Origin of the sequence: Pontibacter cellulosilyticus (assembly GCF_014306105.1) — a bacterium.
In the GTDB taxonomy this organism is placed as follows: domain Bacteria; phylum Bacteroidota; class Bacteroidia; order Cytophagales; family Hymenobacteraceae; genus Pontibacter; species Pontibacter cellulosilyticus.
On the sequence record NZ_JACRVF010000001.1, the window covers coordinates 1,159,783 to 1,217,453 of the forward strand.

At 44.5% G+C, this 57,671-nt stretch carries 40 protein-coding genes (2 of these 40 only partly in view); 21 read left to right on the top strand and 19 right to left on the bottom strand.

Features of this window, described 5'->3' with window-relative positions:
- The 6 genes from H8S84_RS05080 to H8S84_RS05105 form a co-directional block, all read left to right on the top strand.
- A protein-coding gene (locus H8S84_RS05080) for a KUP/HAK/KT family potassium transporter (protein WP_187066163.1) crosses the window boundary here: on the top strand, positions 1 to 1,162 show its 3' portion. It extends 776 nt beyond the left edge of the window; the window shows 1,162 of its 1,938 coding nt (coding positions 777-1,938); its start codon lies off the left edge, out of view; it ends in the stop codon at positions 1,160 to 1,162.
- 12 nt (positions 1,163 to 1,174) lie between these two features.
- Entirely contained in the window at positions 1,175 to 2,290 is a 1,116-nt protein-coding gene (locus H8S84_RS05085; RefSeq protein ID WP_187066164.1) for a lysylphosphatidylglycerol synthase transmembrane domain-containing protein, read from the top strand.
- Position 2,291: 1 nt separating this feature from the next.
- Positions 2,292 to 4,040 (top strand): amino acid permease, encoded by a 1,749-nt coding sequence (locus H8S84_RS05090; protein WP_187066165.1) that lies wholly within the window; start codon positions 2,292 to 2,294, stop codon positions 4,038 to 4,040.
- 12 nt (positions 4,041 to 4,052) lie between these two features.
- A complete protein-coding gene (locus H8S84_RS05095) occupies positions 4,053 to 4,406 on the top strand; it encodes a hypothetical protein (protein ID WP_187066166.1) in 354 nt (117 codons plus the stop codon).
- A 149-nt stretch (positions 4,407 to 4,555) separates the two neighbouring features.
- Positions 4,556 to 6,043 carry an amino acid permease gene (locus H8S84_RS05100; RefSeq protein WP_187066167.1) on the top strand — a complete coding sequence of 496 codons (1,488 nt, stop codon included), beginning with the start codon at positions 4,556 to 4,558 and terminating at the stop codon, positions 6,041 to 6,043.
- A 46-nt stretch (positions 6,044 to 6,089) separates the two neighbouring features.
- A complete protein-coding gene (locus tag H8S84_RS05105; protein WP_187066168.1) occupies positions 6,090 to 6,584 on the top strand; it encodes a hypothetical protein in 495 nt (164 codons plus the stop codon).
- 298 nt (positions 6,585 to 6,882) lie between these two features.
- Here H8S84_RS05105 and H8S84_RS05110 read toward each other — a convergent pair whose 3' ends face one another.
- Positions 6,883 to 7,851, bottom strand: a complete 969-nt coding sequence (locus H8S84_RS05110) for a bestrophin family protein (RefSeq protein ID WP_230407043.1) — start codon at positions 7,849 to 7,851, stop codon at positions 6,883 to 6,885.
- A 141-nt stretch (positions 7,852 to 7,992) separates the two neighbouring features.
- On the opposite strand from H8S84_RS05110, the gene H8S84_RS05115 reads away from it, so the two are divergent.
- The 5 genes from H8S84_RS05115 to H8S84_RS05135 all read left to right on the top strand — a co-directional run bounded on the left by H8S84_RS05115 (position 7,993) and on the right by H8S84_RS05135 (position 15,449).
- Positions 7,993 to 10,662 carry a cation-translocating P-type ATPase gene (locus H8S84_RS05115; RefSeq protein WP_187066169.1) on the top strand — a complete coding sequence of 890 codons (2,670 nt, stop codon included), beginning with the start codon at positions 7,993 to 7,995 and terminating at the stop codon, positions 10,660 to 10,662.
- Positions 10,663 to 10,701: 39 nt separating this feature from the next.
- The gene (locus tag H8S84_RS05120; RefSeq protein ID WP_187066170.1) at positions 10,702 to 11,205 is read left to right on the top strand and encodes a DUF2721 domain-containing protein; all 504 of its coding nucleotides are present in this window, start codon (positions 10,702 to 10,704) and stop codon (positions 11,203 to 11,205) included.
- 982 nt (positions 11,206 to 12,187) lie between these two features.
- Entirely contained in the window at positions 12,188 to 13,030 is an 843-nt protein-coding gene (locus H8S84_RS05125; protein WP_187066171.1) for a UDP-2,3-diacylglucosamine diphosphatase, read from the top strand.
- Positions 13,027 to 14,013: a glycosyltransferase family protein gene (locus tag H8S84_RS05130; RefSeq protein ID WP_187066172.1), complete on the top strand. Its 987-nt coding sequence runs from the start codon at positions 13,027 to 13,029 to the stop codon at positions 14,011 to 14,013. The genes H8S84_RS05125 and H8S84_RS05130 overlap by 4 nt, the downstream gene beginning before the upstream one ends.
- A 50-nt stretch (positions 14,014 to 14,063) precedes the next feature.
- Positions 14,064 to 15,449 (top strand): GH1 family beta-glucosidase, encoded by a 1,386-nt coding sequence (locus tag H8S84_RS05135; protein WP_187066173.1) that lies wholly within the window; start codon positions 14,064 to 14,066, stop codon positions 15,447 to 15,449.
- A 101-nt stretch (positions 15,450 to 15,550) separates the two neighbouring features.
- On the opposite strand, the gene H8S84_RS05140 is transcribed toward H8S84_RS05135, so the two are convergent.
- The gene (locus H8S84_RS05140; protein WP_230407044.1) at positions 15,551 to 15,856 is read right to left on the bottom strand and encodes an efflux RND transporter permease subunit; all 306 of its coding nucleotides are present in this window, start codon (positions 15,854 to 15,856) and stop codon (positions 15,551 to 15,553) included.
- Between the two features lie 228 nt (positions 15,857 to 16,084).
- Here H8S84_RS05140 and H8S84_RS05145 point away from each other — a divergent pair, with 228 nt between their 5' ends.
- Positions 16,085 to 17,680: a hypothetical protein gene (locus H8S84_RS05145; RefSeq protein WP_187066174.1), complete on the top strand. Its 1,596-nt coding sequence runs from the start codon at positions 16,085 to 16,087 to the stop codon at positions 17,678 to 17,680.
- A 666-nt stretch (positions 17,681 to 18,346) separates the two neighbouring features.
- Here H8S84_RS05145 and H8S84_RS05150 read toward each other — a convergent pair.
- Positions 18,347 to 20,782, bottom strand: a complete 2,436-nt coding sequence (locus H8S84_RS05150; RefSeq protein ID WP_187066175.1) for an outer membrane beta-barrel family protein — start codon at positions 20,780 to 20,782, stop codon at positions 18,347 to 18,349.
- 278 nt (positions 20,783 to 21,060) lie between these two features.
- On the opposite strand from H8S84_RS05150, the gene H8S84_RS05155 reads away from it, so the two are divergent.
- Both H8S84_RS05155 and H8S84_RS05160 read left to right on the top strand, forming a co-directional pair.
- Positions 21,061 to 22,143, top strand: coding sequence for a sensor histidine kinase (locus H8S84_RS05155; RefSeq protein ID WP_187066176.1), 1,083 nt, complete (start codon positions 21,061 to 21,063; stop codon positions 22,141 to 22,143).
- Entirely contained in the window at positions 22,124 to 22,882 is a 759-nt protein-coding gene (locus H8S84_RS05160) for a LytR/AlgR family response regulator transcription factor (protein WP_187066177.1), read from the top strand. The genes H8S84_RS05155 and H8S84_RS05160 overlap by 20 nt, the downstream gene beginning before the upstream one ends.
- A gap of 350 nt (positions 22,883 to 23,232) precedes the next feature.
- Here the strand turns inward: H8S84_RS05160 and H8S84_RS05165 are convergent, their stop codons facing one another.
- The 3 genes from H8S84_RS05165 to H8S84_RS05175 form a co-directional block, all read right to left on the bottom strand.
- Entirely contained in the window at positions 23,233 to 24,711 is a 1,479-nt protein-coding gene (locus tag H8S84_RS05165; RefSeq protein WP_187066178.1) for a M61 family metallopeptidase, read from the bottom strand.
- An 873-nt stretch (positions 24,712 to 25,584) separates the two neighbouring features.
- Positions 25,585 to 26,331: a hypothetical protein gene (locus tag H8S84_RS05170; RefSeq protein ID WP_187066179.1), complete on the bottom strand. Its 747-nt coding sequence runs from the start codon at positions 26,329 to 26,331 to the stop codon at positions 25,585 to 25,587.
- A 195-nt stretch (positions 26,332 to 26,526) separates the two neighbouring features.
- Positions 26,527 to 27,147, bottom strand: coding sequence for an outer membrane beta-barrel protein (locus H8S84_RS05175; protein WP_187066180.1), 621 nt, complete (start codon positions 27,145 to 27,147; stop codon positions 26,527 to 26,529).
- 1,454 nt (positions 27,148 to 28,601) lie between these two features.
- Here H8S84_RS05175 and H8S84_RS05180 point away from each other — a divergent pair.
- The gene (locus tag H8S84_RS05180) at positions 28,602 to 29,555 is read left to right on the top strand and encodes a spore photoproduct lyase family protein (RefSeq protein ID WP_230407045.1); all 954 of its coding nucleotides are present in this window, start codon (positions 28,602 to 28,604) and stop codon (positions 29,553 to 29,555) included.
- Positions 29,556 to 29,762: 207 nt separating this feature from the next.
- On the opposite strand, the gene H8S84_RS05185 is transcribed toward H8S84_RS05180, so the two are convergent.
- From H8S84_RS05185 to H8S84_RS05220, 8 genes are all read right to left on the bottom strand, one after another.
- Complete coding sequence (locus H8S84_RS05185; RefSeq protein WP_222621573.1) at positions 29,763 to 30,323, bottom strand: cupin domain-containing protein; 561 nt, start codon at positions 30,321 to 30,323, stop codon at positions 29,763 to 29,765.
- 408 nt (positions 30,324 to 30,731) lie between these two features.
- Positions 30,732 to 31,112 carry a hypothetical protein gene (locus tag H8S84_RS05190; RefSeq protein WP_187066181.1) on the bottom strand — a complete coding sequence of 127 codons (381 nt, stop codon included), beginning with the start codon at positions 31,110 to 31,112 and terminating at the stop codon, positions 30,732 to 30,734.
- A 141-nt stretch (positions 31,113 to 31,253) separates the two neighbouring features.
- Entirely contained in the window at positions 31,254 to 31,442 is a 189-nt protein-coding gene (locus tag H8S84_RS05195) for a hypothetical protein (protein ID WP_187066182.1), read from the bottom strand.
- A 130-nt stretch (positions 31,443 to 31,572) separates the two neighbouring features.
- Complete coding sequence (locus H8S84_RS05200; protein ID WP_187066183.1) at positions 31,573 to 31,758, bottom strand: response regulator; 186 nt, start codon at positions 31,756 to 31,758, stop codon at positions 31,573 to 31,575.
- A 60-nt stretch (positions 31,759 to 31,818) separates the two neighbouring features.
- The gene (gene yjjX, locus H8S84_RS05205) at positions 31,819 to 32,388 is read right to left on the bottom strand and encodes an inosine/xanthosine triphosphatase (RefSeq protein ID WP_187066184.1); all 570 of its coding nucleotides are present in this window, start codon (positions 32,386 to 32,388) and stop codon (positions 31,819 to 31,821) included.
- 128 nt (positions 32,389 to 32,516) lie between these two features.
- Positions 32,517 to 34,127 carry an amidase gene (locus H8S84_RS05210; RefSeq protein ID WP_187066185.1) on the bottom strand — a complete coding sequence of 537 codons (1,611 nt, stop codon included), beginning with the start codon at positions 34,125 to 34,127 and terminating at the stop codon, positions 32,517 to 32,519.
- Positions 34,128 to 34,509: 382 nt separating this feature from the next.
- Positions 34,510 to 35,253, bottom strand: coding sequence for a LytR/AlgR family response regulator transcription factor (locus H8S84_RS05215; RefSeq protein WP_187066186.1), 744 nt, complete (start codon positions 35,251 to 35,253; stop codon positions 34,510 to 34,512).
- On the bottom strand, positions 35,207 to 36,310 hold the full coding sequence (locus H8S84_RS05220; RefSeq protein WP_187066187.1) for a sensor histidine kinase: 1,104 nt from the start codon (positions 36,308 to 36,310) through the stop codon (positions 35,207 to 35,209). The genes H8S84_RS05215 and H8S84_RS05220 overlap by 47 nt, the downstream gene beginning before the upstream one ends.
- Positions 36,311 to 36,584: 274 nt before the next feature.
- On the opposite strand from H8S84_RS05220, the gene H8S84_RS05225 reads away from it, so the two are divergent.
- Complete coding sequence (locus H8S84_RS05225; RefSeq protein ID WP_187066188.1) at positions 36,585 to 38,057, top strand: MBL fold metallo-hydrolase; 1,473 nt, start codon at positions 36,585 to 36,587, stop codon at positions 38,055 to 38,057.
- A gap of 812 nt (positions 38,058 to 38,869) precedes the next feature.
- On the opposite strand, the gene H8S84_RS05230 is transcribed toward H8S84_RS05225, so the two are convergent.
- From H8S84_RS05230 to H8S84_RS05240, 3 genes are read right to left on the bottom strand one after another with little or no spacing between them, the layout of a single operon-like run.
- Positions 38,870 to 41,998 carry an efflux RND transporter permease subunit gene (locus tag H8S84_RS05230; RefSeq protein ID WP_187066189.1) on the bottom strand — a complete coding sequence of 1,043 codons (3,129 nt, stop codon included), beginning with the start codon at positions 41,996 to 41,998 and terminating at the stop codon, positions 38,870 to 38,872.
- Positions 41,999 to 42,000: 2 nt separating this feature from the next.
- Entirely contained in the window at positions 42,001 to 43,200 is a 1,200-nt protein-coding gene (locus H8S84_RS05235) for an efflux RND transporter periplasmic adaptor subunit (RefSeq protein ID WP_187066190.1), read from the bottom strand.
- 31 nt (positions 43,201 to 43,231) lie between these two features.
- Positions 43,232 to 44,671, bottom strand: a complete 1,440-nt coding sequence (locus H8S84_RS05240) for a TolC family protein (protein WP_222621574.1) — start codon at positions 44,669 to 44,671, stop codon at positions 43,232 to 43,234.
- A 453-nt stretch (positions 44,672 to 45,124) separates the two neighbouring features.
- Here H8S84_RS05240 and H8S84_RS05245 point away from each other — a divergent pair, with 453 nt between their 5' ends.
- The 3 genes from H8S84_RS05245 to H8S84_RS05255 all read left to right on the top strand — a co-directional run bounded on the left by H8S84_RS05245 (position 45,125) and on the right by H8S84_RS05255 (position 51,080).
- On the top strand, positions 45,125 to 46,057 hold the full coding sequence (locus H8S84_RS05245) for a DUF808 domain-containing protein (protein WP_187066191.1): 933 nt from the start codon (positions 45,125 to 45,127) through the stop codon (positions 46,055 to 46,057).
- 470 nt (positions 46,058 to 46,527) lie between these two features.
- Positions 46,528 to 49,650, top strand: a complete 3,123-nt coding sequence (locus tag H8S84_RS05250; RefSeq protein WP_187066192.1) for a SusC/RagA family TonB-linked outer membrane protein — start codon at positions 46,528 to 46,530, stop codon at positions 49,648 to 49,650.
- An 11-nt stretch (positions 49,651 to 49,661) separates the two neighbouring features.
- A complete protein-coding gene (locus tag H8S84_RS05255; RefSeq protein WP_187066193.1) occupies positions 49,662 to 51,080 on the top strand; it encodes a SusD/RagB family nutrient-binding outer membrane lipoprotein in 1,419 nt (472 codons plus the stop codon).
- Positions 51,081 to 51,157: 77 nt separating this feature from the next.
- On the opposite strand, the gene H8S84_RS05260 is transcribed toward H8S84_RS05255, so the two are convergent.
- Complete coding sequence (locus H8S84_RS05260; protein ID WP_187066194.1) at positions 51,158 to 52,447, bottom strand: serine hydrolase; 1,290 nt, start codon at positions 52,445 to 52,447, stop codon at positions 51,158 to 51,160.
- Positions 52,448 to 52,852: 405 nt separating this feature from the next.
- Here H8S84_RS05260 and H8S84_RS05265 point away from each other — a divergent pair, with 405 nt between their 5' ends.
- Positions 52,853 to 54,256: a M14 family zinc carboxypeptidase gene (locus tag H8S84_RS05265; protein WP_187066195.1), complete on the top strand. Its 1,404-nt coding sequence runs from the start codon at positions 52,853 to 52,855 to the stop codon at positions 54,254 to 54,256.
- An 88-nt stretch (positions 54,257 to 54,344) separates the two neighbouring features.
- On the top strand, positions 54,345 to 55,577 hold the full coding sequence (locus H8S84_RS05270; protein ID WP_187066196.1) for a nucleoside recognition domain-containing protein: 1,233 nt from the start codon (positions 54,345 to 54,347) through the stop codon (positions 55,575 to 55,577).
- A gap of 179 nt (positions 55,578 to 55,756) precedes the next feature.
- Here the strand turns inward: H8S84_RS05270 and H8S84_RS05275 are convergent, their stop codons facing one another.
- Positions 55,757 to 57,671, bottom strand: the 3' portion of a protein-coding gene (locus H8S84_RS05275; RefSeq protein WP_187066197.1) for a PAS domain-containing sensor histidine kinase. Its footprint extends 353 nt past the window's final position; only the last 1,915 of its 2,268 coding nucleotides appear in the window; its start codon lies off the right edge, out of view — the gene reads right to left on this strand; it ends in the stop codon at positions 55,757 to 55,759.

Below are 57,671 nucleotides of genomic sequence, written 5' to 3' on the forward strand. Positions count from 1 at the left end.
GGAAGGAAGCCTTTTAACCGAAAATCCTTTTTATGGATTAATGCCAAGTTGGTTCCTGCTTTTTGGTATTACGATAGCAACCATTGCAGCCATCATAGCCAGTCAGGCGCTTGTATCGGGCTCTTTTACCCTTATCAGTGAGGCCATTAGGCTAAACCTGTGGCCTAAGGTAAAACTGGTTTATCCAACTAACCTGAAGGGGCAGCTGTATGTTCCTAGCATCAATTGGCTCCTGTGGCTGGGTTGTGTGGGTGTGGTGCTGTACTTCCGAGAGGCGGAGCACATGGAGGCAGCTTATGGTTTAGCCATTACCATGGCTATGCTTTCCACCACCATCCTAATGTCTTATTACCTCTATACCAAATGTAAGTCGAAGGTACTGGTATCGGTTTTTTTAGCTGTTTACCTGGCAATAGAGCTAGGGTTCTTGGTGGCAAACCTCAGTAAGTTTCCGCACGGAGGCTGGGTATCTGTATTGATTGGAGGATTGTTGCTGGCGGTGATGTACATCTGGATCAATGCTTATAGTATCAAGCGCAGCTTTACAGAATACGTGCGACTGAACAACTATCTGCCTGCCCTTAAAGAGCTTAGCTCAGATGAAACTATACCGAAATACACGACACATCTGGTGTTTATGACGAGCGCTGCCAATCCCAAAGAAATTGAATCAAAGATCATTTACTCTATCTTTCAAAAGCGGCCTAAGCGTGCCGATATCTACTGGTTTATACATGTAGAGACAACGGATCAGCCTTATACTACCGAATACAAGGTGCGTCACATGGCTGAGGATGATGTGATCCGCATCGACTTTAAACTTGGTTTCCGAGTGGAGCAGCGAATTAACCTCTTTTTCCGCACAGTGGTGGAAGAGCTCGTAGAGAACGGCGAAGTGGATATCACCAGCCGCTACCACTCCCTGAGTAAGCAGCACCTGATCGGTGACTTTAGGTTTGTGGTGCTGGAGAAGTTCCTCTCCTACGAAAATGACCTGCCTTTCAGTAAACGACTCATCATGGAGTGGTACTTCAACCTGAAGCAGTTTGCCACTTCCGAAAGCAAATGGTTCGGGCTGGATAGCAGCTCGGTAAAAGTGGAGAAAGTGCCGTTGGTAATTATGCCGGCAAAGTTGCCGCAATTAAAACGTGTAATGGCTTAACGTAAAGGGGAAATGGCTCTGACAAAAGAAAGCCTTCAGGCAAAGTTCTCTACCCGCAAACTCATCCTACCAATGCTGCTGGGTTTGGGTGTTGTCGGATATATGCTGTACCAGAACTACGAACCGGGGCAGGTTCAGACCCTACTCCAGGCTAGTCCTTTCTGGCTGGGTATGGCTTTGCTCGTGCTGCTGGTGCGCGACTATGGCTATGTGCACCGTATTCGCTATGTCACTGAAAAACAGCTGACATTGAAGCAGAGTTTTCAGGTGATTATGTTGTGGGAGTTCGCCTCCTGCGCCCTGCCCTCGGTTGTTGGTGGCACTACCGTTGCAGCGTATATCCTCTTTAAAGAAGGGATAGCACTAGGTAAGTCTATTGCGCAGGTGATGGTAACAGCCATGCTTGATAATTTATACTTTGTGCTGGCCGTGCCACTGGTGCTGCTGTTTGCAAAAGGGCAAATACTACCCGAATTGGAGATGCTGAATGAAACTGTCAGACAGAGTTTAGGCATTGCCTTTGTCATTTCCTACCTGCTGATTGCCCTCTACGCCTTCACTATGTTCTACGCCCTATTCATTAACCCTAAAGCGATAAAGCGTCTTCTAATCAGGCTGGGGCAACTAGGATTGTTTAATCGGTGGAGACAAACTCTTTTCCGTCATGCGAACGAACTCCTGATAGCCTCAGGCCACTTGCGCTCCAAAAGCATGAATTATTGGCTGCATGCCAGCATCTCCACTGCTTTTGTATGGACTGCACGCTATGCCATCATCGGTTGCTTTATAGCGGCTTTTACAGAACTTAGTATAGCAGATCACTTTATCGTATTCGCACGCAACCTGGTGTATAAGATCGTGCTGCTTATATCTATAACGCCGGGCGGCGCAGGTTTTGCGGAGATAGCTTTTCCTGCCTTTTTCGGAGCTTTCCTGGGCAGCTTTACCACTATCATTGTGCTGCTCTACCGCCTGCTGACTTACTACCTTTACTTGATAGCCGGAACTTTGGTTTTCCCCCGTTGGGTTGCCAGGGTGTATACTTCCGAAGCTAACAGTACAACACCTGATATTACCTTAAAATCCAACTCAACACCAAGTATACAAATGGCTGTAGGCCAGCCGTAATATGAGTAACTTCCTCAAGAATCTTACACGCCGCAAAAGTGCCACGGCACTATTGGCAGATTATAAGCAGGATGGCAACATCCATGGCACAGATTTAGTACGCGCCCTGCGCCTGAAGGACCTTGTTTCCTTTGGCATCGCAGCCATCATCGGGGCTGGTATCTTCAGCACCATCGGCAACGCCAGTGCAGCCGGCGGTCCGGGCGTTTCGCTGCTATTCATTTTCACAGCCATTGCCTGTGGTTTCTCCGCCCTTTGCTATGCCCAGTTTGCCTCTACGATACCAGTATCCGGAAGCGCTTATACCTATGCCTATGCCTCCTTTGGTGAGTTGATTGCCTGGATAATCGGATGGGATTTACTAATGGAATATGCCATCGGCAACATAGCCGTGGCTATCTCCTGGTCAGATTATTTTACCGCAGTGATGCAAGGTGTAGGCTTGAGCTTGCCTGAATACCTGACGATGGACTACCTCAGCGCCTCACGTAGCTATCATGCTGCACTGGAACTGCTGGCAAAAGGTCAGGCGTTTTCTACACTGCCAGGCAATATGCAGGAAGGCTACCAGGCATGGCTTAATGCTCCCTCATTAGGCGGTTTTAAGTTAGTTGCTGATTTTCCTGCACTGAGCATCACCGTCCTGATCACTTACTTAGTATACATTGGAATTAAGGAATCGAAGCGCACCGCTAACTTCCTAGTACTACTGAAGCTACTGGTCATCCTGCTGGTCATAACCGTAGGAGCTTTTTATGTAAGCACCGACAATTGGACACCCTTCGCACCAAACGGATTGGCCGGTATTATGAAAGGCGTGTCGGCGGTATTTTTTGCCTATATTGGCTTTGATGCCATCTCTACAACTGCCGAAGAGTGTGAAAATCCGCAGCGCGACCTGCCGCGTGCTATGATCTTTGCCCTCGTCATCTGTACCGTGCTTTATGTGGTACTGGCGCTGGTGCTTACAGGGATGGTGCCTTTTAAAGAACTGGCAGTTGGAGATCCGTTGGCCTATGTATTTTCAAGAGTTAATCTGGATGCTATAGCAGGCATTGTGGCCGTGAGTGCCATTGTGGCGATGGCCAGTGTGCTGCTGGTTTTCCAATACGGTCAGCCACGCATCTGGATGACAATGAGCCGCGATGGACTCTTGCCAAGTGCCTTCTCGCGCATTCATCCAAAGCATAAAACACCATACTTTGCCACCATCGTGACCGGTGTGGTTGTAGCAGTGCCTGCCCTCTTCATGAACCTGACAGAAGTAACGGACCTGACAAGTATCGGAACGCTGTTCGCTTTTGTGCTGGTGTGCGGTGGTATACTCCTGCTGGAAGAAAAACAGAAGGAAGCCACTGCAACACATAAAGGTTTCCGGGTGCCCTACATCAACGGTAAGTATGTATTGCCGGTGTTAATCTTAGTAGCCATAGTGCTGCTGTTCCGCTACAACGCGGCAGAGTTAGCAACATTTTTCAGTATGAGCGGTGGATGGAAAAGCTTTCAGCACAAAATTCCGCTGATCGGCTTCATTGGTGTAAGCATCATGCTTACAGTTTTGACCTATAAAAGAAATCTTTCGCTTATTCCGGTGCTCGGCCTCCTCACTAACCTGTACCTGATGACAGAACTGGGCATTACGAACTGGAGCCGATTTTTAGCCTGGTTGGGGCTGGGATTGGTGATCTATTTTGCCTACGGGTACCGCAACAGTAAACTGCACAACAAACTAGCAGCTTTAGAAGCATAATTCATCTACAACTTGAAAAGTCAGAAGAACATAGAAATCCTTAACATCCTGCTTTTGTGGGTTGGCTTGCTATGTCTATCTGGATACCTGAAGGCGGAGCAGCTACATCAAAATACTGTAAGCTATAAATCAGGCACATCAGCCGAAGAACTTACAACTGAAGAGCAAGCTTTTCCAGTAGCTTTCTCAGAGCCTACTGCACCGCCACGCACTTCAACTCCTCCTGATCCGGTGCTCTCAAGTAGTGGGTATAGGTATTCTCTGCAGTCGCAGCAACCAACGCAACATGAATTAAAAGTTGTCAATGCTGCTACCAGCTTCTCTACCCTCACACAGCAGTTCCGGATACTACCCAACGCTCCTTAGCCATTTCTTTTCGCCTAGCCTGATGATGTGTGTCTCACTGATACACCTTTTCAGGCTCACACCTATTTTCTCGGAACTATGCTAAAGGCTGCTTCAATAGTAGCTGCAGCTATTCCTTATACACTTAACACTCCATAATAAAATTATTAATGGCTAAGAATATCTTTGCGACAAAGTCTGTCGATAAACTCATAAAAGAATCTGAGAGTGGCGAGCACGGCCTGAAGCGCACGCTCACCGCCTCTAATCTGACCATGCTAGGCGTAGGCGCCATCATAGGGGCAGGTATATTTGTGCTCACTGGTACGGCAGCCGCTAACGCTGCAGGACCGGCAATTGTCATCTCTTTTCTAATTGCTGGCTTAGGCTGTCTATTTGCTGGTTTATGCTACGCTGAGTTTGCTTCTATGATTCCGATTGCCGGCAGCGCTTATACCTATGGCTATGCCACTTTAGGAGAGTTCGTTGCTTGGATCATCGGCTGGGACTTAATACTTGAATACCTCTTCGGTGCGGCGACGGTGGCTGTAGGCTGGAGCGGTAATTTTGTGAGCCTACTTAAGTCGCTTGGCATTCACATTCCGACTGCTATAGCATCTGCTCCGCTTGCTTATAATGGCGGATCTTTTGAGCTGACTGGCGCGATTATCAACCTGCCCGCGATTATTCTTATACTTGTCATGACAGCCTTGCTAGTGGTGGGTATACAGGAATCAGCTAAGTTTAACAACATCATAGTGGTGGTAAAAGTAGCTATCGTGCTACTGGTTATCGGCTTTGGCTTTCAGTATGTTAACTCTGCGAATTGGGAGCCTTTTATCCCGGCTAAGGAAATACTGACAGACGGCAGCAGCCGCTATGGCTGGCAAGGTGTGGTGGCTGGTGCCGCCATCGTGTTCTTCTCCTACATAGGGTTTGACGCCGTAAGTACAGCCGCACAGGAAGCCAAAAACCCGCAGCGCGACATGCCAATAGGTATGCTGGCATCATTGGGCGTTTGCACACTTCTCTATGTACTGATGTCGCTGGTGCTTACCGGTATGGTTCCTTTCAAGATGCTGAACGTGCCGGATCCGGTATTGGTAGCGCTACAGGCAGCTGGTCCGGGTCTGAAATGGCTGTACTTCTTTACAGGTGTGGGTGCTGTGGCAGGTCTAGCTTCGGTAGTGTTGGTAATGCTGATGGGCCAGCCGCGTATCTTCTTTGCCATGAGTCGCGATGGTTTGCTACCTGCAATGTTCGGAAAGGTGCACCCTAAATATAATACGCCATACGTCACTACTATTCTCACAGGATTGGTAGCAGCTGTGGTTGCCGGTATTTTCCCAATTGGTTTGCTGGGAGAGTTGGTGAGTATAGGTACATTACTGGCCTTTGTGATTGTCTGTGCCGGCATAATTATTCTACGTCGCACCAATCCTAATATTCACCGCCCATTCAAGACGCCACTTGTGCCGCTTATTCCTATCCTCGGCATCCTCATCTGCGGATACATGATGGTAAATCTGGGATTTGACACTTGGTTACGCCTGATTGTTTGGATGGGAATCGGGGTGGTCATATACTTCCTCTATGGCCGCAGACACAGCAAATTACAGAAGCAAGAAGTAGAGAAGCCTTTAGAGCTGGTTAAGTAGCAGCATACTAGAGGCTTTCGGATAATAATTTACTTAAAACATAAAGATGGACACACAATCAATTGTAATGGCTTTTGGCTCTTTAATGTTAATGGCCGCGATAGCTATATACTTCTGGCAAAAGCAAAGGATTAATCAAAATGAGGCAAAGCTACGGTTTGACAGGCTGGGTGAAGCCAAAGGTTTGACTTTCTCGCAGTACGAGTTCTGGGGTTCAGGATATGCTGTTGGTTTGGATACCTCCAAGCAAGTGCTTTGTTATCTTACTAATATAGCTGATAAAGAGGATTGTACATTGGTTAGTATAGCCGAGGTAGTGAAATGCATAGTGATCAATGATTACAGAGATGTAAACGGTACCAGAGTAATTGATCAAATTAGGCTTGATTTCACTTTTAAAGGCTCACGTGCTCATAAAAGATTGCTGTTCTACGACAGAGAAATCAACCTGAATTTTACAAATGAACTTTTAGTAGCAGAAAAATGGAAAACCGTTATAACCTCTTCTATCAGTTCAAGCAAGTTAGCTGAAATGTGTTGATTGATAAAGCCCGCTGTTGATGACAGCGGGCTTTTACTTTTATCTTTTAGTTCACACATCTAATATTCTCAATTCATGGACACACTATACCTTATAGCTTTCTTGTCATTCCTTACTCTGCTGACATTTGTCTTTAGGTATGTAGACAGTAAAAAGAAATAGCTAAATACTTACTATGAAAAGCTTATTACTTAGGAGCCTGCCAAGAATAACACGTGAATGTGAATACTCTTCTATAAAAAGCATGCATCCAGCTATGTGTCTGGCGCTTGTGTGTCTACTACACTTATTGAATTGATTACATTATATAAAATTTCTCCGGGGCCAATGGCTTTGGTACTTCCGGCTCCTGCAGTACTTGCTTAATATTGATTTCTATAGTCCTGGCAATGGCAGTAACAGAGGTATCAGTTGGCTTGTTCCGGAAAGGGTCCTGCATGTGCTTAGCAGTCTTTTCAATCAGGAAGAAGGTGGAGGCTATCAGCGTTAGCACAGGTATCTCGTAAAGCCCGATGGTTTCTACCAGAGCCAGGGAGAGGATTACCAGGAAAAGATAGATGAAAAAGTGTAGGAAAAGTCCATATGTTACAGGAAACACGGTGTTGTTGATGCGTTCTGCCTTGCCCATTGAATCGCATAAGCGTACCATAGTATTATCAAGCTGCACTTGCTGAAAATCATTCACAGCCTCCTTTTGGTGGAGATCCTTCAGGTCCCGCATATGTAGCATCAATAAAGCATAAGGCTTATTATTCTGCTTCTGAATAAATGTCAAGTCTTGCTCATGCAACAGTTCTTGCTGTTTTTCAGAGATTGGCTCCAGTCCTCTTAGCGACTGACCCAGGCAATAGCACCAGGCAATCTGACGGTGTGCCAATCTTATTATAGTTGAAGATTCCTCAGTACTCCTAAGGCTTTCATCAACAAAGCCCTTAAGTTGAAGTACCAGGGAGCGTGAATCATTAACAATTGCGCCCCACACCTTCCGGGCCTCCCACCAGCGGTCATAGGACTGGTTGAGTTTGAATGCCAACAGCAGCGAGATGGAGATACCTAGTATAGTTGGCAGCTGAAACGGAACCAGCGGTAAGTAATCTGAGAAAAAATACTTCAGCAGATGAAAGGCAACAGAAAACAACAACACCCTAAGCACGTCATTTTTGATCTTTCTAAAGACATAGCGGAAAGGGATTCTCTTTTCTATCAGCATATGGCAAATATCTTCATTCGTGTTACTTTTATTTTTAAGTTGTACTATGTTTTTCATTTACCGGTTTCTCTAGCTTAATAATCAGGGTGTAAAACAATTGCAAGGCGTTCGGTGTAAATCAGAACTGAATTCTATCGTCGAATTAACCGGCTATTTTAATAGAGATCGCAAAGAGATTCTAAAGCAAATAATTCTCAAATGAGCACTTGGCACACAATCCACAAAGAGAATGTATTAAATGAACTGAAAACAACACCAGAAGGTCTTCTGGATGGTGAGGCTGAGGCCAGGTTGAAAGAGCATGGCCCAAACAGGCTGGAGGAAAAGAGACGAAAGAGTCCACTGAAAATGCTGTTGCAGCAGTTCACAGAGACGATGGTAGTCATTCTGATCGTCGCTGCGCTGCTTTCCCTTTTCCTGGGAAAGACCACTGAGGCTGTAGCCATCCTGATCATCGTGCTCCTCTTTGGGTTTTTGGGCTTTATACAGGAGTACCGCGCCGATCGTGCCATGGCTGCGCTCAACCGAATGGTGGTACCCAAAGTGCGGGTTAGGAGAGCGGGCAAGGTAAAGGAAATTGCCGCCACCGAGTTGGTTCCTGGTGATATAGTGGAACTGGAAGCGGGAAATGTCGTTCCCGCTGATCTCCGTGTACTGGACGCTTTCAACCTGAAAATTCAGGAGGCCGCGCTGACCGGTGAATCAGAACCCATCGATAAATCAGATGAACTTATAACAAAGGAAGATGCGCCACTAGGCGACAGAAGGGATATGGCCTATATGGGCACGGTGGTCACTTATGGAAGAGGCGTAGGAATTACAGTTGCCACCGGAATGCGTACCGAACTTGGCAAAATAGCCGACATGATCGGCTCTGTAGAAACAGGTAAAACCCCGCTCCAAGAAAAACTCGATAAGCTCGGTAAAATGCTGGCGTTGTTCGGGGCCGCCGCTGCTGCCTTGATCTTTGCAGTTGGTGTGCTCTCTGGCGAAACGGCGGCAGATATGTTCCTGACAGCTGTAAGTGTGGCAGTGGCTGTTGTTCCGGAAGGTCTGCCTGCTGTTGTGACCATCACGCTGGCACTCGGTAGCCAAAGGATGCTACGGCGAAATGCGCTGATCAGGAAGCTTCCCGCCGTGGAGACGCTTGGCTCTGTTACCATGATATGCTCTGACAAAACAGGTACCCTCACGGAGAACAAGATGACTGTTACAGTGATGGAGCTGCCAGAACAAACTGTAGAAATTCCCCCTGCAGCCAGGTTAGAAACAGATGCTACCACAGCCGGGAACCTGGATTTTGCGCTTGCCATCTCAGTACTTTGCAATGATGCAACACATGAAAGAGGTGTTGACTCTGAGACGGAGCAGGTTATAGGAGACCCTACTGAGACATCCCTTCTCATAGCTGGAGCTAAAAGAGGCATCACCAAAGAGGAGCTGTATGAGGCATTACCTAGGGTAAACGAAGTCCCCTTTGACAGCAACAGGAAAAGGATGTCCACTATACACAAACTAAATGGAGATTTACCCGACTACTTTCATGCGTTTCAGGATGATTCTTTTCTACTTTGTTGCAAAGGTGCACCCGATTCTCTCCTGAGCGTCTCTAATTTTGTGTGGGTCAATGGTGAACAGGTGCCTCTGGATACTGGGTGGAGAGACAAAATACTTGATGCTAATTCAAATCTGGCTAAGAATGGAATGAGGGTGTTAGGGCTGGCCTTCCGCAAGTTGTCTGCACCAGGTAGTGATACTGACGTAGAGCAGGAGCTGGTGTTTGTAGGTCTTGCAGGCATTATAGACCCGCCCAGACAGGAAGTAAAGGTTGCGGTTGAGCAGTGCAGGCTCGCAGGCATCAGACCTGTTATGATAACCGGTGATCATCCCCTCACGGCAGCGGCCATAGGAAGAGAACTTCACTTTTCAGACCAGTCAGAAGCTATTACCGGGGAGAGATTACAAAAGGCAGACGAGCAGGAGTTGGCAGACTTAGCAACAAAAACATCTGTGTACGCCCGTGTATCCCCTGAAGATAAGCTGCGGATAGTAAACGCGCTGCAGCAAAAAGGTGAAGTGGTTGCGATGACCGGCGACGGCGTAAACGATGCCCCTGCTCTGAGAAAAGCAGACATTGGCGTGGCCATGGGAATTACCGGAACCGATGTGGCCAAAGAGGCAGCTGACATGGTACTGCTGGACGATAACTTTGCGACCATTGTCGCTGCCGTGGAGGAAGGAAGGGTAATATTTGATAACCTGCTCCGGTTTATCAAATTCTCCCTCGCGGGTAATTTAGGTAAAGTCATTGTTATGCTGATAGCGCCCCTGTTTGGAATGGTGGTAGCGCTACAGCCCCTGCAGTTACTGTGGCTGAACCTGCTCACAGACGGTTTGCTGGGACTTGGGTTAGGTACAGAGCCCGCCGAGAAAGACACCATGAGCAGACCTCCAAGAAACCCAGCGGAGGGTGCGCTCAGGAAACAGGATTTTCCGCAATTGGCAATAGTCGGAGTTACTATCGCAGCTGTCTCTATTGGCTTGGCGGTATACTATTATAACCCATCGGATCCGGAAGACTTGACCTGGCAGACAATGATCTTTGCCACTATTGGCTTCTCTCAGGTTTTCCAAGCCCTTGCCTTGCGCTCATCAGGCCACTCGGCCTTTGCTATCAGTACAAATCCTTTGATGGCCATAGTAGCCGTGTCTGCCATAGCTTTACAACTCTTAGTTATATACTTACCCGGACTGGAGGGCTTCTTCCGACTAGTGCCCCTATCGGCGGAGGACCTGCTGATCTCCATTGCAGCAGGGTCACTTGTCTTTGTGGTAGTGAAGCTTGAAAAAAGATTTCTTAGTAGATAAATCAATACCAATTGCAATGCTATAAATAACCTGCATACTATGCCTACATTAAGTGATCTCTCAGCCATGATTACCCCTGTTGTATTAATTCTTGCTGCAGGGCAATTAATCTTGACAACGTCCCAGCGGCTTGCCCGGAGTGTAGAGCGAGCCCGTAAATTGTCTGAACAGTTCGAGGAACTGGTTTTAAAGAAAGATCAAAAAGACACGTCTTTAAAAAGGAAATTACTCTACAGGCTCCTGATCAGGGCAACCAACAGGTCCAGAAAACTGCAGCAAGTCATGAGCCTACTTTATATAGCCCTTTCCGTGTTTGTAGCCACTAGCCTGACAATAGGCTTATTAGAAGTATTTGGAGTATTAGTGATTTGGGTACCTGTGGCACTTGGCTTGGGAGGCGCAGGCTTACTTTTCTATGCTACTGTTTTACTGATAGCAGAAACCCGCATTGCGCTGGGTGCTATAGATATTGAGATGAATTATTTGGTGGAGAATTACAGAGAGGAACTACCTGAGCCAGAGCAAAGCGAAGCTAAGGATTAAACACAAAAGATGTTGAGTAAAAAGAACGTCCTAAACTCAACTTTTCCATTATTACCCTGATCTGCACATACCCGACTTTGCCGCAGTTTAGTTCTTAGGTTAATTCAGGAAGAAGACTCCAAGGAAAGTTTACCGCCTCTTGAAATATTAAATTAATATTCAGGATATACAGCTCTACAGAAGGGTTGAGTTAAATCGATTTTCTTATAAGTAAATGAAATGGCATTTAAATGTAAGCTATCGGACTAGTTAATTTATGATCAAAGAAACTATATGTGCACTATGTAATATTGCAGCAACGCTGCAATATCTTGGTGGAACTGGTTCGATCATTCCATCTTTCGGTCTATCACAGTAGAAAACCGCTTCAAAACAAATGGACAGCTTTTTTGTTCGATTTTTTTTACCGCAGGTAGTCCATGCCCTTTCTCATCTTTGACCGTACCCTTAACCGCGCGGGTTTGCGCAAAGGCACTATAGCAGCATAACAAGGCAAGTCCCCAGATTATACTGTACCTACAAATTGTAAAGATTCTCATCCTCATAGTTTTTTGGTTGATTTTGCCACAAAACTATGCTGAAGGGATTACGCGAATATTAATCCTAGACTATGTTTATATTAATCATTTGGGCTTAAACAGCAGTATAAATTCACAAAAACTTCACATGAACAGTATTTCATATAATAACAAAAACATTAATGGTGTCCTCAGTTATCTGTACCGCCAAACTAATCTTAACGAAACCTTAACCACCTCATAACCTGCAGCTAACACTACAGACATAATTAAGTAGCGTAGTTCGGAATAACCTTTAGCCAGGGGAATCAGAACCAATAATCATACAAAAATGAAAAAGGCAAAATCACTTGCAGGCTTTATCACAAGCATGCTACTAGGCATTCTCCTGTACAGGCTGCACTCCTTCTACTCCCCTTTTAAATTCAATGGAGACTAAAATTATACTCACCCACGCCTGATCTATGGCAAGAAAAAGAAAAGTAGAGGTAGTTGTCATATCTGATGTACACCTCGGCACCTATGGCTGCCATGCAAAAGAACTGCTGGCCTACCTTAAAAGTATAAAACCTGATACCATCATTCTTAACGGGGACATTATTGATATTTGGCAGTTCAGTAAAAGCTATTGGCCTGCTTCGCACATGCGGGTAGTTAAGCACCTGATGGGGCTCATTGCCAAAGGCACCAAAGTATATTACATCACCGGCAACCACGACGAGATGCTCCGTAAATTTGTAGGCTTTAACCTTGGTTCTTTCCAGATCGTGAACAAACTGGTGATGGAGCTGGATGGCAAGCGTGCCTGGATGTTTCATGGCGATGTGTTTGATGTGACCATGCAGCACTCCAAGTGGCTGGCGAAGCTAGGCGCACATGGCTATGACTTGCTCATCCTGCTCAACCGTATGGTAAACTTCTTTTGTCTCAAGCTGAACAGAGAGAAAGTATACTTGTCTCGCAACATCAAAAACCGTGTAAAAAGCGCTGTCAAATTCATCAACAATTTTGAGAAAACGGCCTCTGATATCGCCATCTCCAGCGGGTACGATTATGTGGTTTGCGGCCACATTCACCAACCTGAACTGCGCGAGATCACGAACAACGAAGGCAGCGTTACCTACCTCAACTCCGGCGACTGGATCGAGAACCTGACTGCCCTGGAGTATGAAAAAGGAGCCTGGAGCCTTTACAAATTCCGGGAGAACCTGGATGCAGTGGTGATGGATATGGATGACGAGCTTGTGCCAACCAACATACAGCTGTTCCAGAGCCTGATGGTAGAATTTAACTTAAAATCAGCTTGAGAATACTATATGCTATTCAGGGCACCGGTAATGGTCACCTTACCCGTGCTTTGGACACTATACCTGCCCTGCAGCAGCGCGGAGAAGTAGACATTGTGGTAAGCGGCATTCAGGTAGATCTTAGTTTGCCATACCCTGTAAAGTACAGGCTTAAAGGTTTAGGCTTCGTTTTCGGGAAGAACGGCGGCGTAGACTTTTACCGCACATTTGCAAAAGCAAGCTCCCGCTCCTTTTACAACGACACGTGCCAACTGCCTGTAAATGAATATGATTTGGTTATTACCGACTTTGAACCTGTAACTGCCTGGGCTTGCATGCGGGCAAAAAAGCATTGCGTGGGACTGAGCAACCAGGTGGCGGTGCTAAATCAAAACGTACCAAAGCCAAAGGAGACCGATCATATGGGGAAGTTTATCCTCAAGAACTACGCTCCTACTACCGCGCAGTATGGCTTTCACTTTGCCAGGTTCGACGACACCATCTTTACCCCTATCATCCGTAAACAGGTGCGGGAACTGGAGGTGAGCAACCAAGGGCACTACACCGTATATTTACCCGCGCACGACGACCACAAAATTGTAAACAAGCTCTCCAGGTTTAAGAACGTGGAGTGGCAGGTGTTCTCCAAGCACAACAAGCAGCCGTTTCAGCACGAGAACATCTCGGTACAACCTATCCAGAACGATGCCTTCTTGCAAAGTATGGCCTCCTCAGCAGGAGTACTTTGCGCGGCAGGCTTCGGTACACCGTCAGAAGTTTTATACTTGCAAAAGAAGCTGTTGGTAGTGCCTATGAAAAACCAGTATGAGCAGGTTTGCAACGCCGCAGCTTTAAAGCATATGGGAGTAGCAACCGTTAAAAGCCTCAAGAAAAAACACCTGCCTAAGATAAGCGAATGGCAGGAGCACGGCGAACCGATACAAGTGCATTACCCAGATGAGACGGATGCCATTGTAGCACGTATAGTGCAGGAAAACACATAAATATAAAGTATAGCTTTCGTGCAGCAGGAGCCGCTTCTGCTGCTTTCAATATGACACACAGCAGCACAGCACAAGTACAGGACCAGCCTGTACTGAACAGACTGGATTTCGGGGCAGATTTTGAATGGGGAGTTGCCACTGCAGCTTACCAGATAGAGGGAGCACACGACACAGGGGACAAAGGCGCTTCTATCTGGGATATCTTCACGAATAAAAGAGGGAAAGTAAAGCAGAACCACCACGGCAAAATAGCCTGCGACTTTTTTAACCGCTACCCCGACGACCTGATGCTGATGCAGGAAATGGCTATCCCTAACTTCCGCTTTTCACTTTCATGGTCCCGCCTGATGCCTGCCGGTACAGGTAAAGTTAGCCAGCAAGGGATAGACTACTACAACCGCTTAATAGACTATAGCCTGGAGCTGGGCATTACGCCTTGGGTTACGTTATACCACTGGGACTTACCGCACGAACTGGAGAAAAAAGGCGGCTGGCCTAACCGCGACATTGTGAACTGGTTTAGTGAATATGCTGCGCTATGTGCCACCACCTTTGGCGACAGAGTGAACCATTGGATGGTGCTGAACGAGCCGATGGTGTTTACAGGAGCAGGTTATTTTCTGGGTGTTCATGCGCCTGGCCGCAGATGTTTTGGCTCGTTTATACCTGCCGTACACCACACAGCCCTTTGCCAAGCACAAGGTGGCCGCATTTTAAAAAGTATACTCCCTCATGCTGAAGTAGGTACTACTATATCCTGCTCTCATGTAGAACCCCTGCGGCAACGCGAAAAAGACATTAAAGCAGCACAACGAGTAGATGCACTTCTCAACAGGCTTTTTCTGGAGTCCGCACTTGGCCTCGGTTACCCCCTGGACGACCTGAAGTTTATGCGTCGAATTGAAAAGTACATGAAGCCAGATGATGAAGCGCTGCTGCAGTTTGACTTTGATTTTATAGGTATACAGAACTACACCCGCGAAGTGGTAAAACACTCTTTCTGGACACCCTTTCTGCAGGCCAACTTGGTGCCCGCTAAGAAAAGAGATGTGCCTTACACCCTTATGAACTGGGAAGTATACCCGGAGGGCATCTACCACCTGCTGCACAAGTATAGCAAGTATAAGAACATCAAAAAATTAATCATTACAGAAAACGGTGCTGCCTTCGCTGATGAGCTTAAGGACGGGCAGGTAAACGATCAGCAGCGTGTAGAATTTTTGAAGCGCTACCTGCAGCAGGTGCTGCGCGCCAAGCAGGAAGGTGCCAACGTGCAGGGCTATTTCGTATGGTCTTTTCTCGACAACTTTGAGTGGGCAGAAGGCTATAATCCGCGCTTCGGGCTGGTGCACGTAGACTATGAGACGCAACAGCGCACTATTAAAGACTCTGGTTTGTGGTATAGGGATTTCCTGACAAATAAATTCAAAGTATAAAGCTTATTGAAATTACTACGTTTTCTGTAATTGTTTTGCTCCCTTTTCTTTCTTTAGTACCTGCACTACATCATCCATGATCATATACAGGCAGGGCACGATCACCAGAATAATGGCTGTGCAAAAACGATCCCAAACCCCAGCGAAATGGCCATGGGTATTAGTTGATAAGCTTGCCTGGCCGTTTCAAGTATGATAGGCCTGAACCTCCGGATGTCGGCTTCATGTAAGGCATCGTAAGCAGAAAGGTCTCCGCGCTGTCGGTTGGCATAATCGATCATGATCAGCGAATCGTTCACTACCATTCCCAATAGCGCAATAATACCCATCAGGCTCACCAGCGACAAGTCGTAGCATAGCAGAATGTGTCCGATCACCGCACCCACCACGTCGAATGGTATTGCCAACTACAATAATAGGTTTAATATAGCTGTTCAGCACACCAATAAACCAAGGTAGCTGTTATTCATTTAGCAGGTCGTCACTTCAGGTTACCCTCAGGAATGATGATTCAGGTGTCGCTACTCAACAAAGTATCTCGACTTCAGGTATAGCAGGAATATCGAAAAGCCTTTATGCTGTAAGCCAGAAGCCTGCAGCGGACGCTTTATTCCATTCATCCAGTCCAAGACAGCATGACCTCAGACAACGTTCAGCAAAAAAGATTCCGCATGCTCTACAAGCTGGAGGCCTGGCTGGAGGGCCCAATGTTCATGCTCGCCATCGTGTGGCTGTACCTTTTTATTGTGGAACTGGCAAGGGGCCTGTCCCCTGTTCAGGAGAAACTGGTAGTGCTGATATGGTTTCTTTTTGTGCTGGAGTTTACGGTAAAGCTGGCACTCTCCACCAGCAAGGTTGATTACGTGAAAAGAAACTGGCTGATAATAATGGCCCTTTTCATCCCTGCCATCAGGGTTTTCCGGCTGTTAAGGGCCATTAGAGTACTGCAACTGAGCCGGATAGTCACTACAAACACCTTCGTAAGGGGACTTACCCCATCCAACCAATTTTTAAATGAACTAAAGAATACGCAAGAGGAAACCCCGGCTGCAGAGATGCATGTAGGGGTGCTACTAGCCTACAGCCCTGCCGTAACACCGGAGGGGATGGAGCCTTTTCTAAAGCAACTAACGCTTGATGTGCAGCCAGAGATGACTTTTGCCAGCGGCATACCATGGACATTCCACTTGGTGGAGCCAGTAGCCTTGAAGACTGACAGAACAAGGGAGCCCTCTGATTTCCTCGATGCGGCTACTATGCGGATGGCGGAGGGTCCTTATGACATTGTACTGGTGGTGACAGACGTCACCCTGATCTCCCGCAGAGACCGGATTGAGGCGGGAATTGCATCACCTGTAACTTATACTGCTGTGATCTCTACTCAGCGGCTGACTACAACACCCAGAGGAAAACCTATCCGTACTTTGGGCGCTGAGACAGTACGGGTTAATGCCGCAGCTCTCACGTTGCACTTGCTAGGACACATCAGTGGATTGCCTCATACAGAAAGAAGAAAAGGAGGCGTGATGGCTCCTTTCTCATTTCGAGAAGGAAGAAAGCTCCAGCCTGAGTTTACTGAAAAGGAGCGCGCACTACTTAAAGAGCAGGTGAAGCATCTTCCGGAAAGGGAGCTTCACGGGGGCACCGGCTTAGAAGCTTTCATATTTCACCTGATCATGGCAGTCAAACACCCAAAAGCGATTCTGAGTCCGTTGCTCCGGAACTGGGCAATATTACTCCCCTTGTCGCTGCCAGGCTTAGCCACAGCGGCGGTAGCCCCTAGCCTGCTGCTGATTTTCTCTGCAGAGATTTGGGATGTGGGACTAAACATGGGTAACAGAACCACGACTTTATTTGCGGCTGTCAGTATACTGGGTGCTTCTTTTTACCTGATCAAGATCCAGTCCCTGTTCCTTCCCAGAAAGGAGAAAAATGTGCTGACAGAGCATCAGGCAATAGCCAATGTGGTCATTTTCCTAAGTATCCTCTTGGCCTGCTTTGGGCTGTTCCTGATGATTGGTGGGTTGATGATGGTCATAGAGCTCTACGTTTTCCCGGAAGGCCTTATCAGCACTTGGCCCACACTGGACAAACCCATGGTAGGGCTCACTGACAAGTTGCGTTTGGCTGCTTTTATCAGCACAGTGGGCGTCACTACGGGTGCGCTTGCTGGAGGACTGGAGAAGAAAACGGTAATTCAGCACTTGGCTTTGTTCCTCAATAAGCCATAAACGGTCTCCGAAGCTCTGAAAGTATTGAACTGGACTGCTCCTGTTGCTTTACATGGCTTGTTTTACTGAACCAGGTGAAGTTCTCTTTATTTCCTTTATCAGCTTATCGTCCCAGGAACACTTTGGCGTTTAAGTAAACGAAGGGAAATTAAATAAACTTCTACAGCGGCCAAATCACTGTGAAAATTATTTGATAATCCTATCATTGGGTCTACCACTGCAAAAAGCCGCTCAACATTAATCGAAGTGGATTCTTTAATTCAGGCAGTTTCTTCTTTCAGTTTTCTATTCATCACCAGAAATTAAACCAAAATTCAATATTTGTCCAGTAAGTTTGTGAGCAGATCAAATGGCTAGAGAAAAGGAAGATAAAACTAGTCTATACTATTTAATCCTACCTTAAATATATCTTGTTTTCCGTGCCAAGCCTTTTCCTTAGTGAGCGGTTACATCGCATGTGTCATTAAATGATTTTGACAACATGCAGCTAAGAAGGTATCTGGGATCTATTTTTTATGTTCCTAGGCTGCTGAATTAAACCGCTACGATACAAACTAAAAATGAGACGCTTGCCATTAGGTCAAGCGCCTCATTTGTTCCAGGACACATTCAGTACTTAATGCTTTAGTTTTTAGAAATTCAATAAAGCTACATCACAGACATGACCTATTTGCCACCCGCTCTGTTCACCTCATCTAAGTTTGTGCTTTTCTTGTTTGCTTTAAATTCACTACCCTTGCTAAAGCGGTAACGAAGGCTAATCTTAAAGCTTTGTGTTCCTCTGTACTGGTCAGCTTTAATCTTGTTGCCGTCAATGTTTATAGTTCCTGCCATTCGTTTAGTCTTGAAAATATCTGTAACGCTCATACTAACATCTAGCTTATCGTTCATAAAAGAGCGCTTTAGGCCTGCATCTACTCCCCAACTGGCATTAACACGGTATAAACCATAGGCTGCCGGACCTTGGTAAGCAGCGTTCAGTTCAAGACGTATAGACTTTGGCATTTGTAGCGCGTGATTTGACTGTAGCATAAAAGAAACCTGCTCGTTTGCCAGCACCTGCTGCTCACGTTCTGCTGTATACTTCTGGTACATGATCGTAGCTGTATTGTTCATCTGCCATATTGGCAACACCTGCAATGGAGCTACCAATGTTGTGTTAAAGCTTTCCATCTTCTCTAAGTTCTGCTGCTGAAAGTAGGTCGTTTTATCTGCAACATTCTGCTCCGGCATTTCTGCTATAAAGTCTTTTGTTACAGTATACCCAACTACCACATTGAAGCGCTGGTTTATAGTTTGTGTAATGTTAAAAGCGTTTGTGTATTGTGGATTTAAGTAAGGATTGCCTACCACCCAAGAATAAGGGTCGATGTAGAAAATGAAAGGGTTCAGGGCACTATACTGAGGTCTGTTTACACGGCGGCTATAAGAGTAACTAATCTGGTAGTTGTCACTCACCGCATGCTGCAAAAACAACGTCGGAAACAGGTTGAAGTAGTTTCTATTTGTTTTTTGGCTTAACGTAACAGAGTTACCTGCTGCAAATGTCTGCTCTACACGGAGACCTGCTTGTATGTTTAGCTTTTTGCCAATGCCTGTAGAGTAGGAAGCATAGGCTGCAAGGATGTTCTCCTTATAAATAAAGTGGTTGCTTCGCCTGGCGTCCGGCTGCATGTTACCATCTGTTTCTTCATAAAACTTCAGTTCATTATCAGAGATCACACGACTTGCTTTCGCGCCTAACTCCAGTTTGCCTGTTTTGCCTACAGCTTTTATAAGATCGGCTTTTGCAGCATAGATGTCATAGTTGTTTGGGTTGTCATACATCAGTCTGTTAACGGAAACACCGGCAGGTATACTCATACTTTCCAATCGGTTTACAAACGTGGCATCGTCCTGGCTGTAGAGTCGCACATAGTCTAGGTCCGCAGAGAGTGTAGTGCCCATTGTATCTAATTTACCCAAATAATGGAAGTTAAAGGTGCTGCTCTGCTTATGTCCTTTTCCGTTATTCAGCGCATCTATCAGCACGTCCTTTTCAGGGTTACCATCTGCCAGTTTAGCCAATGTACTGATATTGTTTTCTGTATTATAAATCGATACATCGGCCATAAAGCCAAGGCTGTGTCGCTGATTTAGGTCAACACTAGCGCCTGCTCTAAGGGTGGGTATTGTTCTTTTTCCTTCCTCTCTCAGGTTTTGGTCAAGGCTACTGTCCATTTGATTATGGAAGGTACGCTTCATTTTGTTTGTTCTGAGGTTGGCACGCTCGGCAAAATCAAAATTGGCAAAAGCGCTCCATGCACCTTTTTTATAATTCACATCAGCACCTGCTGTATAGCTGTTCAGTTCGTTGTGTTGGTAACTGGAATGTAGGCTGCCGTTTAAACCTGTGTCTTTGCTCTTCTTCAGGTTGATGTTAATGATGCCTGACGCACCTTCCGCATCATACTTGGCAGAAGGATTGGTAATAATTTCTAAGTCTTTAATGTTCTCACCGGACATGTTTTGTAGAAAGTTCTGCAGTTCCTTCCCGCTCAGATAAACGAGTTTGTTGTTGATCATGACTTTCACACCCGCTTTACCATTCAGCTTCAGGTCTCCGTTCTGATCGATCCAGACGCCCGGGGATTTAGCCAGAACTTCATAAGCAGTACTGCCGCCTGCCATGGCTGTGCCTCCCACATTCACTATCATTTTATCAGCATAAGAAACTACTGTAGGACGCATGCCCTGTACCACTACCTCCTGCAGTACCTGCACATTTTCTCTTATAGTTGTGTTCCCGAAATCTTTTGTAAAATCATCCCCTGTAACTTCAAAAGGATCAGAATCTAGCTGCACATACCCTAAGAAATCGAAACGCAGAAAGTACGTTCCTTTTGCAGGTGATTTTATCTGGAATCTGCCTTCTGCATCTGCGGTAGTACCGTTAATTACAACGGAGTCAGCAGCTTCTAACAGCGCTACATTGGCAAAACCTACTGGCTGCCCCTGCTCATCTTTTACAATGCCTGTTAAAAAACCATTTACCTGGCTAAAGCCTACCTGCGGTAAAGCTGTTATCAGCAGCAGTATGATGATGTGTTTTAGATTTTTCATTTCATTAAGTTTTATTTGTCCTGAAATCAATTAGTTGATCCAAAGATGTCGCATCAAATACAGGATAGAAATCTGTTTCTGATGATGCGGGACATAAACCGAATGAAATGGGATATGGGATAGTTGAAATGGAAAGCTTAGGTTATGAAGTTGGTATTGATGGAGGCTTAAAGAACAGTTGCTCTCAAGCAAACTGCTTGTTTTTAAGCTGCAAATAGGTTTACTTCGATGCGGAGAAGTACCCGCAACCTTAGCTCGCTCCTATTAAATTTTTGACCTTGAAAACTAGAATAATGCGCGTCAAGTATAAACCTTTCCTGAAGCAGGTTGCTATCGCCGCCCTGACGACAGTACTTTTATACTATGCGTTAGTATTTGTACATCAAGGCACCGTCTGGCTCTTTAATACTGGTATTTTGGTAGAACTGGCAGTTGCATTTTTCTTTCTGCTGGCCATCTTTATAGCAAACAGATTTATTTCGAAGACCTTTTCAACAGGACCTTTTAGTCGCATTTCAGGTGGTTGGAAAGCTGTTTTAGAAGGCATTACGGTGGTAGCCAGTAGCGTTACCCTTTGTTTCCTGCTTTACTATGTTCCGTATAGGCTCATCTATTACGCCGCTGATACAGAAGTTAACTTATTACCCGAACGGGTGCGCCTTGCCTATGTTATTAGTAGCGTTGCGGCACTCTTCTTTTATTATTTTGTGGAACGTGAGCGTAACGTGAAAGAGCTACAGCAAGAGCATTTGCGCGCAGAGCAATTACAAAAAGAAAACTTTAGAGCACAGCTGGAAGCCTTGAAGAATCAGGTAAATCCGCACTTTCTATTTAACAGCTTGAATGTACTCAACTCACTTATCCATATAGATCAGGACAAAGCGGCAACATTTCTAAACCAGCTTTCGGAAGTATACCGGGGGCTGCTTGATAGTGGCGATAAGCAACTGGTACCGCTCGAAAAAGAATTGGAACTGGCAAACGCTTACATATACCTTATGCAGACCCGCTTTGGCGGAAACGTGCAGTTTAGAGTCGATGTACCTGCGACTTACCTACATTTGCAGCTGCCCCCTACCTCACTGCAGATGCTGCTTGAAAATGCTGTAAAACACAATGGCTCTACTTTAAATAAACCGCTGCACATTTATATTTATGTTAAAGATGATAAGCTGGTAGTGGAGAACAACCTTCAGCCCCGACTAGATGAAGTAACATCCACAAAAGTAGGATTACAGAACATCAGCAGTAGGTACAAGTACTTTACTGACCAAGAAGTAGAAGTAACCAAAACTGAAGGATCTTTTACGGTAGCTTTACCTTTACTTGATGTAGCCAATTATGAAAGTAGTTATAGTTGAAGACGAGCAGCTGGCAGCCGATGCGATTGCCGCTATCGTGAAAAGGCTTCGTCCCCAGACAGAAATCCTCTCTAAGTTAGGATCTGTGGAAGAAGCGGTTCAATGGTTTACCCTGCATCAGGCACCCGATCTGATCTTCTGCGATATACACCTTTCTGATGGTAACAGTTTCGAGATTTTCAGGCAGATAGCAGTTAGCTGCCCGGTCATTTTCACGACTGCTTATAACCAATATGCCATAGATGCTTTTAAGGTGAACAGTGTGGACTACCTGCTAAAACCTATTAAAACGGAAGATGTAGCCCTTGCTTTGAAAAAGTATGAGAACCAGCACCATTCATTACCGCTGGATATAAATAACCTGCACCAATTACTGCAGTCGAAACAGCTGCAGCAGCAAATAAAATCCAGGTTTTTAGTGAAGCAGGGCCAGGGGATTAAGGCCATTTCATTAGAAGAAGTGGCTTACTTCTGGGCAGAAGAAGGTGTCGTGTTTCTTGTAACAAAGCAAGGCAAACGCCATATCATTAACTATACTTTGGATCAGTTAGAAGAGCAACTCGACAGCGCTATTTTTTTTAGGGCAAACAGGCAACTTATGGTGCATATTGATGCGGTGCAGGAGGTACGTCCCTACTTCAAAGGCAGACTATCGCTTCTGCTACTGCCTGCCACAGAGAAAGATATTATCATTAGCAGCAGTAAAGCTTCAGACTTCAAGGAGTGGCTGGATATGTAGTTTATCTGAAATTATACATTAAACATTCAAATGAAAGGGTAGCTTGATTAGCTGCTCTCCTGCAAATACTTTATTAATGAAGCCAAATCTCTTTGGAAAATGTTCGATAATTCCATCCTTTGATATACATAAAGCCTCTCAGTTTATACTAGAAGGCTTTTTTGTTTTACTTTAGACACTAAGGCTCTCATTTATTATTACCGTTATATGGTATGGTTTTATTAACGATTTCTTAGCCAATCTTTTCAGGTTATTAGATAAGAAAACTTGAATCAGAAACGATATCAAACCTCTATTCCGCCAATGAACTATATTCATTGTTAGGTGCAGATTCTTTTATCTTTCACTTTTTATTGACCAAACAATCCTTTCATTATATTTTGTTGCTTCTGAGTTTGATGCTCTTTTTTTGAAACTATTAAATGTCCATTCTCAATGCTGGCGTTCAATCCGGCCAATGTTAAATAGTTATCGATTGGAATTTTGTTAGTGCCTAAAACATAAGAATTGAAGAACTCCGTTTGCTCCATTCCGCTTAATTCAGACATCATGTTTTGAAGCTCTCCAATAGTATAACTATCCTTTCTATTTCCATATTTAATCAATAGACCACGCATTAAATCATCCATACTTTTTTCATTGTTCGTGGCATTACGAATAATAATATCTTGCGCAATTCCCACCAGCATGCCACCTCCGTACACTAAACCCCAGTGGTCGTGCTTCTCTTCTCCATTTGCAATTGCTAGTTTTCCGATACCATCATCTTCATTGTATCGTTTATAAAAAAAGTTGCCTAAAAAATCTAAATAGGATTCATCTGTCAGAAAAGAGACATGATGCAATGCCTTTAAGGTATAATAGTTAGTAAGGCCTTCCTTAAACCATTCTGCGTTTTCACTGCTTGGTCTAAAAGATTTACCGTTCCATAGGTGGAAGAATTCGTGCGCAAAAATGAATCTTGAAATTGTTTTTGAGAATTGATCAGCATCTTTTTGAATCAGAATACTGACGTTGTTTCCAACTACTTCACCATCTGTAATAGATGGATGGGAGCTAATAACCACAACCATTTTTTTGAACGGATCATCAGGTGAAGGCTTGGGGATTCCGCCCATAAGCTCTATGTAATAGTCCAAAACACCTTCTGCCAGATTTTTGAAAACTGCTTCGTCCTTGATAATCTCAGTACTACCAAGCGCAAAGACAAATTCAAAATCATCCCGTTTAAGAGAAAGCTCTTTGTGTTTTCCTGCAAATAGCATTGCGTTTGCCAGATCGGTATAATTCTTTACCGAGTAGGAAGAAGCAACATCCCTGTTATTCGTCCACGGTGTGGTAACCTTCCAATTTCTAGGTAACTCAAAGTCAACATTTATATTTTTTCGTTTTTCTCCGTTCATAATGAACAAAGTTCTCCCCGTATAAAATACGCCCTTATCAGTCGTATATGCTATGCCATCTATACCTCCATCCCATTCATAGTCTTCATGGTCCAAATAGACATCATAGGTCAAAACAATCTTTTCGTTAAGTGGTGCGTGTATTTTCCACTTCGCATCGGGAATTTCTTCTAACTTAATTAGCTTTCCTTCATCGTTCACAGCCTTTATATTATGGATGAATGTTGCCCATCGTTTTTCCAGATTGTTTGCTCCATAATCCATAAACAGGATACTGTCTTGTGGTGTAAACTCAACTTTTACTTTTGTGATTTTGCTATTGTCATTATCAAATGCAATTGAATAGGTAATAGCTTCATCGTTTTGATCTTGTTTACACGATAAAATAAGCAAACTGATAAATAGGATTGTGAAGATGTTTTTCATTGCTTTTCATTCCAGATTGTACCTAACCGTCTTGTGCAGCCTAAACCAGATGTATACTAAGAACTAAGGCTGAATTTGTTTGGGTATTCTTCTCTTAATATTTGCACACTTTCGTAACAAAGGCATTGTTTAAATCAGGAATTCTTCTTTCGTAAAACTTATCATTCTACTTGCTATTTTCTTCCAGTATTTCGGAATTTCCAGAGCCTCCCCAGTAGGTATAGATTTTGGAGATATTCACTATAGATAGTACTGCCAGTGCTTCCATTGGTGCTTTTCTTTAGATGTGAGACGATAGATAGATCAAGGGCAAGAATAGAAACATTAGAAGCTTGCTCCAACTAAATGTGATAAAAGCATCAAAAAATGTGACTAAGAATGATACATAAACACTACAAAGCCTAAAACCTTAAATTTAAACTGATCAGCCATATTTGATTCATATCATCGGATTCTCTAGATAGTCCATCCACTGCAGTTTTGCTGTATCTCGATTCAGCAATAGCTAATCCTGAATTCGGCTCGACTTGTATCCATCACGAAAATATTGTAGCCCTTCACTTGGTTAATGAAATTGTTCTGCAGGCTTTTTACCAATTCTTCTTTGTTTATGGTATGGAATGTGAACGATAAATCAAAGGCAATAACTTTTGGTATCTGCGACTCGCTTATAGCTATTTTACATCACGACAGGCAGGGGGACATTCTAATCTGTCATTGAAGTGTTTCTATACTGTCTACATTACTGCAAAAGGCCTTCAGTTAACGCTGAAGGCCTTTTGACTATACTCTGACACCATACCATATACTTTTACCTTAAGGTGCTTTGATCAGGAGTATAGTATTACTATGGGAAAGGGGAAAATAACTGCATTAATTTTGAATTAAAAATACTAGAGGTACCTCCACTAACCTCAGATCAAAACGTCCTTTAACTTCAAAATCAAGTTCCTTTGTAAAATTTAGGCTTCCACTGAATTGGACCTTTGCTTCACTACAAGGAAGATCGGAGGGAGTTAGAGTATTAACAATAGGTATAACATTACACGAGTTGCCAGTTTGTTCAAATGAATGAGCTGTAGCTGTCACAGAAGTCGCACTTTGCTGGCCCCCTTTTCCAAGTGGCAGCCAATAACCATCGGTTCGTGCTGGACTTCCAGTAGAGGAAAACATCTCAATAAACAGTATTTCGTCGACCATGTCGCCACGCCAGGCGAAGATACGATAGTCGATATGGTGCTCCCCTCTCATCCCGAAACTATCACGCCTAATTCCAGCTACTAAATACTTACGGGGCTTATCATTTACATGTATCACTGCCACCACAGGCTTTGCTCCCATCGCAACTACGGTGGCCAGCCCATTCATCATATCTGCCCTCGCCTCTTCAAATCCATTCTGCCGTGCTTTTTCCATAGCGTCTCCAGCAAGGCTATCCAGACGAAGAGCAAGGTCGTCATCTATCTGACCAGGTGAGTCGAATGGTTCTTCTAAAGTAGGCCTGTCGCAGCTCCACAACAAAAGTATACCAATTACAAAGGGCAAAACACCGTTGATATTGAAAGTCTTTTCATGTCTTATTTTAACAGATGCATTTATGCTAAGACAGGGTAAGCCCATAAAGCGTTGCCTCGGCGAAAAACCTTTACTAGCGGATCTTTTGTATATGCCTTTGTTATACTTGATTCACCTATAACACAGCATCAGCATTAGTCTGTAGATGAATTCAGAGAGTTATCTACACCTTAGTAATTATTAAATATCTTAAATTTAGTAAGTGACAATTAATTTATTAAAAGTACTTATAGCAGAGCGTTAAAAAAACCACCCTATACCAGCACCAGCAGACAGGTAGTTTAGGTCTATTCGCTTACTTCTACCTTCCATGTCATAATCTCTTTCTATTGACCTATACTTCAGACCAGGTATAAGCATTAGATTTTTTCCAATATTAATACCAAGACCTAAATCTATCTGATAGCCAAGACCACGCTTTGAGTCATCGAAGTCGCTGTTTTCACATTCTACTTTTAGTTCATGGTATAGGGCGCCGCCGCCAACAATTATACTCAATCCTGATGATGCTACTGGTTGATTAAATTGTAAGCCGAGGCTATATCCTGATGCAACAAAATCTACATCAGATCCCTTATAATCATCTTTAACATCAAAGTTGTTATATCCCCATCCTGCGTAAACTGATAACTGAGAAAGAACACGATAGCCAATCTCTCCTTCTAAGCCGTACCCGTTATTTAAACTTAAGTTATTTTGCCCTTGGCAAGGTAAATTGATTCCGCCACGAACAGTTATACTGAATTTATCCTGTGCTAATGCAACATTGGAAGCTTGAAATAATAATAGCCATGTGACGACAATAATTCCAAAACAATGTAAGACAACACCAAAGTGTTTTTTATTATAAATATTTAACATAGGTAAAGAATTTAGATATATGATAATTATAGTTTAACTGTCTTTTTTAGTAAAAAGAAGAGGGAGGCAGATGATTAGAAAAGACAATCTTAGAATACCTAAAAATGTACATTAACATCATTAGGCACTGCTAAAGCAATTTGTATTTGTGGGCTATCACCTACAAATAGAACTAGAACACGTAATCAGGGCACACGTGTTGTTAGGGTATATAAGCAGGTATGAGAAAGAGATGATGTTCTACCAGTTCCTTAACAAGGATTTTAAAAGTACATCTACTCCTAAGCAATACCTCTAGCAGCAACAGTTATACTTTAAGGCGTTTGTTTAGAATCAACTTTAAAATGCCTGGCAAACTGTTCGTCTGATGGAATATAAAAACACTAGTTGGGGTGATATTCTAAAGTGTTTGGTTGTGTCGTATGATAAGCAGGTATTTTTGCACTTGGTAAAGACACGCTTATATCATAGATATATGTGTTGTAAAATTATTTACTTAAAGCTTTAAATATTTGCACTTAGCAAGTACATATATTATTTACGACCGATAAAGGGTGGAGTTGATGAATCATCTTTTTCTTTACACATCAAATAGGGCGATTCACTTAAAAAACTGATGAAAAGTCCATAAGCAACCTAAAATGCTGTTCTTACTCCTACTAATCGATTTTATTTTAGTAACAGTAATAATGTGTGAATTTTTTAAACCTGTCATTAATCAATTTCCATCAAAAAAGCCTCTATATAAGTTGTAGAGGCTTTTCCACATTATGTTGTGAATTAAGTTCTTCATCTAAAAAATATAGCGTATACCACGCCATGGAATCACCTCTTGCTGCAGCTTTCTAAATTCTGTAATCCATTGTGACTTGAGTTGGTGCAGGTAGCGCATATTAATGTCACCAAATTGGCTTCGCTTTGAGTCCTGTATAGCGGGTGCCCAGATCCAGTATCAGCACATTCGACTTCACTTGGAAATTGTTACGCTCAAGGGATGGAAGTTTGTTATGCGGCACAATCTCCTCCTTAGCCTCATCGGGATAGGCGGATAGTACATTATCGCAAGTTTTATTAAGGCATCTGGGATATAAAAAATGGTAGAGGGATTGAATTTTTACATATTTATTTATAACAGCCATATTATATACACGGTCATATAAATTTATTATAACCCATTGATATACAAATACTTGTATTTTAATTTAAACATCTGATTATGAATTAACTAGCAAGCGAATTTGTTGAATTTGAAGTGCATACTATACCTCTAAATAGAGTATTTGCAACATAGAAAACAGCAGAACAAAAACCTCAATTAGTACATGGATATAGGATTTCAAGAAGAGATAATTACCAAGACAAATAAATTGAACTCAAAGCTGTGGATGCCGAAACAAGTGCTGATTACACCTGCCGCTATGGACGAATCTTGGGGCAGAAAGATTTATTAACGTGTGACGGCATTGGGACTGCCAGTGCAGGTCCTGAACCAAAACAGGATTACGGGTCTGCGTGGCGAGGACGAGCGAGAAACCTATCGCAAGGCTAAGAGCACACTAGCCATTGTCACAGCTCCGGCTAGCTCGCTTAAGCTGCAACCCATCCCTCCATCAGCGGACTACCAGTTCCACCTGGCAGAGGGCTGTCCTGCCCATTGCCAGTACTGTTATTTAGCGGGTAGCCTGCAAGGTCCGCCGGTTATACGAACTTTTGCCAACTTGCCTTCTATTCTAGAGAACCTGCCAAAGTATAAAAAGGCCGGTCAAGTAACTACCTTTGAGGCAAGCTGCTACACAGACCCCTTGGGCATCGAGCACCTGACGGGGAGTTTAGCTGAAACAATTCGCTTTTTTGGAGAGCATGAAGGCATGCATCTGCGTTGGGTTTCTAAGTTCGATCAAGTGGATGGTTTGCTGGACTTGCCGCACAACGGTAACACGCAGCCCCGTATCAGCATCAACACCGACTTCATATCGAGGAGAATGGAGGGCGGCACAGCCTCTTTGGATGCCCGGCTAGAGGCTGTCCGCAAACTGGCTTTACCAAAGACGGCCGGCGGTGGCGGCTATAATGTGGGACTCGTTATTGCGCCCATTATGCCTGTACCTGATTGGGAAGAACAGTACACGCATCTGCTACAGAAAGTGGAACAAGCGCTCGACTTTGAATGCGAGATTTCCTTTGAATTGATTAGCCATCGGTTCACCCCGGGTTCCAAGGCTATCCTGCAGGAGTGGTACCCCAATACTCAGGTAGACTTCGACGAGAGCAACCGTTCGTTAAAGTTCAACAAGTTTGGTGGCAAGAAGTATGTGTATCCAGCGCTTACCATGAAGGCGCTCCGTAACTTTTTTGAGAGCGAACTCAAAAGACGCTTTCCTGACGCCCCAATTTTGTACTGGACATAGCCATTGAGCCATTGTTTCTATCTTTAAAAGTGCCTCTAGAATATCTTAGTTCTTATGAATATAGTTTGATTCTGACCTATATGCCACTATAGCAAAGAGCCGCTCAACTTTATGTGGAGCGGCTCTTTGCTTCAGATCTTAACCTCATTCAAAAGTATAGATAGTTACTAGACAAATATTTTCATAGGACCAAGACACCTTTATAGTTTAATGCTCAGCGTGATGTTCACGGGCTTCCTCATAGGTTCTGTGTACTGTTCCTTTTGGATGTTCGGCAGGAGTATAAATCGTGTAAAGCTTTAGCTCCGTTTTTCCTGTGTTCCTGATCTTATGGTAGTAGCCTGCAGGAATAAATACAGCCCAGTCATCGGAAACATTCTTATCATAGGTTAGATTCTCCTTGGTCTCCCCCATCAGTACACGGGCTTCCCCCTGCTCTATTCTTATAAATTGATCTATATTCTGATGCACTTCCAGGTCTATTTCTTCACCTGGTTTTAAAGACATCAGCACCATCTGCATGTGTTCTCCTGTCCATTTGGCGGCACGGTAGTGTTTGTTTTTAACTGTACCCTCTTCTATGTTTAGTGCCCATGGCTTTCCTCCCATGTCCTCTCCCTGACCACCCTGCCCAGTATCTCCCATGGTCTCTTTGTTTACTTTTTCAGCTCCAGACGAACTTTCTACACAGCCAGGAAAAATTGCTAACATCCAGATTAAAACTATGGCTCTAGCACCTACACTTTTTACAACATCTTTTGTTTTCATAGCTTATTTATTTTGTTTGCAAATTCGTCTCATCAAGTCTGTTTTATAATAATAAGTACTCTTTAAAACAGGTTTAACCTCTCTTTATATTTAACGGCAACAAACAAAAAACAGACAGTAGCCAACAACAGATACCTCATTCACCACACCTACTATAGAATCCAGGTTATCAACGCATTAAGCATCTAAAAACCTAGAACATCCCACAGCACATAACTACGTACGCAAGATGTAATAGCCACTTAATTTCTTAGCATTTCCTATCCATTGCAAGTAATAAGGCAGGGAGTTTATTTTACCTTGCATAATTTACAACTCTAAGTATTTCTATCATTCTGTAGTAAATGAAAAAGCCTAAGCAGAAATATTTTTGCTCAGGCTTTTGATCGTTGAAAATATATCGCAGAATTATTCGGTAACAGTTACTTTTCTGGATTCATACTGTTTCCCGTTTATCAGAAAGTTCAGTGTATACTCTCCGGCAACAGAAGGATCGAAAGTTACCTGTACGGTTTCTTCCGCGATAACATCTGCACAGACCTCTGCAGTATTTGTTAGGGTGAAGTCATAATTGAAAGTAAAGCCAGATACGGTTTTCTTAGTATTGCTCACACTAAAGCAAGGCGTAGGTTTTTCGAGCTTTACCGCAATCTCTTGGGGCACCTGAACAGATGAAGTTTGATTTATAGTAATATCCAATATACCCGGCTCTGGTGATACAGTGTCTTTTTCACAGGATACAAGGAAAAAGACTAAAATGGGCAGGAAAAGGTAAGCTAGTTTTTTCATGTTAGATTAGTTTTATATGTACACTCCTATGATTCTAAACATGAGGAAATGGTTGCAAGGGTTCATCACTTCTTGGTGCTCTATTTTAGCATATGCTTAAAAAGGGTACTGCTTCAAAGCTTTCCCTCCCTACAATAAGTACTACTTGCTTACATCTTTTAAGCATATGAGTGGAGGCACAACATTTTTGACAGGTGGTGTAGACTTAAGATAGGCAAAAATTACTTTCAGATCATCATCCTCCAGCTTCGAGAACATTGGCCATGGCATCGGAGGAAGTGTATCACGGTTGTTGGCCAGGCCTTTGACTTTACCTTCACGCATTGCCATAAAAACTGCAGGTAGGCTTCAGGCATTGTTTCCCATGACTGCCGGAAAACGGCCTCTTCCTTAAAAGATGTCAGTAAATGATCGGCAAATCTACTATTCCATTGATTTTTCTAGCCAGATCTATACCTGTTTATTCTTTGCCTAGGCCGATGTCCATTAAGAGCACATTAGGCTTTGTAGCTTTCAGTAGGCGCATCACTTCTTTGGGAGCAGATACTAGATCAATTAGTTCATAGTCAAGTTGATTGAGCACCATGCGAAGAACATCCGCATGGCGCTCGTCATCTTCAACTGCCAAAACCCTAATCTTTCGCATGGGTAGTATAAATTAGAAGCAAACAGATTTTGGTATTAATGCTTGTAAGCTTGGGCTAAATCAAAAATCAACTTCCTTTTCCATTGGCTGATAAAGCGCTTCGTTCTTAAAGCGAACTAATGCAAGTACAACCGCCTGCTCGTATAGTTGCATCCTGTCTACTACATTATTAGTGAGTAAGCCAATAGCACCCGACTCTTGCTTTGAATTGGATTTATTGAAAACAATGTCATCTGCTTCACCCAACTCCATTCCTTGCGCTACTAAAGTGGCAACTGCATGTGGCAAGAAGAAAGTGCCTGATCTTGCCTTACCCAGTCCATCTACTGACCGTACCACTACCCAAGCAAAAGCAGTGAGTTCTCCGCCATATATTTCTACACCGCCTTCAATTCCTATCCAGAAGTCAGCCTCGGTATGCTTTTTTACTGCATTGTTTACTCTGTTAACTGCACCGGCAAAAGTCTCCTCATCCGACATCGGCTGATCAGCTACTTCAGAAGAAACAGAAATAGAAAGTGTACTGAAAGTTTTGTCTGGGAACATCTTCTCAAAGCCCCGGAGAGCTGCCTCAATCTTGACAGGGTTTTTCGAAGCTACCACTACAGTATGTTCTATTTTATGAATCATAAATAGATATTGAGTTAAATCGAACAAGTATAAAACAATAGCAACTAGTCATCTGTGGTTATTAAATAATGAGATGATATGCTGTAAATTCCAGCCTGCTAGTACAAACCCTAAGCCCTTTACTTTGATTATTGCAGAAACTTAGGCGCTTTACGGTGCTTTGTACCAGATTCATAACCATAGGCAATTTCGAGTAACACAGGCTCGCTCCATGCTCTCCCGAAAAAGGATATACCTACCGGTAACTCATCTACAAAGCCCATGGGAACTGTAATAGCCGGATAGCCTGCCTGTGCTGCCGGCGAAGAACTGCCTAACTGAAAGCTGTCCCCATTTACCAAATCAGTTTTCCAAGCAGGACCACCCGTTGGTGCTACAATGGCATCTAATTTATGCTTGTCCATTACCTTATCTAATCCCTCTTCTCTAGTGCCTTTCATCAGTTTAGCCAATGCCTCTTTGTATTCCTTAGAATTGAGATCTCCTTTTTTCTGGGCCATTTCCAGGTAGCGCTGGTTGAAGTGCTCCAGCTCTAGGCTATCAGCCTTGTTAAAAGCTATCAATTCCTCTACACTTTTGATAGGCGCTTTAGGTCCGAGAGATTTAAAGTAGTCATTCAAGCCCTGCTTATATTCATACAACATGATCTCAAATGAGTGGTTGCCAACTCCGGGGCTGGATATTTGATCGATTTCCACTATTTCTGCGCCCTGGCTCTTTAAGTAGCTAACCGCCTTATACATCAGCGAATCAACCTTATAGTTTACTCCAAGCGGTGCTTTATAGAACCCAATACGTTTGCCTTTCAAGCCGTCAGCCTTGAGAAACTGTGTATAGTCTTTATAGAATTTACCTTGGCTGGCTACTGTCTTCTCATCTGCTGGGTCTACACCAACCATGGCTCCTAAGCCTATGGCTGCATCCCTTACTGTTCGTGCCATAGGGCCTGGCGTATCCTGCGTATGAGAAATTGGTATAACACCGGAGCGGCTTATAAGTCCAACAGTTGGCTTGATGCCTACTATACCGCTGGCGTGAGCGGGGCAAACAATAGAGCCGTTTGTTTCTGTACCAATTGCCAACACTGTTAAATTGGCTGCCACAGCTACAGCAGACCCTGAACTTGATCCGCAGGGGTTTCTGCTTAGCACATACGGGTTCTTAGTTTGTCCGCCAAGGCCACTCCAGCCACTTGTAGAAAGCTCGCCCCGGAAATTTGCCCACTCACTGAGGTTGGCTTTGCCGATAATTACTGCCCCGGCTTCTCTTAACTGCTTGGCAACATAGCTGTCTTGCAAAGGGTATGAATTTGCCAATGCTCTGGAGCCAGCAGTAGTTGGCATTTTATCGTGCGTATCGATGTTGTCCTTTAGTACAACGGGTATCCCATGAAGAGGACCTCTTACTTTCCCTGCTTTCCTCTCCTTATCCAGTTCCTCGGCAATTTGTAAGGCATCCGGGTTTACTGCGATGATAGAACTTAGTGCAGGGCCATTTTTGTCGATTTCTTCAATTCTGTTCAGATAAGCCTGAACAACATCTTTTGAGGTTAGGGAACCAGTTTTATACTTCTCTTGCAGTTGTGCTATCTCCAGCTCCACAATTTTAGAAGCGTTAGCATTCACGACCTGAGTTTCATTCGGGCGGGTCTGGCAAGAGATGTGAGAAAACACAAGTGAGCTAACCGCCAATAGGTAAACAGTTCTCTTTAAATTTTTATTCAAGTTAATAGATTTCATAGGGTGACATGTTGAAATGTTTGTGTACGATTACTAGGCAGCTAGGCTACTTTGCATAGACACACCGGTTTATCTTAAATCTGTTTGCTAAAAGTTAAAGATAATATTTATCTGAGATTTTGCATTGAAGGCGAATTGTTTAGTGCCTATTTATTGACTTTAAACTAATACGTACAGAGAAAAGATAAATCGTTTAAGCGAAATTCAAGATTTGTCATTAAGTACAACCAATTATAAATTTCAAGAGCATGTGCAAGTTGTATGTCGCCAACATCATCCTTTTGCGGCGCAGTTGCTGGGATTTTAAAAATGCTCCTTTAGTTTATCCATAATTGATTTGACTATCGATTTGAGTAACTATTTTTAGAAGTTCATATTTTATTTAAGACTGCTTAAAACTATTTTCCTGCTCTTTATCTAGTTCGCTGTGTACCATCTGCTTATAGCTCTTCCCTATCGGGAGTTCTTTCTCTCCTACCCGCACTGTGTTAGCGCCATACGCCGTTATTTTGTCGCGGGCTACTATGAAAGACCTGTGGATACGCAGGAATAACGAAGCTGGCAGTTTCTCTTCAGCATAGTTCATCCGTTGGTAGGTTAGCAAACTATGGTTGTCTTCTAACACTACTTTAATGTAGTCCTTCACACTTTCAATCCAGAGAATCTCCTTTAAGTATACCTTTACCATTTGCCTGTCTACTTTGTAGTATACATAAGGCTCTTCCTGCTTTAAATAGGTTTCTTCCTGTGTTACCTGCTGCCGGGCCATCACTTTGCCTACTGCCTTCAAGAAACGCTCCAGCGTTACGGGCTTTACAAGGTAATCTGCCACATCCAGTTCAAAACCTTCCACGGCATATTCGCGGTATGCAGTTGTTATTATAACGGCAGGTGGATTGGGTAAGGCACGTAAAAACTCCAACCCGGTAAGCTTAGGCATCTGTATGTCCAGGAACAGCAGGTCAACAGGCTGTTTTCGCAGTAGCGCAAAGGCATCGAGTGCATTGTGGCAGACGCCAACTGCCTGCAACTCTTCTACTGTCTCTACATAAGATTGTATCAGATTGGCAGCCAGCGGCTCATCGTCTACGATCAAGCACTTCCAGCGGGCGTGTTGGTTCTTCATGCGTTAATTCTTTTTGTGCAGGTGTAAGCTTTAGTGTTACCAGATAACTATCCGGACTGTCTAGTTGCTTTAACTCATAGGCTCCATCTAACAATATATCCAGCCGCTTCAACACGTTTGTAATACCAAGTCCACCTTTTTTTACTTCCTCAGCACCTTCATCGGGCTTGCTGTTTTCTACTTTTAGCAAAAGCCAAGGCGCTTTGTATGAGATTTCTATGCGGAGCCAGCAGGTACCTGTATGCTGGCTTAACCCGTGTTTAAAGCTGTTTTCCACAAAAGGCAGCAGTACTAGGGGTGGTACAGCTAGGCCTTCTACGTCTCCGTAAAGAGCAAATGACACATCCAGCCGATCCCCATAGCGGATCTTCTCGATTTCCAGGTAATTTCGGATGTAGCTGATTTCTCTTTTTAGGGGTGTCCACTCCCGGTTGCTATCGTACAGCATATACTCCAGCAAACCGGATAGTCGATAAATCATTTCGGTTGTATAAGGAGAGCCTTTTTGCGACAGGGCGTAAATATTATTGATGGTATTGAAAAGGAAGTGTGGCTGCACCTGCGATTTGAGCAAACTTAGTTCTGCTTCTTTCTTTGCAGCTTCCAGTTGCTGCCTTTTCTTATCATCGTGTACCCATTTGTTGATGAAGTAAAACATCATAGCAAAGCTGATATTAAAGGCAATGTTACCCATAAAAATTAGCCAGCCTGTCAGGCCGCTAATAGATTCCAGGTAAGAACCAGCGAAGCCCTCCACCCCTTCCAGCACCAGAAAGTAGTTCAGGGTTTTCATAAGCAGCGTGTCGACCGCAATAGTCCCGATGAGTGCTAGGGTAAACATAGTTTTGCGGCCTTGCAGAAACAGCCTTGGCACCAGGAAGTATAAAGTGAAATATACTGCCGGTATGAGCATCAACACCCGTATCACCACTATTTTCAGATGAAAGACAGATGTTTCCGGATTATTCAGGATGCCCTGCTTAAAGATCCACTCATACAGCAGAAAGAGCAGCCAGGCTGCTGCATGCACAGCAATGTTTCTATATTTCCTACTCATTTGAGTTTTAGCTTATCTATAAATGTACTCTGTTTTGCATAAAGTACAGGCAACCAAAAGCCAATTTTAGACAAACACGCTTTTTCTTCGACGAACGGCTTAATCTTCTCATAAAATGCCAAATGTCATACTTCTAATGTCTCTTTAAGGCTGACCTGCTGCTTCGTCTAAAAACCATTTTTGGTGTTGTATAACCGCTTACATTCGGGAAGATAAAGGCGGAAGCACCTGCCCTGCAGTATCTGCCCTTTACAGAAACTATACAGAAAATCTTATGAAAAAAATCTTAACAAAAACAGCACTAATAGCCATGTTAATACTGCTGGGTGCTACATGGTCAGAAGGTATGGCACAGGATCCACGGACTTATCTTAAGAAATCGTTAAAGGCCTACGGGAAATGGAAAGACGTAAAAACGCTGTCGTATGAAGTTAGCGGAAAACGCGACGCCGGTGCCCAGGGGAAGCGCTATAAAAGTGGAGAGCAACAAGCCTATTCTGCCCGACGAGCTTACCACCTACCGGAGAAGAAACTTTACGAAACAAACCTGAACACTTTTCCGGGTGGCTATGCTTTTCATTTTGCTACCATTGTACAGGATACCCTTGCTTATAATTATGACATAGATGGTACACGTGGAGGCAGAGTATACAATTCCGCCGGGAAAGCAATTGCCGAGAACAGGTATAAAGTAGTTAACAACCACATCGCATACTTTAAAGTGAAGGACCTGCAGGAGAGCACTGACTCGCTGATTATACTTGAATCCAATGCTACCTATAAAATTATAAGACGGCTGAATGTGAAGGCTACTCCTATTGCAGATTACTACTTCGCAAACAAAACAAACCTGCTGGAAAAAGTGGTGGCAGACCAAGCGGGTCAACAAGTAGAACTGCAGTATAGCAACTATTCCAAAACCGCTGGACGATTAGAAAACACTGAAGTAAAAGTAAGCGTGAACGGCAAAACCAGCTACGAAGAAAAAGTAAATGTAACCCGCACTAATTTTGTATTTGACAACAGTACATTGGAAGTACCAAAAGATTACAAGCCGAACAAAGCAGAAGGACCATCCAAGCCTAAAGAAATAGCCAAAGACATTTACCTGATAGAGCGACTAGCCGGCGACCGTAACGTGCTGTTTGTAAACATGGATGATTACATCACTGTAATCGAAGCGCCTATCAGTTCAGAGTTAAGCAAACAGGTGATACAAAAGATTCGGGAAGTAGTGCCAGACAAACCGATAAAGTATGTCTTCACTACCCACTTCCACTCCGACCACACCGGCGGCTTGCGGCAGTACGCACACCTGGGTGCTGAGTTGATGATGGCAGCTCCCACACAGGCTTATGTAAAAGACCTGCTTGCCGCACCGCAGCCAGATGATTTTGGAAAGTCAGGCGCTACTGCGGCTCAGTTTAAAACTATAACCGGCAAGTATGTATTGCAGGATGACAACCACCTGATAGAGTTTTACGAAGTACCAAATTCTCATTGCGACGGCATGGCACTGGCATACTTTCCGAAGGAGCGGTTGATCTATCAAGGTGATTTACTATCGGTACCACTTGATGGCACATTACCATTTGCCATAGAGGTTACTCAGGACATGAAAACATTTCTGGACAATAATGGCATATCGTTTAAAAGAATGATCGGCCACCATGGGCATAACCAAATTACACCTGCGATGCTGGAGCAGATCATGCTGAAAGGAAAGGGTACGGCTAACGCGAAGTAGAGGCTTTAATCATAAGCTATAAATGCTGCAGCATCTATAGCTTGTGATCATCCTGAATTTTAACAATATCCACCACAGAGTTTAGAACTGCAAAAAACAACAAGAGTAGCTAAGCTTTTGTACTAATATTTTAAACTTATCTCAGGTTTGAGCTAGAGCTCTCACTAACATGGCCATACTTTTCTGCAAGTTTTAAAACCATTTCACAGGGGCATAGGATAACAATAATTAAGCATGCAGCTATTAAGTATAGATAGAACAGGCTACTAATTCAATCTCTTTATTTTTTCATGTAGCTTCTTTTGTAGCTTTTGTGGTGTTTAATTAAAAGTATAATTGCAAACACAACTAATGACAGTCCAAAAACAACTGCTATAAACGGCAGAAACTGATCATTATAAAACATCAACGAAATTGCAGCAATACATAAATACCACAAGGCTTTAGATCACATATTAAAGATAATAATCAAGCAGAAATTTTAAGCACCCTTTGAACTGTTACTTCTCTATTCTGACAACCTGATTCATAGCTCAAGCTCAGCGTATGTACAGTAGTGCCCCGCACATTAGCAGAACACTCTTTTTACATACCTTTTCTTTAATATATCTTACTGCCTTACCACAAGATAAACACATCCTAATTATCATAAACTGTGAAGTTTATATAGAGTGCATTTACCAACTGCTGCACAAGTATAGCAAGCTAAAAAAATTGAAAATATTGTTAGGTACTGCCTCTGTTGATGAGTTAAAGTATAGGCAGGTAAAATACCAGGAGCGTGTAATGTGATGAAACAATACCTATAGCAACTACGAACTTTGAAGCTGTTTCTCCCCCTTCTCTTTTTTGAGCACCTTCACCACATCCTCCATAATCATGTACAGGCAAGGCACGATCACAAGTATAATGGAGGTAGCGAAAATAATTCCGAACCCCAGTGAAATAGCCATAGGTATAAGCTGGTATGCTTGTCTGGACGTTTCAAGTATGATAGGTGTTAAGCCGCCGAAGGTGGTGAGGGTGGTAAGTATGATGGGCCTGAACCTACGGATGCCGGCTTCATGTATGGCATCGTAAGCAGAAAGGTCTCCACGGTGTCTGTTGGCATAGTCAATCATGATAAGTGAATCGTTCACCACCACTCCTGAAAGCGCAATGATACCCATCAGGCTCACCAGCGACAGGTCGTAGCCTAACAGAATATGGCCAATAACCGCACCTACCACACCGAAAGGTATAGCCAGCATGACAATAATAGGCTGAATGTAGCTGTTCAAAGCCACCGCCAGTAAGGCAAAGATCAGCAACATGGCAATGATAAAGCCCGACCACAGCGCCTGCGTAGACTCCCGCATTTCAGCTTGGCTACCTTCATAAGTCCAGGTGATGCCGGGAAAATCAGCTTGCAATTGGGGGAGCACTTCTTCATTGAAGGACTTTAATACGCGTGTCTGGGCATTTGCCGGCTCTACATCCATCCCAACATTTACAACTCTACGTCCGTCCCGCCTGTTGATGTTGGTAAAGGTTTCTCCTGAGGTAACTTTTACTATATTAAGCAGCGGAACAGCCGTACCATCTGGTGCGCGTATGATAAACTCCTCCAGGTTATACATGTCCTTCCGCTCTTCTTCGGGCAGTTTCACGCGAATCTCCGTTTCGTTGATGCCGCGGAGCTGGCGCATGGCCAAGGCTCCAAAGAAAGCATCGCGCACCTGCTGGCCAACAGCAGAGGGTGTAAAGCCAAGGCTCCTGCCTTCGGGTAACAGCTCAAAGCCTAGCTGTACCTTACCCATGTTATAGTTGTCGCTGATGTCGCGGGTTTCTTCGAAGGCCTCCACCCGTTCCACAAAGGCCTCGCTGGCTCGCTCCAACACTTTTATGTCGATATGGCTTAAGTCTATACTTATGTCCTGACGCGCCCCACCCGGACCGCGTTCCGCTTCAAAGGTAATCTGATCTACACCCTCGATATCACCGATTTCTTCCCGCCATAACTCGATTATTTGCTTTGCGGTCATGTCAATCTCATCAGGTGGTTTCATCACAATCTCCACATCGATAAAGTCTTTGCCGCGCACGTTGGTTTTGATGCCTTCGGCTACCTCATACAGGTTGTGCTCCTCGAACATACGCTGGGTAGATTCAGTGATTTGGATTGCCACTTTTGCCGCCTGATCAGTAGTAGTGCCTACGGGTAACCTCACCGCACACTCAATTTCATCGGCAGCTTCTTCGGGCATCAGCACCATGCCCATATGGCCGCTGTAACCAAAGCCACCAACCACCAGCAGCAAAGCAACTGCAGAAGTTAAAGTAATGTAGCGGTTGCGCAGGCACAGGTCGAGCAAAGGCTGGTAGCGGCGATTTACAAACCTGTTAAAAGCCTCGGCGATGGAATTTTGCCAACCCTCCAGCTTCCGCAGTGCTTTAGACTTATTCTTTTTTGGCTCGTGCGCCACATGTGATGGCAGTATATATAATGCCTCGAAAAGTGATACCGCCAGCACCGCAATTACCACCACCGGCAGCGGCCACCAGTACTTACCAGTTTCGCCGGGCATAAACAAGAGCGGGATAAAGGCGATGATAGTGGTGAGTATACTAAAGATTACAGGCTTCGAAACATCTTTGGCACCAAGTATGGCAGCTTCCATGTGCCCGTAGCCATTTTGCCGGTACGCATAGATGTTCTCCCCCACCACAATAGCATCATCTACCACTATCCCCATCACAATCAAGAAACCAAACATGGAGATCATGTTAATACTGATGTCCATGACAGGTAACAGCACCATGGCCCCGATAAAAGAAATGATCATCCCCATCATTACCCAAAAAGCCAAGCGGTACTCCAGGAACAGGCCCAGAATTACCATAACAATAACGATGGCCAGCAAACCATTCTCGGTTAAAAGCGCCAGCCGCTCCCGAAAGTCTTCTGCTCGGTTACTGTCGATCCGGATATTTACGCCGGGTGGTAAGGCCTTTTCGAAATCAGCCATTATCTGCTTTACCAGCTCCTCAATCTCCAGCGGCGACTGCTTACCAGTCCGGAAAATTTCCAGGTCTACGGTATTCTGCTGGTTAAACTGACCGTGAAAACCAGTTTCCTCAAATCCGTCTGTAATTTTGGCTATATCGCCTAGCTGAACTGTAGCCCCCGATTCAGAAGAAATAATGTCGATGTTAGCGAGTTCTTCAGCCCAAAGCTTCCGCTCCTGCATCCGGAGAAGCACCTCTCCGGCCTGAGTTTCGATGGAGCCTGCAGGTACGTCTTCACTGGAGTTGCGGATGATGCTAGCCACTTGCTCTAGTGTCAGGTTGTACTCCCGCAACGTATGCTCCGGTATCTCCACATGTGTTACAAAGTCGGGCACGTTACCGATTTCAACCTGCGTAATCTCGTCGTTCGCCAGCAGCCGGTTGCGCAGCCGTTCAGCCAGTATGCGCAGCGTCCATACATCCACATCCCCAAACAAACCAATCTGCATCACGTCCCGTCGCTGGTCCAGCAGCCTTACCTGGGGCTGCTCTATGTCATCAGGAAAAGTCTGGATGCGGCTCACTGCCTGGTCGATGTCCTGGAAAGCTTTCATCCTATCGGTGCCGGGCACCAGTTCTACCGTAACTCTTCCCGAGCCTTCGTTAGCGACAGATGTGACTTCCTTTATACCTTGCACACCTTTGATCGCCTCCTCCACCGGCAGCACAATCCCCTGCTCTGTCTCTGTTGGGGCAGCTCCAGGGTATACCACGCTTATCTCCACATAATCCAGCTGAAACTGAGGGTACACTTCCTTCTGCATGTTATACATCGTCCAGATACCACCACCGATCAGTATAAACATCAGCAGGTTTGTAATGACACGGTTACGTGCCATAAAAGCAATAGCTCCTTTATGTGTTTCTTCAGCCGGTTTATCTGGTTTAGCCATAATCACTCTCCTTCCATTCTTGCCGTGTCTCGGGTGGCCTTGCTTCCTTCTGTGCGTAATTCTGACCCTTCCACCACAGTAGACAGGTCTGTTGTCACGACCATTTCTCCGTCAGAGAGACCTTTGCTGATGTAGGCATATTCCGGGTCTTCAAACAACACCTCCACCTTTCGAATGTTGAGTTTGCCGTCTTTCATCACCCACACCGTATTGTCTTGCCGGAGGTAGTCGCGGTTAAGGCGAACAACACCCCTTAGTTGCTTTGCCTGTATATGGGCATCTACAAATGTGCCGATGAGCAAAGGCGGAACAGTATCTGCATCCGTTCTGCGCGCCAAAGGGTCCGGCACAGAAACCAGCACCCTGGCCAGTCGGGTTTGCGCATCCAATGCTCCTACCAGTTTGTAGAGATAGCCTTTCCTGTACTGCCCCGCCGGCCAGCTGTTTGTATCTATCACTTTTACGTCCGACCCTGTACCGGAGTCAATCTCTGCAAAAGTGAGCCAGTTTACCTTCGACACAGGTACATCGGCTGCCACCCAATATTCTTCCATGCCTACCAACCTACCTATGTCTGCTCCCGGCGCCAATTGGGTACCCGTGTTGGCGTTTCTGGTAATGATGTGCGCATCAAATGGTGCACGGATGGTGGTCCGCTGCAGGTTTAGTTGCGCCTGGTCTACTGCGGCTTGTGCCGCTGCAATATTAGCTTTTGCTGCCTCTAGCTGTGGTTTCCGAAGTACCAAATCCTTATTTTTGATAGGCAGATCCTCCCCTATCAGTTCATAGTCTTTTTGTGCTACCTCCTGCCTGCCCATCTCTACACTCAAGTCTGATTTGGCAAGCTCTAAGTCGCTTCTTCTGAGCTGCAGTGTATTTCTATAGTCGGCAGGATTGATCTGGAGCAGCACCTCTCCCTTTTTAACAAAAGAGCCCGGCGTGAAGTTATCTGAAATACGAATTACCTCCCCGCCCACCTGTGTGCTCAGGGTGATATCTTTTGCTGCCTGCACAGTTCCGGTTGCTACAATAGTAGGTGTATAATCACCCTTGTCTACCTGCACCACGTCCACTAGCATAGCTGTTTTTATACTTGCACCTTCGCGCTGTGCTTCCGGCTCCGTCATAAACACAACAACGGTGATGATGATACTTGCCAGAAGTATAATGGCACTTATAATAAATGTCTTCTTTTTGGTCATCCTGATGCTATTTTTAATGATAGCCTCTGCGTTATAAATCCTCGATTTCTTCCTGCAGCAACAGTTCCCGCTCCGTTTCGAAACCTCCGGCAAGGGCGCGGTAAAGGCTTACTCTCGTTTCAAGTAAATCCAGCCTGGCATCAACCAAGTCAAGGCGGAGCTGTTGTAATTGATTTAACGTAACCAACACATCGAGGTAAGGTATAAAACCGTTCAGGTACTCTATCTTGAGTTGTCCGAATGCTTTTTCCGCCAGCTCCACCTGTTCAGCTATTGCCACAATCTGCTGCGCCTGTTTTGTTTCCTGTATCAGCGCATTCTCTATTTCCTGAAACGCCACAAGCACTGTTTGGCCATAGTCGTTTAGCTGCTGCTGCCGGATAGCCTCTGCCTGATTTACCTGTGCCCGCAACCTGCCTCCGTTGAAAATGGGAGCCAGCAAGCTACTGCCTAGTGAAACAGCCTGCGATTCAAACAAGCCAATCAGGTCGTTAGACCTGAGTGCTGCATTTAAAGAGAAAGTTAGTCGAGGGTACCTGTTACTTATAGCTGCGGCCACTTCTCTGTCAGCTGCCTGAAGTATATTGAATGCCCTCTGCACATCAGGCCTCCGGTTCACAAGCTGCAGCGGAATACCCGTTTGAGGCAATGGTGGTAGCTCTGGTAACCGGGCTGCGGCGTCTACTATTTCGCTGGGTGGTTGCCCGAGAAGTATGGATAGCTGATTTTCCAGTAACTCTTTCTGCAGCTCAAACGCAATCCGTTGCTGCTTTGTACTTTCTATCAATTGCTGCTGACGCAGGACGTCTACGCCGCGCACCTGTCCGCTGGCAAAGCGGTTCCGAACCAGCGCCAGCACCTGTTCATTCGTTTCCAGCTGCCCTTCTATCAGCTGCAATTGCACATTGGTTGCTTTTAGCCTGAACCAAGCCAAAGCAACCTCGGCTGTAAGCGTGACGGCTGCTGTTTTATAATCGTAGTAACTTGCCCTGAACCTGTACTCCTCGGCAGCTATACTATACCTGATCCGCCCCCACAAGTCTGCTTCGTAACTGGCACCTAAACCAAGTTGTGTATTCTCTCCCCCGGCAAAATCAGGTTCAGGACGACTAATCCCACTCCGAAGCTGCAGAAACACATCCGGCACCCTGGCTGCTGAAGTGATTTTAAGTATAGCTTTAGACTCTTCGAACTGGTACCAGAAAACCTTCAAAGGCAAATTAGACTCTAAGGCAGAGTCTACAAGTATGTTGAGTGTCGGATCATTAAAGGTTTGCCACCACCTGTCAGGTGCCACTTCTTCGCCGGGTAGTGAGAATGTTTCCGGTGATTCATAAGGTAAAGCAACATCAGCTACTTTTCGGTTGCAGCCCAGCAAGCTAAAACCTATAAAGCAGCACAGGGCGAACTTTCCAGGTAAGATACCTACCTGGAAGGTTCGCGAACTACCAACTAAAACGCTGCTTTTCAATTTGCTATATTAACTCTTGTACTTCAACTCACAGTTTTAAGTGTTATGTCATTTAACCAAGAGTTTATAGCTAAGGTTTTATTGTCTCTTTCTAGCACTCCTTAAGTATTGTGTTCCTAATGCGCTTGCTAGACACTCTCAAAATCTCATTCTGATATTTTAACTACCGATTACCAATGCTCAAAAAAATTTTACAAAGTATAGCCGAATCCGAAGACTCAACTTTAAGATAAACTTATACTTTATAAAAAGCTGCTCAAGTAATTAGCAACTTGCAATCCTATTTATAGAACTGTATAACCAATCAAGCGAAGCACGAATTCTAACTTTCTAGTAACTAGATTTGCATTGGTACTGTAAACCTTACTTTCTTTGCCAATTGCAAACCTCTTTGTTTCTGAAGTTACAGGCAGAAGTGGTTAGGCTTAATCAATCTAAGAACATAACGAATAGATGGCTTCAGGACTTTTAGCTCTTTTGGACGACGTTTCAGCGCTTGTAAAGGTAAGTGCAGCAAGCCTGGATGATGTTCCGGCACAGGTTTCGAAAACAACGGGTAAAGTATCTGGCATCGTTATAGATGATACGGCTGTAACACCTAAGTATGTAGTAGGACTTGACCCATCTCGTGAGCTTTCGATCATTTTCAAGATTGCTAAAAAGTCACTGATTAACAAAGTGCTCCTGTTAAGCCCTGCTGCTCTGATTCTTGGTTTCTTTGCACCATGGGCCATCCCTCCTATTTTGATGCTAGGCGGTGCTTATTTATGCTTCGAAGGGTATGAAAAGGTACACTCGATGTTTAGCAAGCACCACGCTGATGCTACCCCTGAGGCTGGAGATGATGTGGAGGTGATCACTCCTGAAGAGCTGGAAAAAGAGAGGATAAAAAGTGCTGTTCGTACAGACATGATTCTTTCTGCAGAGATAGTTGCGATTACGTATGCTACTGTGGCAGACACGGCTTTGGTAAATCAGATTGCTGTGATGCTGGCCGTAGCGATTTTCATTACCGTGGCTGTGTATGGCTTTGTAGGCCTTATTGTGAAAGCTGACGACATCGGATTACACATGGCGCAGGATAAATATCATCCTACTACACAGAAAATTGGGCGCAGCATTGTTAAGTTTATGCCGAGCTTTTTGGCTTTCCTGGGTTACGTAGGTACAGCAGCCATGCTTTGGGTTGGAGCTGAAATTATTGCACACGGTATTCCATTTACCAATCATGCACTGCACAATTTAGAAATGGCCTTGGCCGATGTGCCTGTTCTTGCATGGCTTGCCAAAGTTGTAGTAAGTGCCTTAGGTGGACTTATTTTAGGCGCTATAATTGAAAAAATAGTCGTGTTTATTCGCAGGTTCACAAAATCATCAAAAGCCTAAGGCACTAAAGTTGTTATTGTGTTGGCACTGTAGGAGAAATACTGCCTGCAGTAACATACTTAGTTGCCTCAACGGTTTAAATATTATACTTATAGCTTCCCTCCCTGGTAACCGCAAAAAATTCTTGATCGCTTAGTCAGCACTGCTATTATTCCATTACAGCCTCTCTTGTACGCAGTTCATGAAAATTGTGCATGTACTGCCATATGTCACTTTTCTTGATGCTGTTTTGCAGTCGCCCCAATTAGATTAAATTACCAACTTAGGACTTGCATTTTTACCGCAAAAATCAGCACCCTTTCCAGATATCTTTTTAAAATTCCTATACCTCAATCTTCAATAACCGTACATCTTACTGTTATTGAAGAATATATGCATAAAACTGCATTTGCACACCCTCTAACTATGCTCTGAAATACCTAATAGATAAAAGAATTAATATATTTTTTTCACGCTATAACACATTAGCTATGAGGAACAATTTTACATTAATTATCCTGCTACTCCTGTTATACTTTAGTACCTCTGCCATTGCACAGGAAATACCTGTAAGTGGCAAAGTAACAGGTGCAGATCAAGGCTCGCCACTGCCTGGTGTAAGTGTACTGGTAAAAGGTACTACTACTGGTACAACAACCGATGCAAATGGTAACTTCAGTATTCAGGTGCCCAGTTCAAATGCTACTCTGGTATTCAGATATCTGGGCTATGAAACCAAGGAAGTTCAAGTTGGCAACCAATCGGTTATCAATGTAACACTGAGCACAGACACCCGGCAACTATCAGAAGTAGTAGTAACTGCCATGGGTATCACACGCGAGAAAAAGGCACTTGGGTATGCTGCCTCTACAGTGGAAACAGAGGAACTAGTACAGAACCGGCAGGCTAATGTGCTGAACGCGATGCAGGGAAAAGTAGCTGGTGCAACAATTACCAGCACCGGCGGCGCTCCGGGCCAGGGTGCAAGTATCATCATCCGTGGTATTAACTCCATTGACCCCAACCGTTCAAGCGATCCACTGTATGTTATTGATGGCGTGCTAATCGACAACACGACCTCCACGTTTGGTGAAGGTGCAGAACTACGGGGCATGAGTAATCGCCTGGCAGATATTAACCCGGATAACATTGAAAGTATAAACATATTAAAAGGTGGCGCAGCAACAGCGCTCTATGGTCTTAGAGGCGCCAACGGTGTGGTCGTTATCACTACGAAAAGAGGACAGGAAGGTGCGCTGCGTGTTAACTTTACAAGCACAGCGGGTATAGAAGAGGTAAACAAGTTTCCGGATATGCAGGATACTTATACCCAAGGTTACTTAGGTGTTTATGATCCTGAGAGCTTCTGGCCATCGTGGGGACCAACTGTGGAGGAAGCTCGGCAGATAGATCCTACACACCCTGCTGAGCTCTACAACCACTTTGAGGATGCCTATGAAACCGGCCACCAATACCGAAATTCACTCTCCTTTTCAGGCGGTAACAATGCTATCACGTTCTACTCATCCATCTCGCACTTACGCCACGAAGGTGTACTGCCTTTTACAGATTACGAGAACATACAGGCCCGTCTGAATACTGATGTCAAGTTAAGCGATAAAGTAACCACAGGAGCAAACTTCACTTTTGTGAACTCAGGCGGAAATCGCTACAATGCTGACCGTTTTAATGAAAGCCTTAGCTACTGGTCGCCACGCTGGGACGTTACGGATTACATAAAGCCGGACGGCACCATGAACACATACCGAAACAACAACCCGATTTACGGCGCTTTCACTAACAAACTAGAAGATGATGTGAATAGATTTATCGGGGGCCTGAACTTTGGATACCAACCAAAAGAGTGGTTAGGTTTCAGCTACAGAATAGGTCTTGACACCTACACCGATGACCGTACCCGTACTGCGCCCGGCCCACGTGGGGTAGCCGACGAAATAGTTTACGAGGACAACGGTTTAGGATTTGTAAATGAATACACCACCAAGTTCAGAGCAATTAACTCTACTTTTATTACTACGCTGCAGTCGTCATTTGGAGAGAACTTTAACGGTACAATACGTCTGGGCCACGAGTTATATGACAGAAAAGTAAAAAGCTTTGGTGTAGAGGGAACAGAGTTGGCTGTTTTTGATTACTTTAATTTAACCAACGCACGTTTTCTAACATCGGTGCAGCAGGAAGAAGAGTACAGGCTGATGGGCTTCTTTGGAGAAGCTTCCGTCGATTACAAAAACTTGCTTTTCCTGACTTTAACCGGACGCAACGACATTACTTCGTCACTGGAGCGATCCAACAGATCATTTTTCTACCCTTCTGTTAGCCTTAGCTATGTATTCTCTGAGCAATTTGACCTCCCGTCATTCATAAATATGGGTAAACTCAGGCTATCTTATGCAGAAATTGGTAAAGATGCGCTGCCTTATTCTACTTCATCGGGTTTTGCAAATTACACAGGCTTACCAACTGGTTACACTGGCTTTACAAGGGCAGCTCTGCTAGGAAACGAGGACCTGCGTCCGGAGTTCACTAACACCTATGAAGCCGGCTTAGAAATGTCGTTCCTGAATAACCGTTTAGGTTTCGACTTTACCTACTACTATTCACTTAGTAAAGATCAGATCCTGAACATACAAGTAGCTAGTTCAACTGGCTTTGTTAGAGCAGCGGTTAACTCCGGTGAAATGCGAAACAAAGGTGTGGAGATTGCTTTAAATGCTGTTCCTGTCCAAACAAATGACTTTAGCTGGGACACCAAATTAGTTTTCTCAGCCAACCGTAACAAAATACTAAGTATAAGAGAAGGTCTGGAAGAAATACCTTATGCTTCACAGTTCGGCTATGTAGGGTCCACTGTAACTCTAAAACTTATTCCGGGCCAGCCATATGGTAACATCTACGGCTCACATTACCAGCGCTATTACGGCCCGGGCGAGGAAGAAGATCCTTTATTTATAGATGAAAACAGACCTATTGTGATTGGGGCAAACGGGTTCCCAGTAAGGGCACCACTCTCTAGTCAGAAGATATTGGGCAACTCACAGCCAGATTGGGTAGGAGGCCTTACAAACACGTTCCGGTACAAGAACCTTAGCCTGACCAGCTTGTTTGATGCACGCCAGGGCTTTGAGAAGTATAACCAGTTAGGAAACTTCTTTGCAGCATTTGGTATAGCAGAGTATACCGAAAACCGCAACGAAACAATTGTGTTTGACGGTGTGCTGAAAGACGGTACTCCAAACACAAAACCTGTCTTCCTAGGCCAGGGCATTGGTCCGGATGGTGTTAACTATGGCAACGGCTATTACCGAAACGTGTATCGTGGTGTATCAGAAAACTTCGTGGAAGATGCATCATGGGTGCGCCTGCGTTCGCTTACACTAAGCTATACACTTCCTAGCAGTTGGTTCGAAGACATCTTTGTCAGAAATGCATCTGTATCCCTAACCGGTAATAACCTGTGGCTCTCTACAGATTATTCCGGCTTTGACCCAGAAACCAGCTCAGCACCATCCGGAAGCAACGTAGACGCTTTCGCCGGATTTACTTACCCGGCAGTAAGAAGCTACCTATTCACTCTTAATGTAGGATTTTAACCACACGAAGCATGAAAAGATATTTAAGATATACGCTTGCCTTCTTGTTGATGGGGGCGCTTATTAGCTTGCAAAGCTGTGAGGATTATTTTGACCTGGACGAGAATCCGAACCTAGTAAACAATCCTCCTCTACCAACATTACTTTCCACTACTACCCAGAAAACAGGGCTGAACAGCCAACGGGTAGGCAGCATTACGTCATTCTTTGTTCAGTATTTGGCTAGCCCTGTTGCAGGGTCATCCACAGACACTTACGAAGTAACAGACTATACCTCCACCTGGGATGCTCTATACTTGGCCATGGCAGATATTTATGACATGAAGCAGAAAGCACAGGAACAGGAGGCTCCAAATTATGTTGGCGTTGCCAATATATTGATGGCGTACCACCTGATGCTTGTAACTGATTTGTGGGGTGACGCACCTTACTCCGAAGCATTTGATCAGTCTACGCTTACTCCCAAATTCGACAAGCAAGAAGAGCTTTACAATGTTATACTTACGCTGCTGGATGAAGCCGTTACGGAGTTATCGAAAAATGACTCACGGGTTGCACTTAGTCCTGTAAACGACCTGATACATAACGGTAACAAAAACAACTGGATAAAGACAGCTTACGCCCTGAAAGCGAGGCAGCTGAACAAGGTAAGTGGCACAACTGCCTATAATGCGCAGGCTGTACTTGCCGCAGTCGAAAAATCGTATACTTCCAATGCCGACAATGCGGACATGGGTGTATTTGCAACCATTAATCCATGGGCCTCGGTGGCTAGAAACAATGCACTTCTAATCTTAGGAGGCTGGCTGTCTGAGCAGTTGGTAGAGCACCTGAAAGGCACCACTACCGGCATCATGGACCCACGGCTGCAGAAAATCACTGATCCTACTGTTACTGGTGCTTTTATAGGTACCCCAAATGGCGTAGGAAACGTTGGCTCGGCCAGTAGCACTGTTAAAGATGAAGTGTACATTTCGCTTAATTCCCCGATAACTGAAGAAGATGCTCCACTAATTATCGTGTCATACCCGGAAGTTAAAATGATTGAAGCTGAGGCAGCCTTCAGGGCAGGAAACAGGCAGAGAGCCTATAATGCTTACCTGGAGGGCATCAGGGCAAGTATGCAACTGTTTGAAGTAAGTACAGCAGCTGCAAACGCTTATATAAATAGTCCTGAAGTATCTGTAGGCGCCGCTAATCTTACCCTCAACTTAATTTTTAAAGAGAAGTATGTGATTACATATCTGAACCCAGAAGCCTGGAATGATGCCAGGAGATTTGATTATGCTTATGCAGGCTTTACTCTGCCTGTAAATGCAGCCCTGAATACATTTATACGTAGGGTGGCTTACCCACAGGGTGAGGCTTCCAAAAATCCGAATACTCCGGAAACTCCTCCGTTGTCGGATCCGCTTTGGTGGGATAAGTAAAAGTTGCCAAAACGATATAAAAACAAAAAGCCGTACCAGAGTTTGGTACGGCTTTTTGCTTATACGCTACTTGCTATCTATTCGTAATCCAATTTAAATTTTGACAGGTCTGACAGGTTTTTCTTTTTGCGGTTCAGCTCGTACTGGTAAAAAGCTTTGCCCAGGTTTTTCATAAAAGGAAACCCTACTGCATCATATTCATACTTACCGTCGTTCAGAATCTCGTCTTCATTCACATAGATAACCGCCGTTAGCATAAACTCTACCTTATTCTCAAAGTCTACCACATAGGCGTTGTCGATCATGAAGCCATACGCATCCCCTATTTTATTGAAAATGCGAATGTTCTGAGGTATGCGTTCCTTGTCCTGTCCGTACATCAGGAACTTCACATAGCTATCCGGATACTCTTTTTCTTCATACTCCGGGAAATCACTCTCACGGGGCAGCATCGACATGTATTTGTATAGGAAAGTATAATCTTCGGGCTTCAGGTTAAAGCGTTGCTGTGCCGGAACGGCTTCCGGAAACATGATGCTTTTCAGTATCCCCTGCAGAGCCTCAACGGAGATGTAGTTCTTGGCAGAGAAATCCATTGGCTCGTTCACCAGCTTATCGCCCTGCATATAACCTTTGCCTAAGTATACTTCTTTTAACGGACTTGGCTTGGGATTAGCGTTGTTGGCCATTGGCTGCTGGTACAATATGTTGTCGCCACTAAAGAATGTGAAGGGGTTGGTATGACTGTTCTCGTCAGGGCTAAGAAAAATAGAAAGTCTGTGCGACAGCCTTACATCTTCAAAACCTTTCTCGTGCAGGCCCTCGTTCAGCTCCTTCTGCCCCAAAAACTCATAAAGCCTGTTATAAGCATCGTTGTCGCTTACCAGCAGTACCTTCTTGATGTAATGTGCAATGGAGGGTAGGTTATTTTCGGAGCTACTGTCGGTAAGTACAGCCGATTGGCCTGAATAAGCGCTGTCTATTTTAAGAGAAGTATACTTATTAAGTCCATCGATATTCAGCTCGTTTAGCTTTTCCAGTGCAAGTGCAGCAGCGGGCAACTTAACTGTACTGGCAGGGTAAAAGTACTCTTTTGGATCTAGGCGATAAGCGTATGATTTAAAGTGGGGCCTGTTCTGCTGGTCCCTATCTATCTGTGTATACAGCACCTGCACCCTATACTTTTCAGGCTGTTCCAGTATCCGCTGAAAGTGCTCTGGGTGCTGCTTCATTATTTTTTGAACCAGCTTCTTTTTACTTATACTTTGTGCCATACTTGGAATCTGGATAAGCGTGAGTGCATGCACTAAAATCACACCTGTTACTAGCGCCACTCTCTTTTGAAGCGCTGCATTAAATAGAGCCATAGACTTATACTTACTGAACTTGAAGATACAAAGCTTTTTTAACTTCTGATACTTTAACCCACCCTTGAGATTATAACCATAAATTATGAGATACAAGAGCATATCACTTTGGCAGGTGCGAGCGCATTGCCCTCAGGTTAAGTTTAAACTGTCATATAAACCTCGTTTAATGTCATCTCGACTTCTGGATGAGATCTTTACAAAACCAGTACATAAGAATTCTTAAAAGATCTCTTCCAGAGGTCGAGATGACAAGCTTGGATGATCCTACTTAAGTTGACAGCATTTACAAAGAATGGATAAACACTATGCGCAAAGGAAATTCATCACTTAAATCAAATAGCAAAAATACTCCTGCATCCAAGTATAGTTCCGTAAATTGGCGGCAAAATCAGCATTACCGCTATGGCAAAATTACCTTTCGAGAAACACAATTTTTATAAAGAGACCACGCTTAGCCACAGGCGTTTTAAGCATAGGGATATTGTGCCCCTGTTGGAAGAACTGAAGCACAATAGCTTGTTTGAGGTGGAGGTGATAGGCAAATCTGTGGAGAAACGGGATATTTATATGGTAAAGGCTGGCACCGGTAAAACGAAGGTGATGCTCTGGTCTCAGATGCACGGCGACGAAGCAACCGCTACCATGGCCCTGTTTGACCTATTCAATTTTCTGAGGCAGAGTGATGAAATGGACTCCGTGCGCCAGGAAATTCTTAATAACACCACCCTCTATATTATCCCCATGCTGAACCCGGATGGGGCAGAGAGATTTATTCGCCGTAACGCGCTGCACATTGATTTAAACCGGGATGCCATACTTTTACAAAGCCCGGAGGCGGTGCTGCTGAAAAGCATGCGCGACAAAATAGAGCCTGAATTCGGTTTTAACCTGCACGACCAGAGCCGTTATTACACTGTAGGCAATACCTCTAAAACGGCTACCATCTCCTTCCTGGCTCCTCCTTTTGATCATGCTAAAACAGTAAACACTGTGCGGGCCCGCGCCATGCGCACCATTGTGGGCATGAACGAGGCACTGCAGCAGCTTATACCGGGCCATATAGCCAAGTACTCCGACGACTATGAGCCAAGGGCCTTTGGCGACAACATACAAAAGTGGGGCACCAGTGTGATTCTGATAGAATCCGGTGGGTATACCGGTGACCCTGAAAAACAGGTGATCAGGCAGCTGAACTTTGCTTCCATTGTTTCTGCCTTGCACCTGATTGCAACAGACGGGTACAAAAAGTATGCGCTGGAGGATTATTATACTATCCCCGAAAACACAAGAAACCTTTTCGACCTTGTGATACGGAAAGTGCAGTATCAGCAAAACGGCCACACCACCTTGTTGGATCTAGGCATTATGCGGGAGGAGGTTGAACTCGCAGCTGCACCACAGGGATTTTACTACCGCAGTAACATTGAAGAGCTAGGCGATATGAGTGTGTTCTACGGCTACGAAGAATTGAACGGTGAAGGACTTACGCTGCTGCCCGGCAAAGTATACCCGGAGGCGTTCCAAAGTATAGCACAGCTCACGAAAGAGGTTGCCCATAAGCTCTTGGCACAAGGCTACACCACCGTGCAGGTAGAGGAACAACTATCAACAGACTTTATACCGCAGCAACTACTGCTAAACATAACACGAAATGCAACGGCTTTAAACCATGATATTGTACTGGAGGGCAGCGCCAATTTTATACTTAAAGACCCATCAGGGAGAGTAAAGTATGCGGTTGTGAATGGGTTTATCCGCGACCTGAAGCAGGATGTGCCGCTGCTTTTTCATGGCCTTGTGCTTTAAAAATTTATACTTGCTATATAGCATGCGGATTTTATTATACCTCTTTGTATCTTAGAGGTTCAACCAAAGTCTTCTATCCTTTTTATACATGGTATTAAACTATATATGGGCAGGTTTCTTCCTGATCGCCTTTGCCATTGCCCTCTTTCAACTCATTTTTTTCCAGGACTATGATATCTTTCAGAAGCTTGTAACCAGCACGTTCGACAACGCCAAGCTTGGTTTCGAGATATCTCTGGGCCTTACTGGCGTGATGACGCTTTGGTTGGGCTTGATGAAAGTAGGCGAAAAAGGCGGTATCATTGCCATTTTTGCAAGGCTGGTTGGGCCATTCTTCCACAAGCTGTTCCCCGAAATACCAAACAACCACCCGGTGTACGGCTCTATCCTAATGAACTTTTCAGCTAACATGCTGGGGCTCGATAACGCTGCCACACCGCTTGGCCTAAAGGCAATGAAGGAGATGCAGGAGCTCAATCCGCATAAAGAAACAGCGTCTAAGGCACAGATCATGTTCTTGGTGCTCAATACATCTGGCCTCACCATCATCCCAATTAGTGTGATGGTTTTCCGAGCCCAGTTGGGAGCAGCCGATCCTTCTGATGTGTTTATTCCAATTCTGCTGGCCACCTTTTTCTCTACCATTACAGGACTTATAGCAGTGGCTATTTATCAGCGCATTAACTTGCTGCACCCTATCGTGCTGGCTTACCTGGGCACGTTGATGCTGCTCATCATAGGCCTTATTTACTACTTCAGCATTATTCCGCAGGAGCAGGTAAGCCTTATATCTACAGTGGCCAGTAATGTTATACTTTTCTCTATCATAATATCTTTTGTGGGGCTTGCCTTATACCGAAAGGTAAATGTGTACGAAGCCTTTATCGAGGGTGCCAAAGAAGGATTCAGCGTTGCCATTACGATCATTCCGTACCTGGTAGCTATACTTGTGGCCATTGGTGTTTTCAGGACATCCGGCGCTTTAGACCTTCTGGTAGATGGCATCAGCTATGGAATTGCTTTAACAGGACTCAATACCGACTTCGCTCCTGCCCTGCCTGTGGCGTTTATGAAGCCACTTAGTGGCAGTGGTGCAAGGGGCATGATGGTAGAGGCGCTAAACACGTACGGTGTAGATTCTTTTGTAGGCAGATTAGCTTCTACGATCCAAGGATCAACGGAGACTACCTTTTATATTTTGGCAGTGTACTTTGGTTCTGTTGGCATACGCAATACCAGGTATGCGCTTACCTGTGGTCTTATTGCAGATTTAGCTGGCGTTGTTGCAGCTATACTTATAGCGTATTTGTTCTTCCATTAAGCAAGTTATACTTGCTGCCTGGCTATTTAAGTGAAGGCAAGCAGAGAAACCAATATTGCTTAGTAAGCTTATACTTAGGTTTACTAAGCAAAAGTTAATCCTGCAGCCAGCCTATATCAAAAAACAAAAGCCGCTCTAAGTATAAAGAGCGGCTTTTGTTTTGTTTCTATTTTAAATCTTTAGTGCTTAAAGTATATTTTAAAAGTAGTGCCTACATTTTCCTGGCTATCTACTTCAATGTAACCTCCTGCATTTTCAACCATTTTCTTTACCATATAAAGCCCGATGCCGCTACCTTCTACATGGTCGTGGAACCGTTTAAACATAGTAAAGAGCTGGCCTTTGCTGCTGGCTTTCATTCCAAGCCCATTGTCTTTTACAGTTAATACATGATACTCCTGCGTACTCTGGCAACTGATATAAATCTGTGGCTCACGAGCTGGCGAACGGTATTTTATAGCATTAGAAATGAGGTTGTGCACAAGGCTCCGCATGTTCTTTTCTGAGAAGCGCACGGTAGGGCAATCTTCGAGATCTGACTTCAATTTTGCACCAGAAGAATTAATCAGCGGCTCCAAGTCCAGGACGACCTCCTGTAGTACCTCCGGCAGGTTAACCATTACAGCTTCTGAGCTGTTTTCCTGCTGCAGCTTCACCACATCTGTCAAGCTGTCGATGGTCTTTTTGAAGCGATTAACAGCTCCCTGCATCAGAGTAAGAATATGCTTGACATCGCCAGTGTCTTTACCATGGGCTAAGTCGTCTGCCAGGAGCACCAGCAACCCTTCGATGTTGGCAATCGGTGCTTTTAGGTCATGTGATGCTGTATAGATAAAGTTATCTAAGTCGTTATTGATACGGGTAAGCTCCACGTTCTTAAACTCAAGTGCCGCCTCTGCTTTCTTCTGCTCATCGACGTTGGTATTTGTTCCGATCCAGCGGATAACATTACCTTTTGCATCTTTCACAGCATAGGCTCGGGTCAGGAACCAGCAGTACTTTCCATCAGCACCTTTAAGTGGGAACGTAAGCTCCCAGGTTTCGCCTTTGCCCCAGGCCTCCCGCACAAACGAAACTACTCGCTCCACATGGTCCGGGTGGTGGACTTTTTCCCAGCCCCATCCCATCATCTCTTCTAATGTTGTACCGGTGTATTCATACCAGCGTTCATTGTACCAGAAGATCCAACCATCAGGTTCTGCCATCCAGGCTAGGTTATGGATGTTGTTAGCAAACACTCTGAACTGTGTCTCGCTCTCTTTTAAAGCAAGTTCTGATTTCTTTCGTTCTGTTACATCACGAGTAACGGCCAGGTGCATTATGCCATCAGCGCCAGGCAGCGGAACAGCATGGGTTTCCATACTGCGTCGTGTACCCTTAAGTCCTATAACATCAAACTCCCAACTTATACTCTCACCCTTACACACCAACTGATGGTTTTTAATCCACTCTGTTTTGTGCTCCGGGGCAACAACATCAAACACACTGGCACAGCCTATCACCTCTCTTCCAGCCTCTATCATATCAAGACCAGAAGAATTCATGTGGTGGAGCGTGCCATCCGGTGAAACAATTTTTATGCACTCAGGTGTCGCATCAATAATAGCCTGTAATCTGGCTTCGCTTTGACGTAGTGCTTCTGCGTTTTCTTTCTGGTTATGCACATCAGTGGCTGTACCATACCATTTTTCAATAACTCCGGCTTTGTTACGCTGCGGAAAGGCCCTGCTTAAATGCCACCTGTACGTGCCATCGTTCATTTTTAGCCTGTGCTCCTTTTCGTAAAAGCTGCCTTCCTCCACGGCCTTCCACCAGGCATAGGCTGTCGGCTCCACGTCCTCCTGATGAAGAATTCCTTCCCAACTCCAGGTGCCGTTTTCTAATTTTCTTGCACCGGCAAACTCAGCTATCCTCTCGTTGTAATACGTTACTTCTCCATCTGCCTCCGCAATCCACACAACCTGGGGCATAGCGTTGGCCATTTTAATCAGTTCATTGTTATTTTCCTCCAGTTGCCGCTGAACCAGCACTTCTGTGGTGGTGTGTAAAAGGTAAAGCACTTCCCCGCTACTACCCAGAATAGGCTTAGTTTGC

What these genes read in the sequence shown, in the direction of transcription:
- H8S84_RS05085 (WP_187066164.1), top strand. Translation starts at nt 1,175, where the DNA reads ATGGCTCTGACAAAAGAAAGCCTTCAGGCAAAGTTCTCTACCCGCAAA.
- H8S84_RS05190 (WP_187066181.1), bottom strand. Translation starts at nt 31,112, where the DNA reads ATGAAAAAACTAGCTTACCTTTTCCTGCCCATTTTAGTCTTTTTCCTT.
- H8S84_RS05105 (WP_187066168.1), top strand. Translation starts at nt 6,090, where the DNA reads ATGGACACACAATCAATTGTAATGGCTTTTGGCTCTTTAATGTTAATG.
- H8S84_RS05125 (WP_187066171.1), top strand. Translation starts at nt 12,188, where the DNA reads ATGGCAAGAAAAAGAAAAGTAGAGGTAGTTGTCATATCTGATGTACAC.
- H8S84_RS05245 (WP_187066191.1), top strand. Translation starts at nt 45,125, where the DNA reads ATGGCTTCAGGACTTTTAGCTCTTTTGGACGACGTTTCAGCGCTTGTA.
- H8S84_RS05270 (WP_187066196.1), top strand. Translation starts at nt 54,345, where the DNA reads ATGGTATTAAACTATATATGGGCAGGTTTCTTCCTGATCGCCTTTGCC.
- H8S84_RS05230 (WP_187066189.1), bottom strand. Translation starts at nt 41,998, where the DNA reads ATGGCTAAACCAGATAAACCGGCTGAAGAAACACATAAAGGAGCTATT.
- H8S84_RS05135 (WP_187066173.1), top strand. Translation starts at nt 14,064, where the DNA reads ATGACACACAGCAGCACAGCACAAGTACAGGACCAGCCTGTACTGAAC.
- H8S84_RS05145 (WP_187066174.1), top strand. Translation starts at nt 16,085, where the DNA reads ATGACCTCAGACAACGTTCAGCAAAAAAGATTCCGCATGCTCTACAAG.
- H8S84_RS05265 (WP_187066195.1), top strand. Translation starts at nt 52,853, where the DNA reads ATGGCAAAATTACCTTTCGAGAAACACAATTTTTATAAAGAGACCACG.
- H8S84_RS05175 (WP_187066180.1), bottom strand. Translation starts at nt 27,147, where the DNA reads ATGTTAAATATTTATAATAAAAAACACTTTGGTGTTGTCTTACATTGT.
- H8S84_RS05150 (WP_187066175.1), bottom strand. Translation starts at nt 20,782, where the DNA reads ATGAAAAATCTAAAACACATCATCATACTGCTGCTGATAACAGCTTTA.
- H8S84_RS05210 (WP_187066185.1), bottom strand. Translation starts at nt 34,127, where the DNA reads ATGAAATCTATTAACTTGAATAAAAATTTAAAGAGAACTGTTTACCTA.
- H8S84_RS05250 (WP_187066192.1), top strand. Translation starts at nt 46,528, where the DNA reads ATGAGGAACAATTTTACATTAATTATCCTGCTACTCCTGTTATACTTT.
- H8S84_RS05090 (WP_187066165.1), top strand. Translation starts at nt 2,292, where the DNA reads ATGAGTAACTTCCTCAAGAATCTTACACGCCGCAAAAGTGCCACGGCA.
- H8S84_RS05185 (WP_222621573.1), bottom strand. Translation starts at nt 30,323, where the DNA reads ATGAAAACAAAAGATGTTGTAAAAAGTGTAGGTGCTAGAGCCATAGTT.
- H8S84_RS05220 (WP_187066187.1), bottom strand. Translation starts at nt 36,310, where the DNA reads ATGAGTAGGAAATATAGAAACATTGCTGTGCATGCAGCAGCCTGGCTG.
- H8S84_RS05170 (WP_187066179.1), bottom strand. Translation starts at nt 26,331, where the DNA reads ATGGGCTTACCCTGTCTTAGCATAAATGCATCTGTTAAAATAAGACAT.
- H8S84_RS05115 (WP_187066169.1), top strand. Translation starts at nt 7,993, where the DNA reads ATGAGCACTTGGCACACAATCCACAAAGAGAATGTATTAAATGAACTG.
- H8S84_RS05195 (WP_187066182.1), bottom strand. Translation starts at nt 31,442, where the DNA reads ATGGCAATGCGTGAAGGTAAAGTCAAAGGCCTGGCCAACAACCGTGAT.
- H8S84_RS05260 (WP_187066194.1), bottom strand. Translation starts at nt 52,447, where the DNA reads ATGGCTCTATTTAATGCAGCGCTTCAAAAGAGAGTGGCGCTAGTAACA.
- H8S84_RS05165 (WP_187066178.1), bottom strand. Translation starts at nt 24,711, where the DNA reads ATGAAAAACATCTTCACAATCCTATTTATCAGTTTGCTTATTTTATCG.
- H8S84_RS05160 (WP_187066177.1), top strand. Translation starts at nt 22,124, where the DNA reads ATGAAAGTAGTTATAGTTGAAGACGAGCAGCTGGCAGCCGATGCGATT.
- H8S84_RS05100 (WP_187066167.1), top strand. Translation starts at nt 4,556, where the DNA reads ATGGCTAAGAATATCTTTGCGACAAAGTCTGTCGATAAACTCATAAAA.
- H8S84_RS05120 (WP_187066170.1), top strand. Translation starts at nt 10,702, where the DNA reads ATGCCTACATTAAGTGATCTCTCAGCCATGATTACCCCTGTTGTATTA.
- H8S84_RS05200 (WP_187066183.1), bottom strand. Translation starts at nt 31,758, where the DNA reads ATGCGAAAGATTAGGGTTTTGGCAGTTGAAGATGACGAGCGCCATGCG.
- H8S84_RS05110 (WP_230407043.1), bottom strand. Translation starts at nt 7,851, where the DNA reads ATGAAAAACATAGTACAACTTAAAAATAAAAGTAACACGAATGAAGAT.
- H8S84_RS05235 (WP_187066190.1), bottom strand. Translation starts at nt 43,200, where the DNA reads ATGACCAAAAAGAAGACATTTATTATAAGTGCCATTATACTTCTGGCA.
- H8S84_RS05225 (WP_187066188.1), top strand. Translation starts at nt 36,585, where the DNA reads ATGAAAAAAATCTTAACAAAAACAGCACTAATAGCCATGTTAATACTG.
- H8S84_RS05255 (WP_187066193.1), top strand. Translation starts at nt 49,662, where the DNA reads ATGAAAAGATATTTAAGATATACGCTTGCCTTCTTGTTGATGGGGGCG.
- H8S84_RS05215 (WP_187066186.1), bottom strand. Translation starts at nt 35,253, where the DNA reads ATGAAGAACCAACACGCCCGCTGGAAGTGCTTGATCGTAGACGATGAG.
- yjjX (WP_187066184.1), bottom strand. Translation starts at nt 32,388, where the DNA reads ATGATTCATAAAATAGAACATACTGTAGTGGTAGCTTCGAAAAACCCT.